This is a genomic window from Thiohalomonas denitrificans (assembly GCF_900102855.1).
GTDB classification, from domain to species: Bacteria; Pseudomonadota; Gammaproteobacteria; order Thiohalomonadales; family Thiohalomonadaceae; genus Thiohalomonas; species Thiohalomonas denitrificans.
Genome location: NZ_FMWD01000010.1, coordinates 1 through 57,671, shown reverse-complemented (window position 1 = coordinate 57,671; position 57,671 = coordinate 1). Strand labels below are relative to the sequence as shown.

Annotated in this window: 52 protein-coding genes and 1 pseudogene (1 of these 53 running past the window's edge); 31 read left to right on the top strand and 22 right to left on the bottom strand. The window is 58.8% G+C overall.

Features of this window, described 5'->3' with window-relative positions; translation table 11 throughout:
* On the top strand, positions 1-724 hold the 3' portion of the coding sequence (locus BLP65_RS14275; protein WP_139181522.1) for a hypothetical protein. 29 nt of this gene lie to the left of the window's left edge; the window shows 724 of its 753 coding nt (coding positions 30-753); the start codon falls outside the window, past its left edge; its stop codon occupies positions 722-724.
* Between the two features lie 148 nt (positions 725-872).
* Here the strand turns inward: BLP65_RS14275 and sohB are convergent, their stop codons facing one another.
* Positions 873-1,802, bottom strand: coding sequence for a protease SohB (gene sohB / locus BLP65_RS14270; protein WP_092998563.1), 930 nt, complete (start codon positions 1,800-1,802; stop codon positions 873-875).
* Positions 1,803-1,968: 166 nt separating this feature from the next.
* Positions 1,969-2,580, bottom strand: a complete 612-nt coding sequence (locus BLP65_RS14265; RefSeq protein WP_092998560.1) for a DUF4202 domain-containing protein — start codon at positions 2,578-2,580, stop codon at positions 1,969-1,971.
* Between the two features lie 377 nt (positions 2,581-2,957).
* Here BLP65_RS14265 and BLP65_RS14260 point away from each other — a divergent pair, with 377 nt between their 5' ends.
* Entirely contained in the window at positions 2,958-3,911 is a 954-nt protein-coding gene (locus BLP65_RS14260) for a phospholipase A (RefSeq protein ID WP_092998558.1), read from the top strand.
* A gap of 19 nt (positions 3,912-3,930) precedes the next feature.
* Here BLP65_RS14260 and BLP65_RS14255 read toward each other — a convergent pair whose 3' ends face one another.
* Together BLP65_RS14255 and BLP65_RS14250 are read right to left on the bottom strand one after the other, a co-directional pair.
* Positions 3,931-4,626: an AsmA family protein gene (locus BLP65_RS14255; RefSeq protein ID WP_139181521.1), complete on the bottom strand. Its 696-nt coding sequence runs from the start codon at positions 4,624-4,626 to the stop codon at positions 3,931-3,933.
* Between the two features lie 330 nt (positions 4,627-4,956).
* The gene (locus tag BLP65_RS14250) at positions 4,957-5,349 is read right to left on the bottom strand and encodes a DUF6858 family protein (RefSeq protein ID WP_092998554.1); all 393 of its coding nucleotides are present in this window, start codon (positions 5,347-5,349) and stop codon (positions 4,957-4,959) included.
* 563 nt (positions 5,350-5,912) lie between these two features.
* On the opposite strand from BLP65_RS14250, the gene BLP65_RS14240 reads away from it, so the two are divergent.
* Complete coding sequence (locus tag BLP65_RS14240) at positions 5,913-7,205, top strand: YjgN family protein (protein WP_092998550.1); 1,293 nt, start codon at positions 5,913-5,915, stop codon at positions 7,203-7,205.
* The gene (locus tag BLP65_RS14235) at positions 7,202-8,236 is read left to right on the top strand and encodes a M48 family metallopeptidase (RefSeq protein ID WP_092998548.1); all 1,035 of its coding nucleotides are present in this window, start codon (positions 7,202-7,204) and stop codon (positions 8,234-8,236) included. The genes BLP65_RS14240 and BLP65_RS14235 overlap by 4 nt, the downstream gene beginning before the upstream one ends.
* A gap of 124 nt (positions 8,237-8,360) precedes the next feature.
* Here BLP65_RS14235 and BLP65_RS14230 read toward each other — a convergent pair whose 3' ends face one another.
* The gene (locus BLP65_RS14230) at positions 8,361-9,176 is read right to left on the bottom strand and encodes a hypothetical protein (protein WP_139181520.1); all 816 of its coding nucleotides are present in this window, start codon (positions 9,174-9,176) and stop codon (positions 8,361-8,363) included.
* A 227-nt stretch (positions 9,177-9,403) separates the two neighbouring features.
* Between BLP65_RS14230 and BLP65_RS14225 the strand changes: the two genes are divergently transcribed.
* Positions 9,404-9,784, top strand: a complete 381-nt coding sequence (locus BLP65_RS14225) for an FHA domain-containing protein (RefSeq protein ID WP_092998544.1) — start codon at positions 9,404-9,406, stop codon at positions 9,782-9,784.
* A gap of 86 nt (positions 9,785-9,870) precedes the next feature.
* Here the strand turns inward: BLP65_RS14225 and BLP65_RS14220 are convergent, their stop codons facing one another.
* Genes BLP65_RS14220 through BLP65_RS14205 form a run of 4 tightly spaced genes read right to left on the bottom strand, consistent with a single transcriptional unit; the run spans position 9,871 to position 14,331 of the window.
* Positions 9,871-10,350, bottom strand: a complete 480-nt coding sequence (locus BLP65_RS14220; RefSeq protein ID WP_092998542.1) for a universal stress protein — start codon at positions 10,348-10,350, stop codon at positions 9,871-9,873.
* Positions 10,350-11,756, bottom strand: a complete 1,407-nt coding sequence (nhaD, locus tag BLP65_RS14215; RefSeq protein WP_092998540.1) for a sodium:proton antiporter NhaD — start codon at positions 11,754-11,756, stop codon at positions 10,350-10,352. Before nhaD ends, BLP65_RS14220 begins: the two co-directional genes overlap by 1 nt.
* Positions 11,757-11,770: 14 nt before the next feature.
* Positions 11,771-13,768, bottom strand: coding sequence for an SLC13 family permease (locus tag BLP65_RS14210; protein ID WP_092998538.1), 1,998 nt, complete (start codon positions 13,766-13,768; stop codon positions 11,771-11,773).
* Between the two features lie 41 nt (positions 13,769-13,809).
* Positions 13,810-14,331, bottom strand: a complete 522-nt coding sequence (locus BLP65_RS14205) for a hypothetical protein (protein ID WP_092998536.1) — start codon at positions 14,329-14,331, stop codon at positions 13,810-13,812.
* A 220-nt stretch (positions 14,332-14,551) separates the two neighbouring features.
* Here BLP65_RS14205 and BLP65_RS14200 point away from each other — a divergent pair, with 220 nt between their 5' ends.
* Together BLP65_RS14200 and BLP65_RS14195 are read left to right on the top strand one after the other, a co-directional pair.
* Positions 14,552-16,009 (top strand): sensor histidine kinase, encoded by a 1,458-nt coding sequence (locus BLP65_RS14200; RefSeq protein WP_092998534.1) that lies wholly within the window; start codon positions 14,552-14,554, stop codon positions 16,007-16,009.
* Entirely contained in the window at positions 16,006-17,376 is a 1,371-nt protein-coding gene (locus BLP65_RS14195) for a sigma-54-dependent transcriptional regulator (RefSeq protein WP_092998532.1), read from the top strand. Before BLP65_RS14200 ends, BLP65_RS14195 begins: the two co-directional genes overlap by 4 nt.
* Before the next feature lie 56 nt (positions 17,377-17,432).
* Here the strand turns inward: BLP65_RS14195 and BLP65_RS14190 are convergent, their stop codons facing one another.
* On the bottom strand, positions 17,433-17,741 hold the full coding sequence (locus BLP65_RS14190; protein WP_245688351.1) for a nickel-binding protein: 309 nt from the start codon (positions 17,739-17,741) through the stop codon (positions 17,433-17,435).
* A gap of 237 nt (positions 17,742-17,978) precedes the next feature.
* On the opposite strand from BLP65_RS14190, the gene BLP65_RS14185 reads away from it, so the two are divergent.
* Together BLP65_RS14185 and BLP65_RS14180 are read left to right on the top strand one after the other, a co-directional pair.
* Positions 17,979-19,349: a DUF2254 domain-containing protein gene (locus BLP65_RS14185; RefSeq protein ID WP_092998531.1), complete on the top strand. Its 1,371-nt coding sequence runs from the start codon at positions 17,979-17,981 to the stop codon at positions 19,347-19,349.
* Positions 19,350-19,576: 227 nt separating this feature from the next.
* Positions 19,577-19,963 (top strand): hypothetical protein, encoded by a 387-nt coding sequence (locus tag BLP65_RS14180; RefSeq protein WP_139181519.1) that lies wholly within the window; start codon positions 19,577-19,579, stop codon positions 19,961-19,963.
* 20 nt (positions 19,964-19,983) lie between these two features.
* Here BLP65_RS14180 and BLP65_RS14175 read toward each other — a convergent pair whose 3' ends face one another.
* Both BLP65_RS14175 and BLP65_RS14170 read right to left on the bottom strand, forming a co-directional pair.
* Positions 19,984-21,711, bottom strand: a complete 1,728-nt coding sequence (locus tag BLP65_RS14175; protein WP_092998528.1) for an ATP-binding protein — start codon at positions 21,709-21,711, stop codon at positions 19,984-19,986.
* Positions 21,708-22,556, bottom strand: coding sequence for a PhnD/SsuA/transferrin family substrate-binding protein (locus tag BLP65_RS14170; protein ID WP_092998526.1), 849 nt, complete (start codon positions 22,554-22,556; stop codon positions 21,708-21,710). The genes BLP65_RS14175 and BLP65_RS14170 overlap by 4 nt, the downstream gene beginning before the upstream one ends.
* Before the next feature lie 228 nt (positions 22,557-22,784).
* Here BLP65_RS14170 and BLP65_RS14165 point away from each other — a divergent pair, with 228 nt between their 5' ends.
* The 5 genes from BLP65_RS14165 to BLP65_RS14145 all read left to right on the top strand — a co-directional run bounded on the left by BLP65_RS14165 (position 22,785) and on the right by BLP65_RS14145 (position 28,886).
* Positions 22,785-23,390, top strand: a complete 606-nt coding sequence (locus BLP65_RS14165) for a NapC/NirT family cytochrome c (RefSeq protein ID WP_217632009.1) — start codon at positions 22,785-22,787, stop codon at positions 23,388-23,390.
* A gap of 33 nt (positions 23,391-23,423) precedes the next feature.
* Positions 23,424-24,410, top strand: a complete 987-nt coding sequence (locus tag BLP65_RS14160; RefSeq protein ID WP_092998524.1) for an ethylbenzene dehydrogenase-related protein — start codon at positions 23,424-23,426, stop codon at positions 24,408-24,410.
* Positions 24,411-24,417: 7 nt separating this feature from the next.
* Entirely contained in the window at positions 24,418-25,323 is a 906-nt protein-coding gene (locus BLP65_RS14155) for a DmsE family decaheme c-type cytochrome (protein WP_175452596.1), read from the top strand.
* A 25-nt stretch (positions 25,324-25,348) separates the two neighbouring features.
* Positions 25,349-27,352, top strand: a complete 2,004-nt coding sequence (locus tag BLP65_RS14150) for an MtrB/PioB family decaheme-associated outer membrane protein (protein WP_092998520.1) — start codon at positions 25,349-25,351, stop codon at positions 27,350-27,352.
* 73 nt (positions 27,353-27,425) lie between these two features.
* A complete protein-coding gene (locus tag BLP65_RS14145) occupies positions 27,426-28,886 on the top strand; it encodes an ethylbenzene dehydrogenase-related protein (protein WP_175452595.1) in 1,461 nt (486 codons plus the stop codon).
* A gap of 428 nt (positions 28,887-29,314) precedes the next feature.
* On the opposite strand, the gene BLP65_RS14140 is transcribed toward BLP65_RS14145, so the two are convergent.
* Positions 29,315-30,670 (bottom strand): sigma-54-dependent transcriptional regulator, encoded by a 1,356-nt coding sequence (locus tag BLP65_RS14140; protein ID WP_175452594.1) that lies wholly within the window; start codon positions 30,668-30,670, stop codon positions 29,315-29,317.
* A 509-nt stretch (positions 30,671-31,179) separates the two neighbouring features.
* Here BLP65_RS14140 and BLP65_RS14135 point away from each other — a divergent pair.
* From BLP65_RS14135 to BLP65_RS14125, 3 genes are all read left to right on the top strand, one after another.
* On the top strand, positions 31,180-31,743 hold the full coding sequence (locus BLP65_RS14135; protein WP_092998515.1) for a YfaZ family outer membrane protein: 564 nt from the start codon (positions 31,180-31,182) through the stop codon (positions 31,741-31,743).
* A gap of 341 nt (positions 31,744-32,084) precedes the next feature.
* Complete coding sequence (locus BLP65_RS14130; RefSeq protein ID WP_092998513.1) at positions 32,085-32,219, top strand: DUF3096 domain-containing protein; 135 nt, start codon at positions 32,085-32,087, stop codon at positions 32,217-32,219.
* Positions 32,220-32,408: 189 nt separating this feature from the next.
* Positions 32,409-32,831: a c-type cytochrome gene (locus tag BLP65_RS14125; RefSeq protein ID WP_092998511.1), complete on the top strand. Its 423-nt coding sequence runs from the start codon at positions 32,409-32,411 to the stop codon at positions 32,829-32,831.
* A gap of 6 nt (positions 32,832-32,837) precedes the next feature.
* On the opposite strand, the gene BLP65_RS14120 is transcribed toward BLP65_RS14125, so the two are convergent.
* The 4 genes from BLP65_RS14120 to BLP65_RS14105 form a co-directional block, all read right to left on the bottom strand.
* The gene (locus BLP65_RS14120; RefSeq protein WP_175452593.1) at positions 32,838-34,163 is read right to left on the bottom strand and encodes an ATP-binding protein; all 1,326 of its coding nucleotides are present in this window, start codon (positions 34,161-34,163) and stop codon (positions 32,838-32,840) included.
* On the bottom strand, positions 34,160-34,837 hold the full coding sequence (locus tag BLP65_RS14115) for a response regulator transcription factor (RefSeq protein WP_092998509.1): 678 nt from the start codon (positions 34,835-34,837) through the stop codon (positions 34,160-34,162). The genes BLP65_RS14120 and BLP65_RS14115 overlap by 4 nt, the downstream gene beginning before the upstream one ends.
* A gap of 7 nt (positions 34,838-34,844) precedes the next feature.
* The gene (locus BLP65_RS14110; RefSeq protein ID WP_092998507.1) at positions 34,845-35,120 is read right to left on the bottom strand and encodes a PepSY domain-containing protein; all 276 of its coding nucleotides are present in this window, start codon (positions 35,118-35,120) and stop codon (positions 34,845-34,847) included.
* 167 nt (positions 35,121-35,287) lie between these two features.
* A complete protein-coding gene (locus BLP65_RS14105) occupies positions 35,288-35,713 on the bottom strand; it encodes a hypothetical protein (protein WP_092998505.1) in 426 nt (141 codons plus the stop codon).
* A 414-nt stretch (positions 35,714-36,127) separates the two neighbouring features.
* Here BLP65_RS14105 and BLP65_RS14100 point away from each other — a divergent pair, with 414 nt between their 5' ends.
* A complete protein-coding gene (locus BLP65_RS14100) occupies positions 36,128-36,793 on the top strand; it encodes an arginine N-succinyltransferase (protein WP_092998608.1) in 666 nt (221 codons plus the stop codon).
* Positions 36,794-36,819: 26 nt separating this feature from the next.
* Here the strand turns inward: BLP65_RS14100 and BLP65_RS14095 are convergent, their stop codons facing one another.
* Together BLP65_RS14095 and BLP65_RS14090 are read right to left on the bottom strand one after the other, a co-directional pair.
* A complete protein-coding gene (locus BLP65_RS14095; protein WP_217632008.1) occupies positions 36,820-37,512 on the bottom strand; it encodes an MOSC domain-containing protein in 693 nt (230 codons plus the stop codon).
* 11 nt (positions 37,513-37,523) lie between these two features.
* The gene (locus tag BLP65_RS14090; protein WP_092998606.1) at positions 37,524-38,234 is read right to left on the bottom strand and encodes a glutamine amidotransferase; all 711 of its coding nucleotides are present in this window, start codon (positions 38,232-38,234) and stop codon (positions 37,524-37,526) included.
* Positions 38,235-38,574: 340 nt separating this feature from the next.
* Here BLP65_RS14090 and BLP65_RS14085 point away from each other — a divergent pair, with 340 nt between their 5' ends.
* Complete coding sequence (locus BLP65_RS14085) at positions 38,575-39,309, top strand: hypothetical protein (protein WP_092998501.1); 735 nt, start codon at positions 38,575-38,577, stop codon at positions 39,307-39,309.
* 324 nt (positions 39,310-39,633) lie between these two features.
* On the opposite strand, the gene BLP65_RS14080 is transcribed toward BLP65_RS14085, so the two are convergent.
* Positions 39,634-40,074: a DsrE family protein gene (locus BLP65_RS14080; protein ID WP_092998499.1), complete on the bottom strand. Its 441-nt coding sequence runs from the start codon at positions 40,072-40,074 to the stop codon at positions 39,634-39,636.
* A gap of 166 nt (positions 40,075-40,240) precedes the next feature.
* On the opposite strand from BLP65_RS14080, the gene BLP65_RS14075 reads away from it, so the two are divergent.
* The 4 genes from BLP65_RS14075 (at position 40,241) to BLP65_RS17315 (ending at position 43,159) form a co-directional block, all read left to right on the top strand.
* Entirely contained in the window at positions 40,241-40,798 is a 558-nt protein-coding gene (locus BLP65_RS14075; protein WP_092998497.1) for an RNA polymerase sigma factor, read from the top strand.
* Complete coding sequence (locus BLP65_RS14070; protein ID WP_092998495.1) at positions 40,795-41,481, top strand: hypothetical protein; 687 nt, start codon at positions 40,795-40,797, stop codon at positions 41,479-41,481. Before BLP65_RS14075 ends, BLP65_RS14070 begins: the two co-directional genes overlap by 4 nt.
* A 234-nt stretch (positions 41,482-41,715) precedes the next feature.
* The gene (locus BLP65_RS14065) at positions 41,716-43,005 is read left to right on the top strand and encodes an HD domain-containing phosphohydrolase (protein WP_139181518.1); all 1,290 of its coding nucleotides are present in this window, start codon (positions 41,716-41,718) and stop codon (positions 43,003-43,005) included.
* Positions 43,006-43,027: 22 nt separating this feature from the next.
* Positions 43,028-43,159 carry a hypothetical protein gene (locus tag BLP65_RS17315; protein ID WP_281180230.1) on the top strand — a complete coding sequence of 44 codons (132 nt, stop codon included), beginning with the start codon at positions 43,028-43,030 and terminating at the stop codon, positions 43,157-43,159.
* A gap of 166 nt (positions 43,160-43,325) precedes the next feature.
* Here BLP65_RS17315 and BLP65_RS14060 read toward each other — a convergent pair whose 3' ends face one another.
* Positions 43,326-44,171: a TlpA disulfide reductase family protein gene (locus BLP65_RS14060; RefSeq protein WP_092998491.1), complete on the bottom strand. Its 846-nt coding sequence runs from the start codon at positions 44,169-44,171 to the stop codon at positions 43,326-43,328.
* Between the two features lie 290 nt (positions 44,172-44,461).
* Between BLP65_RS14060 and BLP65_RS14055 the strand changes: the two genes are divergently transcribed.
* From BLP65_RS14055 to BLP65_RS14030, 6 genes are all read left to right on the top strand, one after another.
* Positions 44,462-46,120, top strand: a complete 1,659-nt coding sequence (locus BLP65_RS14055) for a thiamine pyrophosphate-binding protein (protein ID WP_092998489.1) — start codon at positions 44,462-44,464, stop codon at positions 46,118-46,120.
* Positions 46,121-46,126: 6 nt separating this feature from the next.
* The gene (locus BLP65_RS14050; RefSeq protein WP_092998487.1) at positions 46,127-47,986 is read left to right on the top strand and encodes a glycosyltransferase family 2 protein; all 1,860 of its coding nucleotides are present in this window, start codon (positions 46,127-46,129) and stop codon (positions 47,984-47,986) included.
* On the top strand, positions 47,983-48,549 hold the full coding sequence (locus BLP65_RS14045; RefSeq protein WP_092998485.1) for a hypothetical protein: 567 nt from the start codon (positions 47,983-47,985) through the stop codon (positions 48,547-48,549). Before BLP65_RS14050 ends, BLP65_RS14045 begins: the two co-directional genes overlap by 4 nt.
* A 121-nt stretch (positions 48,550-48,670) precedes the next feature.
* Complete coding sequence (locus BLP65_RS14040; RefSeq protein ID WP_092998483.1) at positions 48,671-50,959, top strand: M48 family metalloprotease; 2,289 nt, start codon at positions 48,671-48,673, stop codon at positions 50,957-50,959.
* Positions 50,960-51,135: 176 nt separating this feature from the next.
* Positions 51,136-52,782 carry a tetrathionate reductase family octaheme c-type cytochrome gene (locus BLP65_RS14035; protein ID WP_245688349.1) on the top strand — a complete coding sequence of 549 codons (1,647 nt, stop codon included), beginning with the start codon at positions 51,136-51,138 and terminating at the stop codon, positions 52,780-52,782.
* On the top strand, positions 52,779-53,426 hold the full coding sequence (locus BLP65_RS14030) for a cytochrome b/b6 domain-containing protein (protein WP_092998479.1): 648 nt from the start codon (positions 52,779-52,781) through the stop codon (positions 53,424-53,426). Before BLP65_RS14035 ends, BLP65_RS14030 begins: the two co-directional genes overlap by 4 nt.
* A gap of 196 nt (positions 53,427-53,622) precedes the next feature.
* Here BLP65_RS14030 and BLP65_RS14025 read toward each other — a convergent pair whose 3' ends face one another.
* Positions 53,623-54,012, bottom strand: coding sequence for a DUF6746 family protein (locus BLP65_RS14025; protein WP_217632007.1), 390 nt, complete (start codon positions 54,010-54,012; stop codon positions 53,623-53,625).
* A 667-nt stretch (positions 54,013-54,679) separates the two neighbouring features.
* On the opposite strand from BLP65_RS14025, the gene nosR reads away from it, so the two are divergent.
* Positions 54,680-56,872 (top strand): transcriptional regulator NosR, encoded by a 2,193-nt coding sequence (nosR, locus tag BLP65_RS14020; RefSeq protein ID WP_092998477.1) that lies wholly within the window; start codon positions 54,680-54,682, stop codon positions 56,870-56,872.
* A 29-nt stretch (positions 56,873-56,901) separates the two neighbouring features.
* Positions 56,902-57,671: pseudogene (locus tag BLP65_RS14015) on the top strand (TAT-dependent nitrous-oxide reductase); the annotation flags it as partial.

Here is a 57,671-nt window from a genome sequence, read left to right as displayed (position 1 = left end):
CGTTCCGGCCCCATTGTTAGCGGTAGCTTGGTTTTTACTCTACGTATTAGCAATAGGAAGTGTTCTGGTACTACTGGCATGGATGCAAAATGCTTTTGTGGAGAGTTCTTCGTCTGTTACGTTATCTGATGCGCCGGATATTCTAGATACGATATCGATCTTAACTCTGTTTGTTCTTGTTGCTTTCTTTTGGCGTTCCGCCCTCTGCCTAAACTCTGATGTCAGCAGGGCAATAAGGAAGCGGGGTGGCTCGTTTCGCATCTCTGGCAAAAAAGGTGCGGGACAGGTATTAGGGGTGGATATAGAAATCGAATTTGACAGGCCGTTTTTAGATTACTGGCCGCACCCGCGGGGTACACATAAGGAAATTGTTTGTGACGAGGAGGTGAGTATACGTGTTGGAGCATATAATCCCAGATACATGAAGAAGATGAGTGCTATTAAGTTTGGTTCCAAGTGTCATGCGGGCGAGAATGTAAGGGTATGCTCGGGAAAGAATATTTCAGATGGTTATGATGGTGTGTGGAGAGAGAGAGGGAAGGAGTTGAATCAACTGTTTGGAGACGGTTTGGGGGATTGGGAGATTGAAATAGCTGATGAACGTATGGAAATGAAAATTAAGAGTGGCTCGTGGGACGGAGTTGCCTTTATTAACAAAATAGATTGCGGAGTCGACAAAATCCTGGCTACATGTAAAGAATATGAGATTGCGCATCGGAAATAGGCTGCGTACAGTTATTCGGTTCGTTAGAGCGGTGGTTGAGTTCCATCAGAATCTCCGATATAGATATATAGCTCGCAGGTGGATTGTCACCGTCGGTGCTACTCGGTAGCGTTCTTCTTCTATTCCCCGATTCTTTCCTCTCGCTTCGCTACCGGAATAGCCAGCGACGTCGCTGAGGCGGCAAGCGGTAATTCAATTCGTACAGCTCGGCCTCCCGGCTGAGCGCTAACAGGTGATCGTCGCTGGTCCCGATCTCGTCGATTAGCCCCAGCTCTTCGGCACGGCTGCCGTACCAGTATTCTCCGGTGGCGACTCGCTGGAGGTCCAGCCTGGGACGGTATCGGATCAGGAACGACTGGAAGAGTTCGAAAGTCTCATCCACTTGGCTCTGGAGCTTGCGGCGGTCTTCGTCACTGGTTTCGCCGAAGAGTGTGACGGTGCGTTTGTAGGCGCCGGCCTGGAACTGCTCGAAGTCTATGTTGTGCTGCTTTAGCAGGCGATGGAAATTGGGTAGCTGCGCCACCACCCCAATCGAGCCGACGATGGCGAACGGCGCGGCGACAGGGTGATCGGCCACGGCGGCCATCATGTAACCGCCGGAGGCGGCCACCCGGTCCACACAAACCGTGAGCGGCAGACCGTTGTCCCGCAGGCGGGTCAGCTGGGAGGCCGCGAGCCCGTAGGAGGCGACGACACCGCCAAGGCTTTCCAGGCAGACCACTACGCTATCCCCCTCCTGCCGGGTGGAGAGGATGGCGGTCACCTCTTCGCGTAGGCTCCTGACGGCGCTGGCTCGTAGATCCCCAGTGAAGCGGATCACGAAAACCCGTCGTGCCTTTCTCTCCTGACGTCCACGGTGGGGCAGCAGCCGTTTCAGTTCTCTTTTTGGAAGACTGGCGGCCTCGATTCGGGTTGCGAGTTGGCGGTATCGGGGGTTCAGATGCCGTATCTGCAGCCTCGCCCCATCTTCTCGGGATTGCCGCAACGCCCGAGCAGTCAGCACCACAAGGGCGAACACGGCCGCAACTATAGTGATCGTTTCTGCTACAAAGAGCAGATATTCTCCCAGGTAAGCCAATTGCCCGCTCCTTGTTCACTCCTGTCGTAAACTCTAGCCGCCAACCGGGTGAAGAATCAGGACGGTTGGTGACAAGTGTGAGTCATTTGCGGGTAATGGTCTCAGGTATACTGGAGGCAAGGCGGGCCGAATGCCGGCACCGCTCGGATGCTGCTGGCGGCGAATATCAGGCGTTATCCACGGCCTTTTGGATTAGCGGAACCAGGGGCTCGGGCAGTTTGATGCCGCCCGAAAGGGCGAATTGATGCGCCCGGTCCGACATCTTCTTCCAGGTTTTTTGGATGATGTCGATCCATTTGGCCTCGTCATACTCGGGGTGCTTGGCCGCGAAATCCAGCATGTAGTGCTCGATGAATACCAGCCCGGCTACGTCCTCCAGCAATTGGGTATCGGGATTGAGCTTGAGTGCCCGCTTCCCGACAGCCTGCTTCACCCGCTCGATGACATCCTCGCCGTAACCGGCCCGCCGCAGCAGTTCGCCCGCGGTATCTGCGTGAAATTTGTACAACCCCGTCCGCCACTGGTGATAGCCCTGGCGATTCATCGGATAGGCACTGCGCGGTGTTTTCCAGCGCTGGACATGCTGCGCCCGTACGGCCAACTGCTGCGCCTCGTCGGCATCGGGTGTATAGCGTTGGAGCATGTCAGCCATGCGATGGGAGTAAAGGAGTTCCTTCGGCCACTCCTCCCCGGCGACGGTTTCCTTGTTGGGATCTTCGGCATTGGCGGCATCGATGAGGGCAACGGCCTCGGCGAAGGGATGCGACTGTGACGACATACGATATCTCCGATCGGAAAAATAGTTACAAAACGGGGAGCGGTTCGGGGTCAGATCCCGGATTGTAGCTCGGTGTCCCAGAGGTAATCAAGAACGTGTCTAAAGACGAAATGAGGTCGTGAGAGCGCGCGAATTTGCTGCTACCGTCTAAAAATGGCTAGGACGATGCCTGTTTGCTGCAGCTTCCCGGTATGTCGGGCCGTGCACTGGTTAGAGGCACGGAATGGGAAATCTTCGCTCACTACTGGGCACATCGATAAATTCGTCATTCCCGCGAAAGCAGGAATCCAGCCGTTTGATTTTTACTGGGCTTCCGCTTTCGCGGGAGTGGCGAAAAATGAATTTTCAGAGGTTCCCTACTGGAAAGGAGGGGAAAGGTGATTTACTGGATGCCGAGGTTTGGGGGTAATGCATTGGTGGGTGTCAGGCGATTGATCGACGGAAAGCGAGTGCGTGCGCCGGTGCTGCTACTGTTAGCAGGTACGCTGTTGCCGACAGCGGCGGTTGCCGAACCGGATAGCGAACCCGAGCACGAGTCTGCGATCACGCGACGGCTCGAGTTGGAGTCGCGGCTCAACGACAATCCGTTTTCCATCACCCCTTACAAGCCGACTTACCTTCTTCCACTGGCCTACAGCTCGGACCGGCCCGTGAACGCCGAAGGCGATGAACTGGACCAAGTGGAGATGAAGTTCCAGGTGAGCCTCAAGGTGCCGATTACCAACAACCTGCTCGGCACTGGCACCCAATTCGCCTTCGGGTACACCCAGGTAGCCTATTGGCAGGCCTACAACAGCAACTATTCGTCTCCGTTCCGGGAGACCAACTACGAGCCTGAGTTGATGCTCATCCACCCGCATCGCGTCAGCTTGGGGGGAATTACCAGCCGAGTTTTTCGGCTCGGTGTCAGCCATCAGTCCAATGGCCGTTCTGGTCGGGAGTCGCGCAGTTGGAACCGGGTTTACGCCGATTTCATGATGGAGTCGGGCGATTGGTATTTGAGCCTGAAGCCATGGTGGCGCATACCGGAACCGGAAAAGGAGGACCCAAACGATCCCTCAGGCGACGACAACCCCGATATCCACCGATACATGGGAAACTTCGAGTTCAGCGGACTCTATTACCAAGGTACCCAGACCTACGGCTTCATGGTTCGGAACAATTTGGCGAGTAACAACCGGGGTGCACTGCAACTGGATTGGACCTTTCCAATTGGGGATCAGATGCGCGGTTATGCACAGTTGTTTACCGGCTACGGTGAAAGCCTCATTGACTATGATCACTACTCCAATCGGTTCAGCCTCGGTGTGATGCTGACCAACTGGCTTTGAGCGGGCGTTTCTTGCGCCGTCAGTCCAAAAGACTCGCCTCCAGCTCTTTTCGGGCCTCTCCATCCCGCGCCACTCGCACAAGCGCATCGCTTACCACCCGGTCGATGACTTCGTACAGCAGTGTGGTAAGCCCAACACCACCGTCGGCCTTGGCGATGCGGTAATGGGGTCGGTCATCGAAACTGACGGCAAGTTGGCCGCCGGGGCCAAGGGTCGGTGCGTGGGTGATCTGCGCCGCCCCGTCCTGTAGCACAACGCTTTCGATGACGAACTGCTTATCGAGGTCGAACAGGCTCTCCCGAGTATCGAACTCCGCCAGGCGGGTGAGAATAATGCCGGCATTGCTGACCAGTTCCCGGCGTTCCACGTTGAGTGACAAGCCATGTAGCCTGACCTCGGAAATCACCATCGGGTTTTCTCTCACAAAGACGGGGGTGAAACGCACGTCGATGCGGCGGATAGCCATGAATCCGGGGGCTTCGAAGCCGGGTGGGTTGGCCATCTCGACGCCGACGAGATGGAGCACAGCGGGAGCCGAGGTGAGCAGCGGCCAGGGCTGGTATTCCAGCTCGATGTGGTCGATGTCGAGGACGACACCCAATGCATATTCGCCGGCCTTTGTCAGCCAGAGCTTTGCTGCCGGCAGCGCAAGGAAATAGAGAGCGATAGCCAGCAGCACCGAAGGCAAGGCCAACCACGTTACGGTTCGTTGCATGAGCTTGGTTATGGGATGTTTTATTCGATTTCAATGTTAGCCGAGCCCGGGTCGTTCGGACGCAGGAAATCGAGAAAACGTGATTCGGCCCACACAAGCCGCTACAGGAAGTGATTGTCTCTTTAGCTATCTCGTGGATTCCGTCGCAGACCGACGGTACCGTTGATTACAGAATGCTGAAGGTGGGGAACGACAAGATCGACCGGGAGGCGGATTTCCGGCTTGGGAGATACGTTCAGTGCAGTGGGAGCTTGCACTACTCGCCGGGCGACGCGCTCGCCCGGCGGTATATGCTCACCTTTTCTTTTTTGGCTTCCAGTGAGCCGATCGTCATGCGTTTCGTAGTGCCTGGGCCCACTCCTTCATCGCATCGTTGGCCACCGGCATCGGTGCCTCCATGAAGTTGACGACGAACTTGTCCGCAAGTTCGGTGACTCCGATGGAGCGGGGGCGCACGGCGGTAACGCCCGGTGACAGGAGATTGGGGCCGAAGCAGAATACGAGGATTTTGGCGGCACGGATTTCCGCGGCGATTTCCCCATCCGGCAGGGCGCTGGTGTGGGCGTGGTGATCGAACACCGCGATATACTGCGAGATGGGATGCGCTTCTACACGTTCCTTGAGAAAAGCGATGATGGCGTCGACGTTTTCGCACGTCGTCTCCGACTTGTCGAGCTCAAGGCTGTGGATGGGGTATTTATCAAGCAGCATGCTCTGTTTCATAGCTATTTGTTCCGCTGAAATGAATGAAGAAAATCCGGCTCCGAACACTGGCCGACCGGGCGCCTCGCAAACCAGTGCGAGGCCGCGTTCGGGCGCTGGCAATCGCTCCGGAAGGCGTACCGCCAGGGAAGACTGCGAACGTGTCTGGATACTCTTGCGAGTAGTACGCAAGGGCTGTAGCAAAAATGGTCTGACGTAGCAGTAATCCGTCAGGATGTCTGCACACACCCGACTTCCGGCACTGCGTTGTCCCCCCAGTGGCACACGGTGTCGCGTCCTTCGATAACCGAAACGGACCGATGATGCCCGGAGTGCATTGTCATGTCGCAGACGGCGCTCTCCCGGCCGCGACTGCCGCTATTTTTCCGTGAATTCCGCGACAGTATAACAGCTGCAAATATCGGGAATGACAGGGGCGGTCTACCGGTCTTCATCGATGCCACCGTCCGCCATCAAAGTGACGGCAGATCTGCTTGCAGCCCGGTAAGCGCTCACGTAATGTTAGGCAAGTCAATGATGGAACTTGCGAGGGGAGCCTTGCAGCAACTAAGGGATTTCTAATTATGACCGACGCAAAGAATTACGAAATTGTCTTCAGCGGTGAAATTCTCGAGGGCTTCGAGTCGCATAGTGTGAAGGAGCGGATCGCTTCGGTGTTCAACCTCACGGGCGACAAGCTGGACGCGCTGTTCTCCCACCCCCAGGTCGTTCTTCGTCGCAACCTCAACGCGGACAAGGCAGACGAGTATCGTGCGATGCTCGAGCGTGTGGGCCTCAAGACCAGCGTGCGGCGTTCGGCGCCGGTACCTTCCGCTTCATCAGGCGCGGGTATACCGGCTGCACCCGCTCTGCCGGAAAACGATATCGTCGCAGACCGGGAATTACGCAATGAACCTTTCAGCTTTGCCGGTACGGGCACCGAATTCTTCCGTATCTGGATCGTCAACATCGCCCTGACGATCATCACCCTCGGTATCTATTCCGCATGGGCGAAGGTACGGACTCAGCGCTATTTCTACGGCAATACCCGCCTGCACGGCAGCGGCTTCGAGTATCTTGCCGAACCGCTGCAGATCCTCAAGGGAAGGCTAATCGGCCTTGGGCTGTTTGCGGTAATCATGGTGGGGGGCGAAATTGCTCCTGTTGTAGGGGTGATTGGTTCTTTGCTGCTATTTGTATTGATGCCGTGGATTGTTGTGCAGTCGCTGCGATTTCGGGCAAGGAACAGCGCGTGGCGCAATGTCCGGTTCGGCTTCGATGGCAACGTGAGGGGGGCATTGGCTGCCTTCGTGGGCTGGCCGATGCTGGGGATGCTCACTTTTGGTCTGCTGATGCCGTTGGCATTCTACAAACAGCAGCGATTCATCGTTGACCACCACCGCTTCGGGGCGACAGCCTTTCGGCTGGAGCTCGGTCCGCGACCCTACTACAGGCTGTTTCTGACCCTTGTGGGGATTTTTTTGGCCGCGATGATCGTCTCTGTCCCGCTGGGCACCGTGACGCCCATGCTCCCGACCCTGCTGTTGCTGCCCGTATACCTGCTGCTGTTCGCCTGGTTTACGGTCAAGAGCGTCAACCTGAAATACAACAACACGCGGATCGACGATCACGGTTTTACTGCCAGCTATGCGCTCGGGTCGTACATGAAACTGGTGGCGCTCAACACGATCGGTATGGTCCTGACCCTGGGGCTGTTCTATCCCTGGGCCAGGGTGCGTACCGCCCGCTACGCTGCGGAACACATGCAGCTGGTCAGCTCCGGCGACCTGAACGGTTTCGTGGACCAGCAGAGTGAACAGGTGAGTGCCATCGGACAGGAGGTGGGTGACCTGTTCGACGTCGAACTTGGCCTGTGACGGCCGTTAGCGGCTGGTATTACCCTGCCGGCAGCTCGCGGCGCGAGCCGGCAAAGCTGCACGGCGCGGGCGGGGCCGTTTCGGTGCGGGTCGCCGGGGAGCAACGGGAGCCTCTGCTCCCCGCGGCCCGCGTGCAGGTCTCCGATCGACTCGGCAATACGACCCGGTTCCTCACCTTTCCCTCCGGGGCCAAATTCGAAACCGACGACAACGCCGCCATCGACGCATTGCTACCGAATGCAGCCGTGGCCATCCTCCATGGGCTCGAGAGCCACTGGCGGACCATTGCTCTCTCTCTGGTGATGGTGGCCGCCATGGTATTCGGGGTGGTCCGCTATGGCATTCCCGTGTTGGCAGAGAGGGTGGCCTTCGCGCTCCCGTACTCGATCAACCAAGAGATTGACCGGGGGGTCTGGGCGGTACTGGACGAACAGTTCTTTCGCCCCAGTCGCCTGCAAACGGAGACCCGCGAGCGGTTGACGGCGCGCTTTCAGGCCAGCGCTTCCCGCCTCGCACCCGATACGCCCGTGCGTATCGTGTTCCGGGATGCGGGGCACTCCATCGGTCCCAATGCCCTTGCGCTACCATCGGGCACCATCGTCTTCACCGATCAGCTGGTGGCGTTGGCCGAAACGGATGAAGAGTTACTGGGCATCTTCGTCCATGAGCTGGGCCACGTGGTGGGCAGGCATGGTCTGCGGCGGGGGCTTCAGGTCTCGGCACTCACTCTGGTGGCAGTGTCAGTTCTGGGCGATCTTTCGGCAGTGTCATCGCTGGTCGGCTCCCTGCCGTTGGTGCTGACCGAACTCGGGTACTCCCGAACCTTTGAACGTGAGGCCGATGCCTACGCCATTCGCTCCCTCGAGCGTGAGGACGTTTCCCGCGAGCACTTCGCCGCCATCCTGAACCGCCTGGAACAGCAAACTTGTCCAGAGACCAACAGTACCTGCGAGGCCGCCGAGTGGCAGGGTTATCTCTCCACTCATCCCCTGACGGACCAGCGGGTCGCCCGGATCCGGGGCGGTGAGTAGATTGAGGCAGGTAAAGGATCGGTCTGTGTTAGGAAAAGCCCGCCTGGAAGCGAGCTTTTCCGGAATCAGCGCTGACCTGTTGGGTATCCCATATCAGGCCGGGGCACCGCTGTTGCCTATGAAATCACTTCATGCTTTGTATGCTGCTCGTCCCCTTACCGGAAAGGGTGTCATCCAATCTGGAAACGAGAATCTCGATCGCATTGCCACCCATCTCAATCGCCTTGGGATGAAGCTTTGTAAAATTGGTATCGGTCACATCACTGAAATCCAGGAGAAAAATGGCTTTTTTGTCACCGGGTTCTGCCCGCTTCAGTGTCGAATCTTTCCAGATCACCTTCCCTTGTCTGTCATAGGCAATCGCCGTAACGGTAGCCTGTGGACTGTAGGCTTTGCGACCAAGGCTCAGTCCGTTGATGCTCAAGCCGGATTTGCCGGAACTGATGGAGAAACCCATGGAAACGCCAATGACACCGTCAACATTCAGGGCGGTGGCCAATTGCGCGTATTTTTTCGGTTCTGAAAGATATTTGTAGTTATCGGCGACGTTTATTTCATCGCTCATGAACAGCATCTTTAGTTTCCGTTCATCTTCCTTGATTTGCTGATAAGCCTTACTGTGCAGGACATTCTTTTCGGGAACGAGAACGAAATTCCGATCCGCATGCAGCGAAGCGATGACCTTGGGTTTCACCGCTTCAAGCAGGGGTTTGGTGTCGGCGCCGGGAATCTCATCGGTGCTCTTGAATAGCTGGGTAATGCCCTTTTCGCCGCTAAAAGTTTTTAGCGATGAAACCGAAACAACAGCAAAACGTTTTTTAGGCCCGAATGCCGTCGTTTCCACATCGGCACTGCCTGTAATCGCCATTGGCGCACAGGCACTCAACGTTACCGCTAAAACAGCAGCCAGAAAAAGGCTGCTAATCCTTGATATTTTCATCGTATCTCCTTGTAGGGCAGGACTGGCGAAAGTGCGACATCCGTCGCGACAAAAACCTTACACAATGTTAGGGAGAAAGTCTTGAGATTTTGCGTGTGCCTTTTACCGGCCTTTCAGCGACTTTTTTGCCGACCCGGATTTTGTGACACAGTTATCGCTTTGAAAAATTTAACCGGGAGTTTGGCACATGTTTCGAGTTAGCCTGAAAAGGCTACGGAGATCACAAAATGGCCATTTTGGTCCACTACAAGAACAACAGCCCGAGTGTGAAGATCCCCATGGAGTCGATGCCGTTTTGCATCGGTCGGGGGGATATGAATGAGCTGAGTGTCGATGATGACCTGGCAAGTCGTGAGCACGCCATTGTGGAAAAGGTTACCGGTCAACAGAGCGGGAGTACGGAGTACGTTCTGAGGGATTGCTCCAGCACCAACGGCACCTTCGTCAACGGTGAACGCATCAGTGCACACCTTCTGATGGAGGGTGACACGATTCGTATCGGTCGAACCTTCTTCAGGTTTTTCAAGAATGCCCAGAGCGAGCTGAATGAAACCGTCATCATGAAGCGGATTCTGCCCGGTATCTTCTACACCACGCCAAAGAAATAAACACGGGAGGGGAGGAGGGATGGGTTCGTCAAACCCAATCCCGCCGCCTTTTTCTTTTCCCACTCCATTAGCCGAATGCCGGCACCTCAAGCCTTGAGTCGGTCGTTAAGGGTGACCACTTGTGGAACTCCCTGTTGCTGCAGTCTGCCGACAAACTCGGTGCGGGTTGCGGACACGATACAGAAGATGTCCGGGCGGAAACGGGAGTAGTCCAGCAGGACGGTAGCGAGTTCCCCCTCCCGACGCGTCAACCGGAAGTCGATATTTGCCGCGAGTAGGGCCGGGATCAATCCTTTCGGGGGCAGCTCAAGCCCCGCAGCAGGGCTGACGTGGAGCACATCCAACAGCATCCTTTCGCGCCGCGCCAGCTCGACGGCGTAGTCGAATGCCTGGCGTCGGGGCGATGCGTCCAGAGCAACCACGACCCGCAATTCGCCGCGATAGCCATAGAGCTGTTCCAGCTTTTCGTGGTGCGGCCGGAGTTCGCCGTAATGGGCATGCTCGAGACCTTTGCCCATGCGCGCCAGGATCGATCGGGCCTGAATCAGAAAACGGTGCCGGCTCATCAGAACAGCCCCGCGTTGATCCAGAAATGGACCAGAATGCTGGCGCCATAACCGGCAGCGATGGCCGGCATCCATTTGAGGTGGGAGAAGAAGGTGTAGTAGCCGCGCGCCTGTCCCATCAGCGCCACCCCGGCGGCCGAGCCGATGGACAGCAGACTGCCGCCAACACCGGCGGTCAGGGTCACCAGCAGCCACTGGCCCAAGGACATGTCGGGCTCCATGCTCAGCACGGCGAACATCACCGGGATGTTGTCGACGATGGCGGATAGCACGCCGACCGCGACGTTGGCCGATGTTGCACCCCACTGCAGGTACATTACCTCGGAAGTCAGGGCGAGATAGCCGATGAAGCCGAGTCCACCCACGCACAGCACTACCCCATAGAAGAAGAACAGGGTGTCCCACTCGGCCCGGGCCACCTTGCTGAAGACATCGAACGGCACTACGTCGCCGATTTGTCCTTCATGCTCGGCATCCAGGTGTGCGGTTTTTTTCAGGAAGAAGCCGAACAGCTGGAGGTAGGCGAGGCCGGTCAGCATGCCCACCACCGGCGGCAGGTGCAGGAAGTTGTGGAAACCGACTGCGGTGGTGATGGTGAGCAGGAACAGGACGACGATCCGCTTGGCTCCGCGCTTGGTGTCGACCCGCTCGTCCGAAACGCTGGGCTGTTCGTCAGGAACGGCGAAGTGCATCAGTGCCGCCGGAACCAGAAAGTTCACCGCTGCCGGAATGAATAGTCCGAAAAACGACCAGAACTCCACGATTCCTTTCTGCCAGACCATCAGGGTAGTGATGTCGCCGAACGGACTGAAGGCACCGCCGGCGTTTGCCGCAACCACAATGTTGACGCAGGCGATGGAGACGAAACGGCCGTTGTCGCCGCCGACGGCCAGGACCACCGCGCACATCAGCAGCGCCGTAGTCAGGTTATCCGCCACCGGCGAGATGAAAAAGGAGAGAATACCGGTGAGCCAGAATAGCTGACGGAAGCTGAAACCCTTCCGGATCAACCAGGAGCGCAGGGAGTCAAATACCAGTCGCTCGTCCATGGCATTGATGTAGGTCATCGCCACCAGCAGGAACAGCATCAGTTCCGCATACTCCAGCAGGTTGTGGCGGACCGCCTGTTCCACATCCTGGCTCACGCCACCCTTTGCAACGTAAACCGCAGCGATCAGGCCCCAGATGAGGCCCGCCGCCAGGATAACGGGTTTGGATTTGCGGAGGTGGGTAAACTCCTCGGCCATCACGAAGAGATAGGCGACGGCGAATATCCCGAGAGCGACGAAGCCCACCCAGTGCTGGGTAAGGTCCAGTCGGTCGGCACCGTTTTCAGCAAACGCCAGCCCGGGGGCCAGCAGGGCCGGGAGAAGGACGCCCCCGGCCAATCTCAAAATCGCTTTCATGTTGCGCATTTCTCTCAGAAAATCAGGTTCATCATTAGCAGCATTACGACCAGGAACAGTACGGTCATGACGCCGCCTGCCCGAATGTAATCAGGCACGCGGTAGCCCCCCGGTCCCATGATCAGGGCGTTGACCTGGTGGGTCGGGATCAGGAAGGAGTTCGAGGTGGCAATGGCCACAGTAAGGGCAAACACAGCGGGATTGGCGCCGACGCCAAGCGCTATGTTCACCGCCAGCGGGACCAGCAGAACCGTGGCGCCAACGTTGGACATCACCAGGGTGAAGAAGGTGGCGAGCACGGCGATGGCAGCCTGGATAACCCAGATGGGGGCATCGCCTATCAGCACCAGGGTCTGCTCGGCAATCCACTTTGCCGTGCCCGAGGTCTCCACGGCGAGTCCGAGTGGTATGAGGCTGGCCAGCAGAAACACGGTCTTCCAACTCACCGCCTCGTAGGCCTCGTCGATGTTGAGCACGCCGGAGAGGATCATGCCGAGCGCGCCGGTCAGCAGCGCGACCGACAGGCGCAGGTCCGAGAACAGCACCAGCGCAAGGGCGACCAAGAAGAAGAGAACGGCGAAACCCACCTTTTGCGGGCGCATCTCTTCGCGCGGGTATTCGGAGGTGACTACGACGAAATTGTGGTCCTTCTCCAGACGGGCCAGGGCGTCCCAGGGGGTGTGCACCACCAGGGTGTCGCCCGGCTGCAGCGGCTTGTCACGGATGCCGTCCCCTTCCCGTAGGGTCTCGCCGCCCCGGTTCAACGCCACCATGGAGAGGCCGTAGGTCTTGCGCATCCACACGTCACGGGCGCTCTTGCCCACCAGATTGGAACCCGGCGGGATGACCAACTCGGCGATGCCGGCCGTGTTCGAGGCCAGGGAGTCGGTAAAGGTCTCCAGATCGTCGCGTTCCTCCAGCTGGAAATGCGAGGTAAATCCATGCAGATGGTCGGGGGAGGCCAGTACGCCCAGTACACTGCCCGCCTCGATGCCTACGTCGCGAGCCAGTCCGCCGGGGCCGATCCGGACATCGTTGTCGTGCTGCGCAGCGATGACGCGAATGCGAAATCGGTGCTCGATATCATCGAGCAGTTTGCCCACTAGCGGGCTACCTTGCGGCACCACCACTTCCCAAAGTTCATAATCGATGCCGTAGGTCTGGCGGAAGAAGTCCATGGTGCTGGTGGCACTGATCCCCTCGGACTTGTTGACGGGCAGCACGAAACGACCGGCAATAATGAAGTACACGATACCTGCGGCCATCAGGACGAGCCCGATCGGGGTGACGTCAAACAGGCCGAAGGTCCCCATCTGTTCTGCGGCCGGGAGCGCCTGGTTGGAGGTCAGGATCAGGTCGTTCAGCAGGATCAGTGGGCTGGAGCCGACCATCGTCACTGTGCCGCCGAGAATGGCGCAAAAGCCCATGGGCATCAGCAGGCGGGACATGGGCAGTCCGGTCCGCGCCGAGATGCGGCTGACCACCGGCAGAAACAGGGCGGCAGCCCCCACGTTCTGCATGAAGCTCGAGATGATGCCGGCGGTTCCCGAGATGATGGGAATGATGCGGGTCTCGGTGGAGCCGCCGACCTTGAGAATCACGCCGGCCACGCGGGTCATCAGCCCCGTCTTGTCCAGTCCGGCGCCAATAATCATCACGGCGATGATGGATATCACCGCGTTGCTCGAGAAGCCGTCAAAAAGCTGCTGCGTCGACACCAGCCCCTGTTCGATGCCCATCAGCGGTGCCAGCAGCGAGGTTACGCCAAGCAAGACCATGATCGTGATGGCGGCCACGTCTACCTCCACCACCTCGAAGGCAAACAGATAGATGGTGAGCAGCAGAATGGCCGTGACCCAGGCAATCTCCACGCTGGGGACGATGCTGCCGAGGCCGAGCGCGACGGCGGCGAAGACCGCTGCCGCAACTACTTTTTTCTTCGATATCCGAGACTCCGGCCCGACGGTTTTTTCCTGCTCGGCGGAATCTGCATGGGATGGAATGGTCGACATGGTAGTGCTGTTCTCCTCTCTAGTGCTGTTGGCCCTGGTGATTACGGATTCGGTGTCCCGGCGGCGATCACGACCAACGGTATGTGAGACGGCCACAGGGCCTTTTTCACCCTTCCGGTCAATAGCTCCGTTGCCGGAAATCCGGTTTCATCGGCAACCAGAAAAAGGGGCTGGACGTTGTTGCGCAGATATCCCGCGAGGGCGTTGAGCGGTTCTCCGTCGAGTGCCAGGCTGCGCCATTGAATTCCATGCGCCTGCAACTCTGCGCTGCGGCTCGGGTCCATCTCATAGATGCATTCATTGAGGGAGATGACGTCGAGTGCCGCCTCCAGCTGGCGGCAGCATTGCAGTGCGTAGTCAAAGGCGCGGGGGGATCCGGTCCCGCCCGTAGCCAGGGCGAGCCGACGCCCGCGCAGGTGCGACCGGTTAACGGCGACAGCGGCCGGTGATCGCTTTCGCGAATCGAGCACGCTTGCCTTCTGTAGAGGCGAGAGAAATTCCCCCGCCTCGGAGCAGGCCATGGCCGCCAATGCGCGCCGAAGGTCTTCCGTAATCCGTTTCATAGTGCTGAAAGTCGTGGAGTGAGCCCTGTTCGTTGCATTCCTCGTGCCAACGTACTCGTACAGCAAGTCTTTGATTTTTAGTGGGTTGCACAGATCAGCGGGGGCTCTTCATGTTGCAATTCGCAACAGCTAATGAATGGTGGCCTGCAGCACGCCCGGCTTGCCTGGATAATCGGCAGGTGTTACAAATAGCAACACCCTGTTTCACGTTGAAACGTATATGGCCAGCCTGCAAGGCAAGATTCGTCTAGGTTCCTACGCCCTCGCTGCGGTAGTGGCGGCGCTCTCCGCTGTGGTCTATCTCGACCTGCGTTTCCTTGAAGACCAGGTGGAGAGCGGGGTAGCCGTGTCGCGGTTCAGCGAACACGTATTGGAGATGCGACGTTTCGAGAAGAATTACCTGCTCTATCACAGCAGTGACGACCTTTCGGCTGCGTTCGAGCACAACCGGGCCGCCGGTGAGATCCTCGCGACTCACCATGAGCTGTTTTCCGGGCTGGCTCCCGAGCCTGAGTTGATGGCGCTGGAGCGTCGGTTGGACCGCTATCGGGCCCTGCTTGAGATCTATTCCGACGATCGCGGGGTTCAGCCGGTAGTACCGCCCATTCGTGAAGTGGGGCATGCCATATCCATCGCCGCCGATGCCATCTCGGTGCGAGAACGAGCAACGGTGCTGCAGTACCTGCGCAATTCGCGCTTCGCTGTGGTGATCTCGGTTCTGGTGGTGGGGGCCGTCGGGGTCTTGATCGGACGGCTGTTGTCGCAGGCGGTGGTCCGGTCGCTACGCCAGCTGGAGTCGAATCTGGAGCCGATCGCCCGGGGCCGTTTCCGGGCCCTCACCGCCCACTCCGATGATCGCGAGATCGTCTCGTTTACCCGGGCCTTCAACCGCATGCTGGGAGAACTGGAAACGCGACGCCGCCAGCTATTGCACTCCGAAAAGCTCGCCTCGCTGGGGGTACTGGTCTCGGGGGTGGCACATGAGCTGAACAATCCGCTCTCCAATATCTCCTCCTCCTGTCAGTTGTTGCTGGAAGAGCATGAGGATGGCGATCGGGAACTGATGCGGGAGTGGCTGGAGCAGATCGACGAACAGACGCAGCGGGCACGCGGCATCGTGCTGGCACTGCTCGATTTTTCCCGAAATCGCCCGTTCGAGACGGAGCCGGTGCTGCTGTCTCCGCTACTGGAGAAGGTTCTGTTGCTGCTGCACAAGGATTTGAAAGATGTGGTGGTGGAGACGGATGTCCCACCCGATTTTCTGATTCGGGTCGATTCGCAGCGGATACAGCAGGTTTTCATCAATCTGATCAAGAATGCCGCCGACGCCGGAGGCCCCGGTACCCGGGTGCGTATCCAAGCCGAGTTTCGCTCCGGGCAGGAGGCGGCTCCGGCGGAGGATGCCTATGTGTTCGGCAACGAGCTCTGCCCCGGTGGTGAGGAAAAGGTGGCGATCATCCGGGTCGAGGACAATGGACCGGGTGTCGGCGAGTCGATTCTGCCGAAGATATTCGACCCTTTCTTTACCACCCGGGAGGCGGGCCGCGGCATGGGGCTCGGGCTCTATATCGTCGAGGAAATTATCCGTGAACACGATGGCTGCATAGCGGTGCGCAGCCGAGTGGGGATGGGCACCACATTCAGTATCCGTTTACCGGCAGTGGAATCCAGTCAATGAATCAGTCTGACATCTCTCTGTTGATCGTCGACGACGAGCCGATTGCGGTGAAGAATCTCGCCCACGTCTTCAAGAAGGCGGGCTATGCGATTACCACCCGGCAGAGCGGCCCGGGTGGGCTTCGGGCGATCGAGGAAAGGCCTTTTGACATTGTGTTGACGGACCTGCGAATGGAGGAGGTGGATGGAATGGAGATTCTCCATCGCTGCAGGGAGCTCCACCCTGACAGCGCGGTGATCGTCATCACTGGTTATGCCACGCTCAGCTCTGCGATTACGGCGCTACGTGAGGGCGCCTTTCACTATATTGCCAAGCCCTTTCGTCTGGACGAGGTCAGGGAAGTGGTCCGGGGCGCTGTCGAGATGGTACGCCTGCGGCGTGAGAACCGGACGCTGCGGCAGCAGGTGGACAGCTATCAGGGCAAGGTCAAATTCATTACCCAGGACGCGGCGGTACAGAGGATGCTCGAGACGGCCCGCCAGGTTGCCGACAGCGGTTGCAGCGTGCTGATTACGGGCGAAAGCGGAACCGGCAAGGAGTTGCTGGCGCGCTACCTGCATGCCCACAGTGGCTGTGCCGATGCGCCGTTTGTCGCAGTAAACTGCGGGGCCTTTCAGGAGGAGCTACTGGCGAATGAACTGTTCGGCCATGAGAAGGGGGCGTTTACCGGAGCGGACACGCTCAAACGCGGCCTCATCGAGATGGCCGAGGGCGGCACCCTGCTGCTCGATGAGATTGCCGAGATGTCCCCCTCGATGCAGGTCAAGCTGTTGCGGGTGATCCAGGAGCGGGAGCTGTTTCGCCTGGGTGGGGTTCACCCGATCAAGACGGATGTTCGCTACATTGCCGCCACCAACCGCAATCTGGAGGCTGCCGTCGCAGAAGGCAGTTTTCGCCAGGACCTTTACTACCGGCTCAATGTGGTTCGGCTCGAGCTGCCGGCGCTGGCCCATCGTCTTGATGATGTGCCGCTGCTGGCGTATCACTTTCTCCAAAAGCATGCCTCCATTGCCGGCAAATCCGTTCGCGACATTACTCCGGAGGCGATGGCACTACTCACCGGCTACGGCTATCCGGGTAACATTCGGGAACTTGAAAACGCCATTGAATTCGGTGTCGCCATGACCAACGGTGAGGAGCTGAGGGCGGACCATTTGCCGGGCAACCTGCGGGAAACCCGCCTCGCGTTCTTTCGAACGCCCTCGGATCCCCCATTGACTCTGGAGGAGCGCGAGGCACAGTACATCCGCCTGGTGCTGGAGAAAACCGGTGGCAACCGGACGCAGGCCGCCCGGATCCTGGGAATCGATCGGGTTTCCCTGTGGCGCAAGATTAAGCGTCACGGGATCAACGCGGAGGAGTCTTGAGGCTCGCACCCTCTGATTGACCACCCCGGGGGCTGCGCCTGGCGCCCCGTTCATCATTATGAAGCCGCTTCGCTCGCCGGCTTCGGGTCGTCACGCATCACCAGCGTATCGACCACCGGATTGACCTCATCTGCCGGTATTGCCGCCCGACTGGCATGTTCCCGAATCGCTTCCTCGTCCGCGGCTTGATAGATACAGATGGTGCCCAATCCGCCGTTCTCTTCTTTGACCACGTAGGATCGTATCCAGCGGATACGGTCCTTCATCTCCTCTCCGACTTCCGATGAACGGTTTCCCGCTTGCTCCATCTCGTTGGGGCCCGAAGAGACGTTTCGGCGGCGAATCGCATAAAGTTGCATGTCCATAGAGGTGCTCCCTTTTGTGGACTTCCTGGCCATGAGACTAGGAAAATTGAAGGAATTTTCCTCTGGTATTTTTCCGGAAGGATGAATGGGCCCGTGTCAGGGTCCTTCAGTCAACGCGTCGCAAGCTCTAAACAGTCCAGTGGGCAAAACGGCCGAGCCCAACAGATTTCGTGTTTATCAATAGAGGTGCACTATATTTGCCAATGATTCCAATCATTAGCCGGTGCCGGGAGCGACGTGAAAACCCGTATAGCCAACGTCTGGCAGGAGCTTCGGTCCAGCTTCTGGTTCGTGCCGGTACTGATGGCACTGCTTGCCGCCATGCTCTCATTTGTGACTCTGGCGCTCGATGCAGCGCCCGGTTTGTTGCCACAGGCAACCAGCTGGTTCTGGTCGGGGGAGCCCCAGGGTGCACGTGACATGCTCACCACCATTGCCGCTTCCATGATTACGGTCGCAGGTATGGTGTTCTCGATTACCGTGGTTGCACTTACACTGGCGGCCAACCAGTTCGGGCCGCGGCTGTTACGTAACTTCATGCGTGACCCGGGCAATCAGGTCGTTCTCGGCACCTTCATTGCCACTTTCCTCTACTGCCTGCTGGTGCTTCGCGCGGTTGGTGGAGCCAACGACACCGTCTTTATTCCGCACTTCTCGGTGACCGTGGCGGTTGCCCTTGCCGTTGCAAGTCTCGCTGTTCTCATCTACTTCATCCATCACGTATCGATGTCACTACAAGTGGAAAACCTCGCCTCCGGTATAGCCACCGAGCTTGCCGAGGGGATCGATAACCTGTTCCCCGAGAAACTGGGAACAGCTCTTGAACCGAACACGTATAGCGAATTTTCGGTCCCGGAGGCTGCTGGCGAAGAGCTGAAGACGGTAGTAACAAGGCACAGCGGCTATCTGCAGGCGATCGAAAACGAAAATCTGATGGCGACCGCAGAACGACACGATCTGCTCCTCTGTGTGCACTCTATACCGGGGGAGTTTGCCAGGGACGGTACCGTGCTGCTGGTCGCCTGGCCGGTCGAACGCTGTAGCGATGAGGTGGCAGAGGCGATCGCCGCCATGTTCGTCATCGGACGGCAGCGCACGTCGACTCAGGACGTGACGTATCCGATGCAACAGCTGGTGTCGATTGCCGTGCGGGCGCTTTCGCCGGGTATCAACGACCCGTTGACGGCGGTTACCTGCATCGATTGGATTGGAAACGGCCTGGGGCATTTGGCCGAGAGGAAAATCCCCTCTCCGTTTCGCCTCGATCGAACAGGCAGGCTACGGGTTATTGCCCCCACCCTGAACTTTGCCGAACTGGCTGACGTCGCCTTCAACCAGATCCGCCAGATGGGTGCCGGGCATCTGTCGGTCATGCTGCGGCTGCTGGAGAGTATCGAGACCAACGGCAGACGTGTCCATCGTCCGGAGGATCGCGTGGCCCTGGCCCATCATGCCCGATGGATTGCAGAACAGACCCGACGGGCCGGTCATCATCACCGTGATCTGGAGATGGTAGAGTTGCTCTACGAGCGGGTGGCCCGTAGCTTGTCGGGCGACGGAGGAGACGAGGAGGACGATGTCGGGTCCAGTGCCTCGGATCGAATGTAGCCCACTCCTGCTCGGCGGCCAACGGGAGTGGACGGGGCGAACACCGGATGCAGAAGAACCGGTCCTCTATTTTTGTGCCGTGCCGGGGTTCCGGTGATCGGAAAAAGCCCGATTGCCTGCCCTTGTGGAAAGAGGCGAGCAAGCGTTGCTGTTGAGCTGAGCTTGCGGCAACGGAGCCATCACGGTCTATTCTGTGACTAGGCGGCTCGGGCAGGAGGAGCAGCAGGATGCACGCTTCCGTAAGAGGCAGGTTGATGGCCATCGGTCTCTGGTTGACCGGTATTGTCCCGGCCGCTGCACTGGAGCTTGTGGAAATCGACCGTCCCCCTGTCGGTGTCAGTCGCATCCAGCTGATTGAGCGGGACCAGGGGTACGAGTTGCGCGCCCAGTGGTTCCACCATCATCCGGTCTACGACAATGCTCGTTTGCCGGTTCGCATCGATCTATTCGATGCGGGTGGAGCAGTATTGGAGCGCCATCGGGCAATCTTCTCGCCACGCCGGATCCTTCGCCACAGTCCCAATCGTCACCAACTCACCTTCCGCCTGCCTTTGCAGAGTGAACGGTCGGAGATAGCGCGTATTCGTATCTATTACACATCGGCTAAGCAATGACCCGGAACAAGGCTGGACCTTCAGCTTTCTGGGAGTGGTTGCAGTTTTTCCGGGTTGAATGTGTGCTGTCGATTTTTGGGCAAAATCACGGTAAAAAATGCTCCGCCTTCGGGACGGTCCCGAACGATCATGTGCCCGGACATGGACTGGACATGATGATTGACTGTGGCCAGTCCTATTCCCGAACCACTGGGTTTGGTGGTGAAGAAAGGCTCGAAGATCCGCTCCTTGTCATCATCGGAGATCCCCTCTCCCATGTCTGCCATGGTAAGTACCACCTGTTCATCCCTGGTATGCAGTGTCAGCCAAATACAGGCGCCATGTGGTGAGGCATCGATAGCGTTAAGCAGCAGGTTCTTGATGATGCTGCGCAGGGCCTCTTCGTTGTAGTACAGAGGAGCGGGTTCGAGTTGTGTTTTTACGGTGAGTTGTTTTTCCTGCACCTGAGAGTCGTGCAGGGAGAGAAGCTCCAGGGCGATGCGATCCATGCGTACTGAAAAGTCCGATACGGCCGTATCGGTACGTGCAAAGTTGAGATATTTGGTGACCAGCCCGTCAACCTGTTTTATGGACTGCTCCATGATGGCGATGTCCTGCTCCGTGTGATGATCGATGCGATAGAGCAGTCGTATCGGTGAAATGGTGTTCTTGATCTCATGCGCGAAGTTGGCGCTCAGTTTTCCCAAGGCAGCGAATGTGTTGGCGTAGTGCATCTGCCGCTCCAGTGCCTTTACTGTCTCGATGTTCTGGATCGCCACGATGTCGTAGCTGGACAGGGTGGATAGCGTGATGAGAGCCGGAAACTTTCGTCCGTTCACCGACACGACGCCCTCACCGGTCAACCAACCCGATGAGGTGTCTCCATGGGGCTGTAGCGCGGGTGTCTGCTTGAACAGGCTTTGCCAACGGATGCCCAGCAGCTGGTGAAGGGGATAGCCCAGTTGCTCATGCTGTGCATTGGCGTAGATGATGGTGCCATCGGCTTCCACTACCAGAACGATATCCGGGACGGTACTTAATACGGAATTGTAAAACTCCTGGGCAAAGCGCGTGTTTTCCAGTGAATCGGCCAGGCCGTGGAAGGCGTGTTTCAGTTCACTGGCCAATCTCTGTATTTCATCATCCTCCGCGAACCGCACCTCATCCACATCCCCGGGGTGACCTCGTGCCGCCTTCTGAACCTCATGGAAAATTCGATTGAAGCGCCGGGTGATATGGCGTGAAAAAAAACAGGCAAAGCCGACGCTGATGGTGAGTACGAGAAAGTTACCCAGGTAAACGAGTTTTTTCAGTGGCGCGAGGCTCGATGCGATGGCTGCACCGTTGATTTCCATATAGAGGGTTCCAAGGGAACCGGAAACGCCACTGATCTGATGCGAAATATCGGCGTGCAGCGCTTCCGTGGATTTGCTCAACACCGGATAGCTGTCGGGGTCAGAGTGCGCCAGCATGTATCCGTCCTTGTCCATGATCCAGGCCGAATCAACGATGTGGCTTGACGATAAACTTTGCACAATTCGAAACATCGACCAGTAGTCGCGGCGAGTAACATGGGAGAGGAGTTGCTCATCCTTGTTCAGTAGCAGTTTCTTCATGTCCGTCCAGATGCTTTCTCTGACGATGTCCTGCCCATACACGAAGAAAAGCACCGTGGTCGCCATCGACGACAGGGCCACAACAAAGACGATGACGAGGATAAGTTTGTGTCCGAGTCGCAGGGATCGGGAGCTACCTGGGTTTATTTTCATGGGGCTGCTGAACTATCGAGGATATCTTTAATGGGCCTGTAGTGATTCCGATCGACCGAATCGAACTGGTGTATGGCGAGTCGGTTCAAAATGGCACGGCCTTCATCGTCATCGTGCATTGAAAGCAGGATAAGCCGAATTTCACTGAGAACGTCATTCTGAAGGCTGGGAGAGGCGACAATCGGCGGTGCAGGATAGGGTCCGAAGCGTTCCAATACGCGCAGACTATTTAAAAGACCACTGGCCCTGGATTCCAGTTGATGAAATACCAGGCTGCTGATGCTGCCGCCGTCGACGAACCCACCGGCCACCGCTTTGATGGTGTTGTCGTGATCATCCGTGTAGATGACGGGGCGAAAAAAGCGGTTTGCCAGTTGCCCGTTCAGTGCCATTTCATAGGACGGTGCCAGTGCACCGGAAAACGATTGCAGGTTTGAGAATGCAAACGGCCTGCCTTGAAGTTCGGCCAGCTCCGTGAAGTCATGATCGCTGCGCACTATTATATAGGAGTAGTAGTATGGCCCCTCTTCCCGACTGGGCACCGCTACAATCGGCATCGGTCTTTCGGTGGCAAAGCCCGCCGGGTCGATCCAGGCAAGATCCACTGCGCCGCTGAGGACCAGGCGGTTCATTTCATCCTGAGAGCTGGTGAAGACCGGCCAGAGATCTCTGTCCAGGCGTTCGGAAATGTAACCCAGCAACTGGGTGATCGTGTCGATGTCCGAGCGCGAAACTACCGCGGTAAAACCAAAACGTACGCTATTGTCCGATAGATGCAAGGCTGGCGCTGTGGTTGATACAACCAAGACGAGCCATGCGCCAAGGCAGCGTATGAGTATTCGCATTCTCCCCCCCTTTCTCTATTGACGGTTATACACCGATCTGAAACCGGGGCAAACGGTCAAAAATCGACCTCTTGCAATCAACTCTTGATAGGCCTTGAGCGCTTTTGGTCTCTCTTTTTTAGCAAATACCCAACGAATTCCTTGACTTGGCGGTGTTAATAAACATGGCCCGGAACTTGCGATGGTCTTTGTTAGCGACGCTAACTACCTATTGTGAGGATTCGAGACGTGGGCTTTATCAAGGCATTCATCTCAAAACTGGGCAGACCCAGCCGCCGCTTCGCCGTTGGAACGCTGGTGGCGGTGGGCCTGGTTGCAGGCGTACTGGCTACTTCTGCCTTTACCGTCGCCGTGGACTCAACCAACACCACGGAATTCTGTATCTCCTGTCACAGCATGAAGGATGTCCCGTATCAGGAATACACCGCGAGCGGTCACCTTAAAAACCGCAGTGGTGTCTCTGCAGGTTGCCCGGACTGTCATGTTCCCAAGTCGTTCTGGCCAAAGATGCGCGCCAAGGTCATGGCGGCCAAGGACGTTTGGCACGAGATGCTGGGGACGATAGACAGCGAGGAAAAGTTCAAAGAGAGACGACTGCAAATGGCGGAGCGGGTATGGCAAGGCATGAAACAGTCTGACTCCGCCACCTGTCGGAGTTGCCATGCCTGGGGTTCGATGAATTATGAGGCTCAGGCCTTGCGCGCGCGCCGGCAGCACCAGGCGGCGCAGGAACAGGGTGAAACGTGTATCGATTGCCACAAGGGCATTACGCACACAGAACCTGTGCCTGAGTCTGATGGAACAGAAAACGCAGATTTTGATTTGGCATTTTAGTCCCAAATACCAGCGACTGGCAGGAGAAGAGTCATGTTCAAAAATCGAGTTACAAAGAAAGAAACTTTGCATTCACCTTTGGTGCTTCGGCCGGTACTGCTGGCCGCTGCACTGCTTGTGGCACCGGTGTATGTCAGTGCCGAAGCCGTTGACTGGGACGGTGTGGAGGGAAACGAGGTCACACTCTTCTACCCCGGGCAGGCCTCCTGGGAATGGGCACTGACACAAAGCGATCACAGCGGTAATGAGCGTTTTCGTCAGGGACGCAATTGTTCCTACTGTCATAAAGGCGAAGAGGGGGATATAGGCAAGCTTATCGTGGCCGGGGAGAAACTTGAACCGACGCCGATTGATGGCAAGCCGGGCAGTGTGAAACTGGATGTGAAGATGGTCAACGACGGCGAACGCCTCCATGTGCGCCTCGCGTGGCCGGACACCGGTTACAAGCCGGTCGAGCCAATGGACGAGGACAATGCCCTGCGCGTCACCATGATGCTCGATAACGGTGGTGTCGGGGAGGCCACCAGAGCCAGCTGTTGGGGTACCTGTCACGATGACGCCAACCGCATGGCGAGCGCCAACGGTGAAGAGCGTGTCAAGTATCTTTCTGCCTCGCGTAACAAGATGTCGCGAAGCGGCGGCGGTGACAATGTCAAAGCCGATGACGAAATCGCCAAGCTGCTGGCCGGCAATCACTTCATGGAGTACTGGCAGGCCCGTGTGGGTGTCGATGGCGAAGCCAAATCCGTGCATGGCTACATCCTTGATGAACGCCACGAGACGTTTGACAGCAAAGTCGATGTCGACGTCAGCCGGGAGGGGGATAACTGGGTCGCCGTACTGAGCCGTGACCTGAAGGCTTCCGGTACCGGTTACAAGACCCTTGGCGAGGCTGACGAGCTGATGGTGGGTTTCGCTTTGCACGATGGTCACGCCACCGGCCGTGCTCATTACGTATCACTGGACTACAGCGCATCACTGAATGGCGGCGACGCCGATCTGCAGGCCAGCAAGAGGTAGTGGAATCATGAACGCCACCAGACAGCGATCCCTTTGCAGTGCTCTTGTCGTTGCCTTACTGCTCCTGCTGATCTCCGCAGGCGGCGCGCTGGCGCGCGATATGGAGAGCTGTACCCGTTGTCACGACGAGACGTGGGAGTCTCCGGTGCTGAATATCCTGCAAACGCCGCATGCCGCCATGGCCGACGAGCGCACCCCTTTCGCGGCCAATGCTTGTGAGGGGTGTCATGGTGATAGTGGCCAGCACATGAAGGCGCCTGCCGATGACGAGGCAAGGACGCCGCCGCCGGTAACCTTTGGTGAGGAACACACCAGTGTGGCGAAGCAGAACGAGACCTGCCTTGGCTGTCATGACAGTGGGGAGCGGATGCACTGGCGCGGGAGTATGCATAACTTCGAAGAGCTGGCCTGCGTCTCCTGTCACACGGTGCATGTTCCTCGCGATCCGATCCTCGACGAGCGGAAGCAGACCGAGGTGTGCACCAGCTGCCATGCGCGTCAGAAGAGTGAGGCCCTTCGGCCATCGGCACACCCTGTGCAGGATGGCGCCATGTCGTGCAGCAATTGCCACAACCCCCATGGCACATTGAATGAATCACTGCTGCGTCGCAGCAACGTGAATGAGACCTGCTACGACTGTCATGCGGAAAAACGGGGTCCCGTGCTGTGGGAACACGCCCCGGTCACAGAGGACTGCACCACCTGCCATCAGCCACACGGTTCGATCCATCAGCCCATGCTGAAAGCGCGCGGACCGCAGCTCTGCCAGCAGTGCCACCTGGGCACCCATTCCAGTGCCGCCTTTGGGGGTGACAGTCTGGATACTCCGTTCATGGCCGGCAAGAACTGTCTGAACTGCCACGTGCAGGTACATGGCAGCAATCATCCACAGGGCCAGACATTACGGCGCTGAGCCGCGCGACTGATGGAGGCGTGATATGCGATACAACAAACTCATGGCGGCGATGGTTGCCACTGGCCTGTGTGCCGGTACGGCCCATGCATTTGATATGAGCCTCGGCGAGACGGTCGAGCGGGACGAGGAAAAGTGGGCTGAGCTGACCGAGGTCAGCAGTGAGGTCGAGGTCGGTCTCGGCTATGTCGACGAGATGGACGGCAATGCCTACCGCTTTGGTCACTACACGGGTCTGGACGACAGCGGCGCCTATCTAATCCTGGGCGCCGATCTGCGGCATCGTGATCCTCACGATAGCGATAGTGCACGCTACTGGTCACTGCGTGCCCGCAACCTCGGATTGCGTTCCCGTCAGTTGGAAACGGACTATGGCGAACAGGGCCGCTACCGGATCTTCTTCGATTATACGGAGATTCCCACCCGCAAGGCGGATGATACCCGGACCCCGTTTCGGGAGTCGGGCGGTAATCTGCGCCTTCCGGAAGAGGGCAGCCAGGCAACCATCGAGGACCATCTGCGTCCGGTGGAGATCGGTCTGGACCGGCAGCAGGCGGAACTGGGGGGCGAGGTCCATCTGTCGCCCAGCTGGAGCCTGCGAAGCTCCTTCTCGCAGACAACCCGTGAAGGAACCGGGACCATCGGGCTGGGCAGTCACTGGGCGGTGGGAGAGTCGATTATCGCTCCCTTGCCGGTGGATGAGACCACCAGAAGCTACGACATCGCCGCAGCCTGGCGAGGCGAGGCCAGCCACCTGGCGTTCGGCTACCGTACCATTCAGTTCAACAATGAGTACGACGTCCTGCGCTGGGATAACGCCCATGATGCCGACTGGGAAGGTGAGGGGGAGGAGAAAGCCCGGGCGCCGGACAACGAGCATCACGAGGTGTACGCCTCGGGTAACCACCGTCTCGGCGAACAGACCCATCTGTCGGCCAGTGCCAGTATCGGACGCAGCCTGCAGGATGCGCGGTTCGTTGGTGATGCCGTCATGTCGCGCGATTCCCTCGACGCGGCAGTCGACACCTCCAGCCTGGGGCTCAAGATTACGAGCAGGCCAACGGCCAAGCTGCGCCTGAGGTCGGGCTACCAGATGGATCGGCGCGATAATGATACCGGCCAGGTGGTTCGCGATAACACCCTGGCGATCGACCCTTCTTACAACTATACCCGCCACCGTTTCGATCTGGGGGGCAACTACCGCCTGGCTTCAGCCACCCGGCTGAATCTGGATTACCGGTATACCGATACCGAGCGTGATCCCGCCCACAGTGAGAGCTCCGAGGAAAACAGCGTGCGGGCGCGTCTGCGTACCAGTATCGGACCACAGCTGTCGGGTGGTCTGAGTCTTGAGCAGGAGAACCGCCGCGGCTCCACCTACTTGCGGGAAACGGGTCCTGACGAACTGCGCAACTATGCCTGGGCGGATCGGGACCGTACCCGTGCGGGTCTATTCGCCCAGTACTTCGCTACCGAGATCCTGAGCCTGAGCCTGACCAGTGATCTGTTGCGCGATCGATATGATGAATCCGAGCTGGGATTGACCGAGGCCGACCGTCACATCACCTCCCTCGACAGCTACCTGGCGATCAGTGCGTTGAGCAGTCTGCACGGTTTCATCAGTTATGAAGAGTCGGATAGCACACAGGTCGGAGAGACCTGGGTTGGCGACCGTCGTGAACAGGTGCTGGCTGTGGGAGTGGGAGGCAAGACGCAGAGGATGAACGAGCAGCTTGAACTGGGCGGTGACTTCAGCTGGGTGGAATCACTGGCGGAGCTGGATGTGGACAGCGACGGACGCCTTCCCGACGTCACCACCCGTGTCAAGCGTATCGACCTTTACGCCGGCTACCAGGTCAACCGGGAGCTCGGCCTGCGCTTGCGCTACCGGTTCGAGGACTACGACTCGGATGACTGGTCGACCACAGGAAATATTGTCACCGCAGGAGGCAACATCATCACCCTGGGACAGGATGATACCGAATACCAGGCGCAGTCGATCGGACTTTCCCTTGCGTATCGTTTCTGACGACCAGGGGTAGTGAAGTGGCACAGGCGATTCTTTGCCCATGTCATGCGAATCCAGAGGAGAGAGAGGAAATATGATGAACAATGAAAAGCTTTACGATGCACTGGGCCCGGAAGTGGAGGCATTTCCCTTTAAGCGCCGGGCTACGGTGCTGGCGGTACTGCTCGCCTCCACCGTACTCACGACAGGCTGTCTGTCATCCGGTTCGGATAATGACCCGATCGTGGATGACGATCCGATTGATGATGACGACGGAGGTACCGCGAGTGCCTTCAAGGTCGATTTCATGACGGGCGCCCCCACCGTGACCTGGGGCGAGGCGGAAACCGTCACCGCCTTCCGTCCCGCTCAGGCAAGTTACGAGTATCTGGACACGGGGGACCACAGCGGTGCTGGTATGTTGACGAGTGGCTGTTCCGGTTGTCATGACACGAATGCCAATAACCCTTCACAGGTAGGTGCGGAGCGTGACGAAGCGGCGCTGACTCCGTCGGAGGAAACGGTCCCCATTACCGTGCAGGCGGCCTACGATGCGGAAAACTTTTATCTCAAGGCCTCCTGGGATACGCCGCGCCCCGGGATCACCCATGACCTGTTCAGGTATGACGGTTCAGCGTGGGAGAAGGTCTCGATGTATAATGAGCCGGGGAATGAGCCGACCGGGAATCAGCGCTTCAGTGCCGAGGACCGCTTTGCCCTGATGTTCATGCCCGCGTCCCAGGACATCGGCGTGGGCGACATCTCCTTCCATGACGGCGGCTGTTTCACCACCTGCCACGAGGACATGGACGACATGCCTGAATGGGATGGAAGCACCGCAACCGGCAAGTACCTGGCGAGCAGTAGTACCGCAAATGGCGACTACGCCGATGGCTCCTCAAGCGATGCCGCTGTGCTGGACGGCACCACTGATAGCTTCCCGGACATGTGGCACTTCCGCGGCGCCCGCTCGGCGATCATCAACACCCTCACCGACGGCTACGTGATGGATGGGCGTAACAACGACGACTCGCCCAACTTCTACCATGCTCAAAACCCCGACGATACAACGGGCGACCTTGAGTATATGTATGACGCCACGTGGATGGAGGGATTCATCGCGGATAATTTCCCCGACTACGAGGGCGAAACGAGAGTCAATGCACTCCCCGCGGCCGTGTATGATGCGATCGAGAATAACGCCCCGACGCTGGTGACTGCAGGCGATAACCAGAACGCCGTAGCGTTTGATGCCGCAACAGCCAACTTCGAGGAAGGCGACTACATTCCGCGTCGCTGGTTGTCCGAGGAGACAGGCAGTAGGACCGACGTCAAGGCCTATAGTGCATGGGAAGACGGCACCTGGACCGTGATCTTCGAGCGTCCTCTCGACACCGGCAACGAAGATGACCACGCACTTTCGGGCATCGCAAACGGTGAAGGGTTCAGCTTCGCGTTTGCCGCCCATCAGGACAACACCGTCCACCGCTGGCACCATGTGACCTTCCCGATCACCGTGGGTCTCAATGGAGACATCGTGCCCGCGGCAAACTAAGGGCTCGGGACGGGAGGGGCTTGCCCCTTCTCTCTCCCGGCAGATTACAACCATTATTTCATCATCCTCCTTGTATCATTTATGGACCCGCCGTTCTGGCGGGTTTTTTTATGCAACCGACAAACGACCACCACAGAGGACACAGAGAACACTGAGGGAGGATTGCGTAAGTCGCGCCCCTTCATCTCTGTAATCTTGTGCTTTCAGTGGCTGATTCTGGATGGGCGTGAAGGCCTATCTACAGGTGCGTGTTACTGTCGATTGGAGATGGGGCGTGCCGTGCCCAACTGTGATTTGATGGATATACCCAAAGCCACAAAGGACACAGATGGACAGAGGAAACGGTTTTTACTTGGTTTTCTCGGTGCCCTCTGTGGTTTATGTCTTGTAGTGAATTGTGCAGTCTGCTGGGGTATTGTTCGTGGCTGTCAGAAGTCCAGGCCATGCTCCTTGAGGCGGACCTTGAGGGTGTTGCGTGAGATGTTGAGCGCTTCGCACATGTAGGTCTTGTTGCCGTTGAGATCTCTTGCCAGGGCAGCCAGCAGGGCAGCTTCAAAGATCTGTGCGAGTTGCGTTGCCGACCCGGTGCCCTCTTTTTCCAGATAGCGGTCTACGCACTCCTTGATGCCGGCATTGGCATTGGCCTGCTGGGCACTGTTGTAGGGCAGGGTGCTCAGTACGCCGTTGCTGGCGCTGAGGGCGGCACGAAATACGACATTCTTCAGTTCACGGATGTTGCCCGGCCAGTGGTGAATCTGTGCAGCTTTGAGCACTTCGGCATCGATGCGATGTACACGGCAGCCCAGTTCGTTGTTGGCCTGGTGGATGAACAGCTCGATCAGTGGTTTGATATCTTCTTTTCGCTCACGTACCGGCGGGATAGCGATGGTCAGTTGCGACAGGCGAAAATAGAGATCGTCGCGGAAACTGCCATTCGATACCATTTCGTCCAGGTTACGATTGGTGGCGCAGACCACCCGCACATCGGCCTGCTTCAGGTGTGTCTCACCGAGACGGTAGAAGGTTTGATCTTCGAGAAAACGCAGCAGCTTGGCCTGAAAGGGGGCTGGGATGTCGCCGATCTCATCCAGGAACAGGGTGCCTCCCTCCGCCGCCTCGATCTTGCCCGGTGTCTCGCGCGCCGCACCGGTGAATGCACCTCGGGCATATCCGAAAAGCTCTGCCTCCAACAGGGATTCGGGAATCGCGCTGCAGTTGATGGCCACCATGCGCTGCTTGGCCCGATCGGAATACTGGTGGATGGCCTTGGCAATGACTTCCTTGCCGACGCCGGTTTCACCCACTAACAGGACATTCAGGTTATTCGATGAGGCCAGGCCGGCAGTCTTGCACACCTCCAGCATGTTGGGCGAAGTGCCGATTACCGGTTGACCGTCGACCGCCAGATTGAGGCTGTTGCCATCGGTGGAAGGAAAGGAGCGATTGACTGCATCGACCAGCTGTTCCACCTCAAAGGGCTTTTGCAAGACATCGATGGCGCCATGGCGGGTGGCGGTAATGACGTTATGGGGGGTGGCATGGGCTGTGATGATGATAACCGGCTGCTCATAGCCCTGTTCACGAAGCGCGATCAGCATGTCCAGGCCCGAGGCCTTTCCGAGATTGATATCCACAATCAGCAGGTCTGCGGCCTCTACTGCCGGTTCGATACTGGCGGTTGGCTCGGTAACGGTGCTGACCAGATAGCCCTCCTGCTCCAAGGTGCGTCGCAGGGCATAGACCAGTTCGATATTGTCGTCGATTACCAGGATCCGCTGTTTCATGTTACTCACCCTGTCCCCCTGTCGTGAATTGGTGGTTCGTTGGCTCCGAGCACGGATCATGTGTGGTACAGGCTATTTCGGTACCTGTGGCGTGGGTGATGTATTTAACGTCCCTTTCCGCGGCTTGGCATCGATCAATATGGAAGCAATAAAGGCGCCAACACCCCGTGACGGGGACCGGGTGATCGGATTCCAGTGTCTCCGCGCATCCTCTCGTTACGGGGAGGTCGGATTATCGCAATATGATTCGCCAACCTGTTGATTCCAAAAGGTACAAATAGTTACGGTTAAACGGTCGAACTATTTAACAACCACTGGAGGAAGGCTATGCCGACCCGCCATGGGGATGGGCGAGGAGAGTTGCATTCCGAATGCCTCTGTGAGAGTGCAGAATTTGACAGGTGCCTGTCAAAAAATGATAACTGGCCGGCAGGCAGAGAAGCCGGGAAACTCTGGCGGATTACCGGTACTATTTCCTTTCCCAACTTTGCAACCAGAACTCAGGAAACATGATAAAAACAACCGTTACCACCATGCTGCTGCTCTCGGTAGCTGGAACGACGTATGCTGATTCTTTCGATATCAACCTCCATGATGATGCCGTTCAGATGGTTTACGGCACACCGGTTGGAGATGAGGCTCGGGGAATGGATGGGGAGCTCGGCGTTCTCTATACCGATGACTCGGGCAATTCGGATCTGCTGGCGCATGCAGGCTTCCTGGTCTCCGGCCAGAGCCGGAACGGGCATCAGACGTTTCGGATCGGCCTTGGCTCGCGACTGATCCTGGCCGATATGGATTCCCACCAGGCCGGGGCCTTTGCATTCGGCGGTCGGATGCGCTTTTCCCCGATGGAGCGAGTCGGGCTCGGTGGTGATATCTGGTATGCGCCCGATATTACCACCTTCATGGATGGTGACCGGATGCACGAGTACAGCCTGCGTGTCGACTATCAGCTACTTCCCCATGCGTTTGTCTATGCCGGTTATCGCCATGTAGAAATTGAACTGGAAGACGCTTCCGAATACGAGCTGGACAGCCATTCCCATCTTGGCATGCAGCTCTTTTTCTGACGGCAATCGGAACCGTTGGGTCGCGCAGGAGGAGGGCGACAGCGAAGGCCGGTCTTAGTCCATGCGGAAAATAGCGGGGCTCCCTTCGGGCCGGCTCACAAGCTCTCCTCGGCTGGCTTGTCGGTTTGAATTGGCTACGATCGCTCCTGCGCTTGGCCGGAGCGCTTGTGAGACCGGCTGAGTGCGCTATTTCCCGCATGGACCACCAGCGCTTCCTAACCAGTTTCAGGTGTACGATTTCGAGAGGGTCTTCACGGTGGAAATGGAGAGAAATGTGGTCTACTGCGTGCGCTGCAGCCGTTCGGCTTCAGCGCTGACCTATTGATAACAGGGAAATCTCCATGACCATTCACCTCCAGCTCCTTCCTGTTCTGGCGCTCGTCGCCGGCATCGTCAGTCTGATCGTCCCGCGCCTGTTCCGATTTGTGGTTGCGGCCTACCTTATTGCCGTCGGGCTGATTGGGCTCATCCGCTGAAGGGTTGCAGGGCCGCTTTGGTCAGCCGAATAACCACGGGGTACACGAGGCGCACGGGGGAGAAAAAATCCGAACAACTGGTCTTACCCCGTGTACCCCGTGGTTACCAGTTCACCGTGTCCGAGGTGGTTTCTGCTATTTTTATGGCAGTCAGGGACAAAACAACGGACGGTTTGCAGGGGATGGCAAATGGATTACGTCGCGCGGTTGGTCGGGTTGGTTTTGCTGCTGTGGATGACGGTAGTACCCGCGGCCAATGATTCAGGTGAGGCGCTTTATCTTCAGCATTGCGCGGTGTGTCACCAGCCTGACGGCAAGGGCATTCCGGGGATCGTTCCACCTGTTGCGGGCCACCAGCGGGTCACCAGCGACGACCCGGAGGAGATCCAGGTCTATTTAAGTCGGGTTATTTTCGGCTATCACGGTGGTCTGATCGTCGACCACCAGGTGTATTCGGGCAGAATGCCGCCCATCGGCTATATAGGGCGTGTCAATGACAGCGAATTGCTCGATTTGATCAACTACACACGTACCGCGTGGGATAATGACGCCCGGCCGGTAACCTTCAAGGAGCTTGCCACGGCGCGGCAGAAGGGGGAAGCGGAACGCTAAGTCTGCCTACTGAGGCAGCCGGACCACGATGCGTGCTCCGCCGTGGCTGGAGTGCTCAATGGCCACCGTTCCCTCGTAGGCCGTAACAATGTCACGCACCATCGGCAGGCCGATGCCGTGTCCGGGTGTGGCTTCGTCGAGGCGTACGCCACGGGCCAGCACCTGTTCGGCTCGCTCTGCCTCGATGCCGGGGCCATCATCCTCTACGGTGATGGTGAACCGGCTATCGTGATCTCCACCTTCCACCCGTAGCCAGATCTTTCTTCCGGCCCACTTCCAGGCGTTATCCAGCAGGTTTCCCAACAGCTCCATCAGATCGCCTTCGTCACCTCGGAAGCGACAGTCGCCATCAAGCTGCTTCTCTACCTCGACGGTTTTGTCGCGATAGACCTTCTGCAGCGTGGCCAGCAGCCGTTCGGCCAGCGGCGCCACGTCGACGGGCGTGGCCAGCGCCGAGCGTCCGGCGGTGGAGGCCCGCTGCAGCTGGTACTGCACGATGTTGTCCATGGTGGCGATTTGTTCGTCGATAACGGGTGAACGCTCGCTTCCGCCCAGACCGCGCAGTACCGCCAGTGGCGTTTTCAGGCTGTGGGCGAGATCGGCCAGGGCATTCTTGTGTCGCAGCTGCTGTGCCCGCTCGTGGTGCAGCAGGGCGTTGATGTTGTCGGTGAGGCGGCGGATCTCCTTCGGATAATCACGCTGCAGGCTTTGCTGCTTCCCCGATTCGATGGCCCGTACCTCCCCGGCGACGGTACGCAGTGGCCGTAGCCCCCAGACCAGCGCACCGGCCAGCGCCAGCAACAGCAAAAAGGCCATAGCCCCCAGCCAGCCCCATAGGCTGTGGCGGTAGCGTGTCATCTGCTGGTGAAAGGCGTCGGGGGCTTCCATCACCCTGAAGGTCAAGGGAATGCTGCCTGCTTCGCTCTCCCATTCGATGTCCAGCGTGGCGAGGAAATACTCCTCCTCACCGGGTGGCCAATGGGTGAACCGGTCGGATTCCAGCGCCGTGGTGGAGCGGGTGGGTAGTTCCAGGCCCAGGGCGGAAACGGACTGCCACAGTACCTCTCCCTTCGTCCGTTCGATCCGGGCGTAAAGCCCCGAACCGGGCAGGTTGAGGCGCGGCTCACCCAACTGCGCAGGCATCTGCAGCTCTCCTTCGCTGTTCACCTCGGTGGCGGCCATGATCAGATAAAGTTGTGCGAAGAGCCGTTCATGCATCGCTGAACGGGCACTGTCCTCGAACGCACGCTCCAGCGCCACGGCAGTGGCGGCGATAAAGATCGCCAGCACCATCGCCGCACTCAGGCTCACTCGGGTCGAGAGGGAGATCACGTCGGTTCCAGATTGAAGCGGTAACCGCGTCCACGCAGGGTTTCGATGGGTCTGGTGCTATTCTCCGGATCGATTTTGCGTCGCAGCCGACCGATCAATACCTCTATTACATTGCTGTCGCGGTCATCGTCGTGGGGGTAGAGGTAGTCGGCCAGTTCGGCCTTGGCGATCACCTTTCCGGGATGGCGTGCCAGATACTCCAGCAGGCGGTATTCATAGGCCGTCAGCTCCACCGGTGTGCCATTGAGGCTGACACTCTGTCCGCTGGTATCCAGCCGCAGCGGACCAAAACTCCGCTCATCCCGGCCGGTGCCGGTGGCGCGGCGCAGCAGCGCCTTCACCCGTGCCAGCAGCTCTTCCATGTGGAATGGTTTGACCAGATAGTCGTCCGCCCCGGACTCAAGGCCGGTGACCTTCTCCTCCCACTTGCCCCGGGCGGTAAGGATAAGGATGGGCATGTCGTAGCCCCGGGCGCGCAGGGCCCGAATGATGTCCAGCCCCGGCATGCCGGGCAGGCCCAGGTCCACCACCGCGAGGTCCACCGGGTACTCGCTGGCAAGAAACAGTCCCTCCTTGCCGTCGCCGCTGGTATCCACGGCATGGCCGCCGGCCTCCAGATGCTGGCGGATCTGCTCTAGCAGTGTGGTCTCATCCTCGATCAGCAGGATGCGCATGCCGGCTTTACCTCCCGTTGGCCTCGATACGGACGATGCGCACTTTTTGATCCTGGGTCAGCACCTTGATTCGGTGGACCTTGCGGCCTTTCTCTCGCACCGTTTCGGCGGATAGAATGCGCCCGCCGGTCTCCCTGCGTACCTGTGCTGCCGCCTGTTTGAGGGTCATGCCCGAGGCCTGGGCTACCGTGACACGGTTTGATCCATACCCCTCGGGCGCCGCCAGGAGGGCCTGCGCGCCGAGGGCCAGGCACAGAAGCATTGCGGCGGTAAATCGTTTCATCGCAGGTATACCGGGTTTAACCACGGAAATGAGAATACAGCTAGTGGCCCGACCTTTTCCAACGTGGGTTCACTCCTGTGAAGAGTGGCCGGAAGTCACGCTTCCGGCCACTGTGTTTAGGGCACAACGAAATCCGCGTTGGATTATTAGATGTGTTAGATGTCCCTTTATAACCGGAAGTCGTAGTCAATGTGTACCCGCACGCCATCCTCTCGGTGGCGATGGTGGTCGCGATGCTGTCTCACCGGACGGTAGCCGCGGCGATCATGACGCTGTTTGTGGTGTCCCCGCTTGTGACCGTATCCACGGTGCCGCTTCACCGGGCGGTAGTCCCGGCGATTGTGGCCGTGGCGGTGCTGGTCTCTGTAATCGCGTTTGTTGTGTTTGGAACGGTGTTTGGAATTGTGGTGCGATGTCACCTTGCGGCGCTCCCAGTGGCCGCGATCCAGATCACCGTGACGCCCGGCGATCTTGAACACCTTGGCCGGCCGCTCATTGCCGAACTCGTGGGCCGAAGCGGTGGCGGGCAGGGCCAGTGTGGTGCCGAGAATGACACCCAGGGCAAGGGTGGAAATCCAGGTTCTTTTTTTCATGGTCAGTCTCCTTCTCAGGCTGGGACGGTGTTGTCCCCATTTCCTGTCAGAACAAAAACGTTCGTTGTTCTTTCCAGGTTGAGGCTCAGGTTATGCCGGGGACCCTGAACGGCAGCTGAACGAAAAACATGGAGGGGTATAGATGGGTTACAGTAAAAGGGACTTCTGTTGAAAACCCGGGGGCCTGCGGTTTCCCGAAACATTGAACAGGGTTCACCATCAGGGGTAATCGCAGGAGGCGAGTGGGGCCGGCCGGCGCATTTGGTTGAGCCCTCATGCGATGGCTGGTGCGCTCTGAAAATCCATCGGTTTTATGGCACGAAGGCGGCGCGTCAAGAATGCGCCCTACGCGTTGTGGGTTTCGTAGGGTGCATTCTTTAAATGCACCATTTCTCCGAAGCAGAGGCAAGAAAAATGACCTCCGATAACCAGGAACCCACCCCGGTCAAAACGATTTCCACATGGAAGATCATCGGCCTGGTCCTTCTTACCGTGCTGCTCTCGGTGGGCGTTACCCTGTGGCTGATCTTTGTCGTACTCTTCCCCGGCGAATTCAAGCCGGTCACCCTTGATCAGCAAGAGGAGCGGGTCCTGGAGCAGAAGCTGCAACGTCTTGACCCCGCCAGGGGCAGCGCGCGCGAGGGCCGCTCCCCGCCCAGCCCCGAACCCTATTCGGAGGAGGGCGCCAGCCGCGAGATTGCCCTGACAGAAAAGGAGCTGAATGCCTTGCTGGCCAGAAACACGGATTTGGCCCACCGTCTCGCCATCGATCTGTCCGACGATCTCGCCAGCGCCGAGTTGCTGGTGCCGCTGGATCCGGACTTCCCCATCCTTGGCGGGAGAACCCTCAGGGTCACGGCAGGGATGGAGATGCGTTACGCCCAGGGCCGCCCGGTAATTATCCTGAGGGGTGTCAGTCTCTGGGGTGTGCCCGTGCCCAATGCTTGGCTCGGCAACCTGAAAAACATCGACCTGGTACAGGAATTCGGCACCAGCCCGGGATTCTGGCAGTCCTTTGCGGATGGTGTGGAGGAGATCGAGGTGGTGGAGGGGAAGCTTCACATCGAGCTGAAGGAGTAGCCGGGGTGCGGCGACGGTGTAGGTAATCAGTCAGGCGTGTTGAGTCGGCGTGACCACTCTTCGACTACTCCGCTGGAAAGACGCTTTGCTGCCAGTGTCCGCCAGCCGGGAGCGAGTGCTTCCAATCCGGCCAGGGCGGACAGGGCTTCACCATTGAGGCAATCGTGATAGAGCGTGTGCAGTACCCGCCCGAGTGTCCAGTCCGGGTGTGGACGCTCGATGCACTCGAGGGTGTCATCCGGTCCTGTCTCTCCCTCCTCGAGGACGCGGTAGTACCATCCGGTGCGCCCACTATCCTGGACACGCCTCGCCATGTCGGGCAGGCCGAAACGGATATTGAGTTTCCAGCAGGGTTGCCGGGCTTGCGAGGCCTGAATAGTGGCACTGCCCAGGCGAAAGATATCACCCACGCAGACGTTCTCCTCGTGCAATCCCAGAGTGGAGAGATTCTCGCCGAATCCACCCACTTCCATTCGCGGTGTCAGTTCGGGAAGCTTCGCCCGCCAGCTGGCGTAGTGTTCGGCGGGGTAGTGGTGCAGGGCTTTGTCCGGTCCACCATGATGGCGCCGGTCTGCCTGTTCATCTCCCACCAGTCCGAGACGGGTAACCCGTATCCGGGCAGCAAAGGGCTGCTTGCGGATGGCACTTGGCTCACTTCCCGGACCGAACGGCTCCGCGCGGCCCCTGCGTAAGCCGAGCAGGCGAACGGTTGGAAGCACAAGATCCTTGCTTACCATTCGATCTGATCGAGCCAGTCCGACAGCAGTTTGCGACCGGCCGCACGCAGCCCCTCGCCGTGAACCTGACTGGCCTCGCGCAAGGTCGGTACATCGATGTCCGCTGTGGTGAGCTCGCTGGTGTGCCCGATCAGCCACTGTTCGATGCGGCGGCTGTCGGCTTCAGCGTGAAACTGCAGGGCGAGGACATTGCTGCCGTAGGAAAACGCCTGGTTGGGATAGAGCTCGGTGCCTGCCAGCAGCTGTGCACCTGTCGGGCAATCGAAAGTATCGCCATGCCAGTGCAGCACCGGTTGTGTCTCGATTGCCGCCAGGCAGGAGTGTTTGCCCGCTTCCGTCAGTCGTACACTCCCCCAGCCGATCTCCTTGCTGCCGCCGGGATAGACCCGTCCCCCCAGCGCACGAACGATGAGCTGTGCACCGAGGCAGATTCCAAGGGTCGGACGCCCCGCAGCGAGGCGCTTCTCCAGCAGGCTGAGTTCCTGTTTCAGGAAGGGGTAGCGGTCGGTCTCGTAAACACCGATGGGGCCACCCAGTACCACAGCCAGATCGGCCTCTTCCAAAGGGGCCAGGTCATCGACTCCTGCATCGATGGTGGAAGGGATGAGCCCGCGGGTCCTAAAGACGTCCGCAAAGACGCCCAGATCCTCGAAGGCCATGTGGCGGACAACGGTCACCTGTGGCGGTGCAGAAGAGGTGTTCATTCCGGCGTTCTCCATGTGCATGTGTACGAATGACATCCTACAGGACATAGTGTGTTGGGTTCCTCTCGAACCCCAGGAACCGTACCGCCAATGCCTGCTTGTGCAAACGGCAGTGACCCGACTTTTTATCCGGAAAATTGTCACTGGGTCTCATTTTTTCTCATTTTTGTTGTTAGTGACCTAAGGGGCCGGGGATAATATGGGAGCAGACGTTTTTTCCGGAGAAGGATGAAAGGCCTGCTTCCGTGCTTCTTGTGAAGCCATTTTGTTATCTCTGCGCTGACAAGCCGCTGTATTCCCGTGAAGCGGCGGGGCCTGGGTTTTTTGGAGGAATCTCGATATGTACAAAGTGACACTGCTTGCTGTGTCCCTGCTTGCCGCAGCCGGTTCGGTCGATGCGGCGGATTTGGATCAGTTACAGGAACTGGGCCAGGATGAGTTCCGGAAAGTGTCGGAAGACCTGGGTTCGGCGCTGAGCTACAAGGCGCTGACTCCGGCCGAGCCCATGGGTACGACCGGTTTCGATATCGGGATGGAGGTGACCGCCACCAGGCTGGAGAGTCCGGAGACTTTCGAGCTGGCGATGAGCGGTGATGACAACTTCGATACCCTGCCGATTGCCAAGCTGCATGCCCACAAGGGGCTCCCCTTCGGTATCGATGTGGGTGCCTCCTATGCCACGGTGCCGAGTACTAATATTAAACTGCTGGGGGCCGAAATTCGTTACGCCCTTCTCGAGGGCGGTATCGCCACCCCCGCTGTGGCCGTGCGCGCTACCTATTCCACCTTGCAGGGCGTCGACCAGCTCGATCTGAACACCAGGGGTCTGGAGTTGACGGTCTCCAAGGGTCTTACGATGGCGACTCCCTATGCGGGAATCGGCCAGGTGTGGGTGACCAGCACCCCCGAAAATGTTACCGGTGCTGAATCGGTCAGGCTTGAGGAAGAGGATTTTAGCCAGAGCAAGGCTTTTGTCGGAATGAACTTCAACCTGGGTCTGATGAATTTTCTGGTTGAGGCCGACAAGACCGGCGATGCCACCACTTACGGTGCGAAGCTGGGCTTTCGCTTCTGAACTGAATCTACTGGATGTTGGCAAAAGCGGAACGGCGGGTTATCCCGCCGTTTTCGCGTCCGGGTAGCTGTGACCATGACTCGGCCCCCCGCAGTTATCTGTTCATTTCGCTGTTGACGGGCTAAAGCCCGACCTATTGAGCCACAACGAAGAGCTATCGATACCACCGCTGTGCTGGATTGAAACGAGCTATGGGCGGGTCATACTACCCAAGGCGGGACTTTCGACGTTCGCACAACCCGCTTATTGGTGAATCTGTCGGCAAGCCATAGTCCGGCAGCCGAGCTATTCGGCCAAATGGCTCGACTGCCGTGCGGCCCGCGCCTATGGCTTCAGGTGGACATAGCCCTGTTGCTGAAGATGAGCCACTTCGGCAACACCGGAGGGAACCACCTCGATGACCTCTTCAAGCATCGAGTAGTCGCCCTCGTCCAGATTGCGGGCGCTCAGGGTGTTGGCACAAACGCGAAACTCAACACCCCGTTTGGCCAATTCCAGAACACCCATTTCGAAGGTGTTTCCTTTCTGGTCCTGGGCATTGTCCAGGAGGAAGTTGATCCCCCCGCTGTGAGTGACTACGACGATGTCGGTGCGGTCATCGCCGGTGGCATCCAGATGGTTGCCGATATTACGCAGGGCGGCATTGGCTCTCGCGAAGTCGTTGACGTGATAGACCACTCTTTGCTCACCGTAGCGTTCGGCGGCGGCGGGGCCGGCGAGGGTGATGAGGGCAGCGGCGATAAGCCCCGTGCTCAGTATCTTCATGGGTATTGCTCCTTTGGTGGCGAGCCGTTCTGGTGACGGCCTCAGGCAGGGAGATGCCGCTGCCATGGAATTTATTCCCCGGTTCGTGCATCTTTCCCGCAAGCCCATGCCAAACGGGGCTGTGACGAGGCGCCCCAAGCGTCCGCAAAGGAGGAGAAACAGCAAGATGAGCGTGTTCGACTGGTTCTGCGGGGCCAGGCAGACGCAGCACCAGCTGGCGGAGAGCCGAAAGCGGCTCTACCGCATGGCGCTGGCCTGGACCGGGGACCCCGCGCTCGCCGATGACCTGGCCCAGGAAACCCTGACCAGGGCGTTGCAGAAAGCGCACCAGGTCCGGGATCCGGACCGCTTCAACGGGTGGCTGTTCGCCGTACTGCACAGCTGCTGGCGCGAACATTTGCGCCGCCGGCGACCCGAGCAGCTGGATGAGGAGGAGAAGCACCGCCTTCCTGCGGGGGACCTGGGTCCTGCGCAGTTGCGAAACAGCGGCCAGATCACTGCGCTGGTGCGTGCGGCCGTGGCTGAACTGCCTGACGGTCAGCGCCAGGTGGTGTCGCTGGTGGACCTGGAAGGACTGAGCTATGCGGAAGTGGCCGGTATGCTGTCTGTCCCGGTGGGCACGGTGATGAGTCGACTCTGTCGTGCCCGTCGCGCCCTGCAATCCCGACTTTTAAACCTGCACCAGGAGACGATGGAATCCGCCCGTCTACGGAGTGTGAAATGAAGAGCCTGAGCGAACTCGACGAGATCCGCATCAATGCCCTGCTGGACGGGGAGTTGGACGGCGATGAGCGCGCCGCCTTGCTGGAACGGCTGGAAAACGAGCCCGGGTTGCGTGTCGCGCACTCGCGTCTGGCGATCACCCGCGACCTGGTCGCCCACGCCTGGGACGACGCCGAGCCACCCTCGAGGGAGAAGTACCCGCCCCAAAGGCGGCGCCGCCGATTTACAGTAGCCGCGGCCATGATTCTGCTGGCGGTGGGCTTTTTTGCCGGTCGAATCATCGGCCCCGAACCGGTGGTGGGTGTTCCGTCCTCGGCCGGAACCGGCCAGGGCCAGTCTGACCAGGTGATTGTTCATATCATGGATGCCGATCCGGCGCGCCAGCGCGCTGCGCTGGACCGGGTGGAAACTCTGCTGGCGGAGGGCTATCAGCGGGTGGAGCTGGTGGCCCACTCCGAGGCCCTGGACCTGCTGCGATCCGACCGCTCCGCTGATGCCGGCCGTGTGCGTGAACTCATCGGTGCGCATCCCGATCTGCGGCTGTTTGCTTGCGGTAATACCATCGCCCGTCTCGAACGGCAGGGAGAGCGGGTCCAACTGATAGAGGGGACAGTGCGTGCTTCTTCTGCGGTGGATCATATCGTCGATCGACTACAGAATGGCTGGCACTACATCAAGGCATAGGCATCTCGGACCTTAATCCAGCATGAGAGGAGGTCCGACAGGCGCGAGATAAATTCGCTTAATAGATGCCGAATCGCCGGAGGCCCCTTTTCAGGGCCGCTCCCAGGTGAACGCACTCACCCGGTTCAAAGTATTCGGTTGCCCTGGCAGCGGGTTAACGATCCGTCACGCCGGCGCGTTATCATTGCGGCATCTGCTGCCGCAGACATATTTTCAGAACAATCGGGGTGGGGTGTGCGTTCAGCGACGTTTGGTAGGGGGACTGTCAATCTTCTCGATCTGGTGATCTCGATATCCACTGCCATCGATTTGGTGGCGCCCGAAGTCGGGGGGCACCAGAAGCGGGTGGCCTACATGGCGCTGGGGATGGCGCAGGAGCTGGGTTGGTCCGCGGAGAAGCGCCAACAAGTGGTGATGGCAGGTCTTCTGCATGATATCGGCGCATTGTCGCGGACCGAGCGCCATGAACTGCTGTGCTTCGAAGATGGAGGCTCTGACATCCATCGCCACGGTAAAATAGGCTACCTTCTGTTACGGAAATTCCGCCATTTTTTCGAGGTGGCCGATATTGTTCGTCATCACCATATGCCCTGGCAAAATGGTGCCAATGCGCACCTGTCCGAGGCTACACACCTGCTGCACCTGGCCGACCGATTGGATACATTGGTGTTGCGTGATCAGCCTGTGCTCTCACAGGTCGAGCGGATATCCCGGACCGTGTCCTGTCACGGCGGCAGTACCTTCCATCCCGAGCATGTGGAGGCCTTCATGGAACTGGGCCAGCGGGAGTACTTCTGGCTGGACGTGGCTTCCCCCTCCATTGATCAGTTGTTAAGGCGTTCCACGCAGAATTTCATCATTGAGCTGGACTGGGACGATCTGCAGGATTTCGCGGAGTTGCTGGCGCATGTGATCGATTTCCGGAGCCGCTTCACGGCTACCCATTCCAGCGGCGTGGCGGCGGTCTCGGCGATGCTGGCGGATATGGTCGGCTTCAGCGCCGAAGAACGTGAAAAAATCAAAGTGGCCGGCTATCTGCATGACATTGGTAAACTGGCCATTTCCTCGGAAATCCTCGAGAAACCGGGTCGGCTCAGCCAGGCTGAGTTTCAGGTCATCAAGTCTCACGCCTATTACACTTACCACGTCCTGGAGTCGATCCAGGGATTGGAGGAGGTGGCGCAGTGGGCGGCGTTTCATCACGAACGGCTCGACGGCAGCGGTTATCCGGGTCGACGGCAGGGGCACCGAATCCCGCTGGGGGCCCGCATTGTCGCCGTGGCCGACATGTTCACGGCCCTTTCGGAGCGGCGACCCTACCGCGGTGCGGCCTGTCGTAAGGAGTTGGCGTCGCTAATGGAGGAGAAGGCCGCTCGCCACGTGATCGACAGAGCCGTGGTTGGCAAACTGCTCGAGCGATTCAAGGAGGTGGATCGTCACCGTGCCCGTGCACAAGCAGTGGCTGCGGAAGAGTATGACGCCTTCTTGTCCAACCTCCATGAGGGATTGATATCAGCCAGGTGATCCGACGCAGCAGCAGGCGAAGGTGACTATCGGTCATGCGGATCGCGGTGGTGAGGCACTGGACGCCATCAGCAGCGCGGTGGCATGCATCATCGCGATGAATATCCATATCGCTCATGCGGCCGAACAACAGAGTGAAGTCGCTTCGGAGTGATCGTGATTTGCTCAATATTCACCGGGGTAGACAATGAATCGGCAGACAGGGCGGAGCAGACCGCCCGGGTAAGTCGGTTGCTTACTGAATTGGTCGCCGACCTCGGCGGGATGCTTCGATAGTTCAATATGGGGCGGAGTAACAGCTGAGGGTGTGTTTCCGTGCATCAATCCTCAAAGGAGCCTTCATTCGTCCCACGGCTGGCGAATCGCCGGAGGCCCCGGGCCAGGGTCGCTCGTGACAGTTCACCGGTATGGCTGTTGATGAGGCGCCCGTCAGCGTCGTAGAAGAGGGTCGTCGGCAAACCCATCGAGCCGACGGTCCGGCCCAGAGCGCCCCCTCGATCGAGCACGACGTTGTCGAGCGTCAGTGAGAACTGGTCGATGAACTGCTGGATCTGCGCCGCTCCTTCACCCTGGTTGGCGAACACGAAGGTGATGTCGGGGTGTTCTTGCTGCGCAGCCTCCAGAACCGGCATCTCGCGCCGGCAGGGGGGACACCAGGTTGCCCATAGATTGATCACCATGGGCTGACCCGTGTTTGCGGAGAGCGTCTGCAGATCGGTGCGCGTACCGCCCAGGGTCTGCAGTGCCACCTGTGGCATCGCACGCGACTGGGTATCGATCAGCGTTACCACGCCTGCGATGGAGCCCCAGCTCAGCCCGCCGGCCAGCAATGCGGCCCCGAGTGGTTTCCGAACGGCCGGTGTCCGCCAGAGGATCCATGCGGCGGCAACAAGTGTCGCGGCCAGGCCGCTGACGACATCAAAGCCGCCGTCACGGATATCCAGTACGCCCAGCCAATCGCCGCGGTATTCATCCGCATAGCGCAAAACGAAACTAATCCGCGCCACCACTATCCCGATCCACACCAGGTTGAGCAGCGTACCGCCGGTCGCGACACCGCGGCGACGGCCCAGCAGAGCACCGACCGTCAAGGCGACGATCACGGCTACCACTGGCAGGAGACGATCGAAGGATGTAGCGAAGGGGCCGATACTCACGGAAAGCATTCAGTGTCCTGTTCGGTATAAAAGTCAGAGGAGCCGCCGAACAGAATGCTCGGGCAGGTCGCCGCCTCGGCCGCTGTCAGCTTATAGGACAAAGCCATCCGGCTGTAGCCCTGAACCGGAACCAGGAACGGTAATCATAACCACCTTGTTCGTGCGGTATTTTCGAGGGAACCACGATTGTGGAGTCGTTTTCGCTTGTAGTTTTCCGCGAGCGATGGCAAAAAGGTGCCCCAAACCTCACTGAAACTTCTGTATCTCCTCCGGGTACACACCAACGTCTCCTTTTTCCTATGAAAGTTCAGGTCAGCGAATTCATCGTACGGTACATGGAACGGCTCGGCATCGAATGTGTTTTCGGTATGCCGGGGGCGCATATTCTGCCGGTCTATGACTGCCTGTACGACTCCTCCATCAAGAGTGTCCTTGCCAAACACGAGCAGGGTGCCGCCTTCATGGCCGGCGGTTACGCCCGCGTTTCCGGAGGCGTGGGTGCCTGTATTACCACGGCAGGCCCGGGTGCCACCAATCTGGTGACCGGAATCGCCAATGCCTATGCCGACCGCCAGCCGGTGTTGATCATCACCGGCGAGTCCTCCACCGAGGTATTCGGCAAGGGGGGACTCCAGGAGAGTTCCGGGGAGGGCGGGGCGATTGACCAGGGAACGCTGTTCCGCGGGATTACCCGGTACCACCGGCTGGTGGAGCGGGTCGACTATCTGCCCAGTGTACTCAACCAGGCGAGCAACGCCCTGCTCTCCGACTGCCCGGGACCGGTTCTGCTGAGCTTTCCGTTCAATGTGCAGCAGGAGAGTATCGACCTCGACTTGCTGGACACCGTTCGCACGACGCGGCATGCCTCGCCCCGGCGCCGGGATGATCCACTGTTGGATGATGTGGTCCAACGGCTGCTGTCTGCCCGCAATCCGGTCATTCTGGCAGGCTACGGCTGCATACAGTCCGGTGCGCATGAGGCCGTCAAACAGCTCAGTGACGTGCTCTCTCTCCCGGTCGCGACCACGCTCAAGGGCAAGGGCATCGTCGATGAGCGTTCCGAACGGTCGCTCGGCACCCTCGGTGTCACCTCCGGCGGCCGGGCCTACGAATACATCGTCGAGCATGCGGATCTGCTTCTGGTGCTCGGCGCCACCTTCAACGAACGTACCAGTTATCTCTGGGACCGGCAGCTGCCGGACAACCGGAAGATCATTCAGATCGACCGCAATCCCGAGCAGATTGAGAAGGTGTTTCGTGCCGATGTCGCCGTAGTCGGAGATGTCAGAGACGCACTCGAGGGGATCCTGGCCCGGCTGCGGGGCGGAACATCCGCAACCGCACCGGTACCGGGTCGGCAACTGGACGCGATCGACGGCGATGCGATGTTCACCCTCTTCGAGGACCATCATTTCACTTTGGTGGAACAGTTTTTCAGCCGTTTCAACCAGCACTTCACGGACGACAACCAGATCTTCGACGACAACATCATTTTCGCGCAGAACCTGCTGGGTGCCTCGCCAGCCACCAGTTACCACCCCAATTCCGGGATTTCGTCGCTCGGCCATGCCATTCCCGCCGCGATCGGCGCCCGGTTTGCCTCACAACGACAGACCTTCGCCATCCTCGGAGATGGGGGTTTCCAGATGTGTTGCATGGAGCTGATGACGGCGGTCAACTACCGTATCCCGCTGACCGTGATCCTGTTCAATAACGGCACCCTCGGCCTGATCCGCAAGAACCAGCACCAGCGGTATGAAGATCGCTTCATCGACTGCGATTTCACCAATCCCGACTACGCGCAACTGGCGGCGGCTTTCGGCATCGCCTATCAGTGCATTCGCCACGAGGTGGATATCGATGAGGCGTTCGGCGCCCTGGACTTCGATGCGGGGATCAATCTCATTGAAATCATCATTGATCGGGACGCCTTTCCCGCCTACAACTCGAGGCGTTGATGGCTTATGCATACACCTCGGGCACTTCGCACCCTGCTTGATCAGTTCGTCAGCGACCCCGCCATTCGGGAGATGGGGGAGCGGTGGCAGCGGTTGCACGCTGAGGCGGAAGATCGGCCGGATCCCGGGGCCCTCATCACGCTGTACGAAGCCAGTCTGCCTTTGATCGAGCGAGCGATGTGGTCCGATGGACCTGACCACGAGATATTGGGAAACTATCAACACGCCTTTCGCGAACTGGAAAGAGTGATCGAGCAGCGCGGAGTCGACCGCCGGCATCGGTTTTTCGTGATCATCCCGGTCGCTGACCGGCCCCGGCACCTGCAGAATGTGCTCGAAAGCCTGTTGTCCCAGTGCCGGACCTTCGGTTACGGAGGCTTTGACGGACGTTTCAGAAAGATCGTCGCAGTGGTGGCGGATGACTCCGAAGATGTCTCCATCATCGACCGCAACCGGGAAATCGTAGAAGCATTCGCGCATCGGGGGCTCGAGGGTATCTACTTCGGTGCCGATGCGCAGAAACGGCTCCTCAACGCTCTTTCAGCACAGGAGCGGACCCGGCTCGTCTCCATCCTGGGGGAGCCCTTTCGGACCGGCATGCACCACAAGGGCGCCTCCGTTACGCGCAATCTGGCCTGTCTGTTTGCCGCCGGCAGGTCCGGGCCGGACCCGGCGCTGTTCCTCTTCGTGGACAGTGATGAACAATTCCGGATACGGGTCACGCGCCCGGGAGGAGACGAGGAACTCCCGGCCCTCAATTACTTCCATGCCCTGGATCGCCTGTTCACGGAACGAGATATTCAGGTTGCCACCGGCAAGGTGGTCGGCGACCCGCCGGTCTCCCCGGCGGTCATGGCCGGCAATTTTCTCGTCGACGTCATCGCCTTCCTCAACGCCATGGCCGCGGCAGACCCCGACCGGTCCTGTGGTTTCCATGCGGCTGCGCAAACCGGCGGAGACGCGGCCTACCATGACATGGCCGGACTGTTCGGCTTTCAGGGCGAGGAGGGCGCCTACTCCTATCGGTGCGCTCTCGAGGGAGTCCATGATCACACTGCCATACTGAACGAATTTGCCGGTCGACTCGATCGTTTCTTCGATGGTGAACACCCCACGCGGTCGACCGACTACGGCTATTCCGATGCGGTGGCAACGGCGGCGCCGGCGCGCACGGTCTACACCGGAAACTATGTGCTCACTAGCGAGGCACTCAAGTATTTTATTCCGTTTGCCGACCTCAAGCTGCGCATGGCAGGTCCTACCCTCGGCCGGCTGCTCCAGTCCGAGCTTGGTGACCAGTTTGTCGCCACCAATCTTCCTCTGTTGCACACCCGCACTGTCGATGAGCAGTCCGAATTCCGCCCCGGCGTCGAACGGGGGCAGGGCTGTGTCGATCTGTCCGGGGAATTTGAGAGGCAATTCTTTGGTGACGTCATGCTGTTTACGGTGAGTGAGTTGATTGCACTGGGCTATCCCGGAACTCCCCTGTCGGATCGAAAAGTAGGGGAGGTGATGGAGTCCGTCGAGGAGCGCATGCAACGGTTCTATGCCGGAAAGCGTCTGGATATCCAGGCGAGGCTTGCCGAGGCACGGGCCCGATTCGACGATCCCGCCAACTGGTGGCACGGCAGGAGCGAGCTGGCGGGGGCAAGGCGGCGGTTCCGGCACTTCTTTGAAAACATCGAACACAATTTCGGGCCGGGCGCGCAGGGCCATGCGTTGATTGCATCGGGTAAGCATCGCCGCCGGAGGCTGGAGGCCATGAAGAGGGCGATCGCCGGCTACGGCAGCGACCGGGCGCTTTGGGAATCGCTTCTGCGCCGACGCAGGTTCGCCGAACATCACCGCGCGGAGGTGGCCACGTGAACGTCTTCGTCCTCAGCACCGGCCGCTGTGGTTCGACCACCTTCGAGCGGGCCTGTCGGCATATCACCAACTACAGCAGTGGTCACGAGACACGGGTCGATCGCCTCGGACCGGATCGCCTGGACTACCCGTCCCGACACATCGAGTCTGATAACCGGCTCTCCTGGTTTCTGGGACGCATGGAGCGGCGCTACCCGCGTGAGGTTTTTTACGTCCACCTGCAGCGCGATCCGCGGGCCGTTGCCCGCAGTTATGCCAGGCGACTCGACCCGGGCCTGATCATGTCCGCCTATGCCCATGGTATTTACCTCTACCTGCCCGAGGACCTGGAAAACCAGGCACACGAAGTCGCGCTCGACTATGTGCAAACCGTCACCGCCAACATTGAACTGTTTCTTGCCGGCAAGCCCAACAAGATGCAGTTTCGCCTAGAAAACGCCAAACAGGATTTCCGCAAGTTCTGGGATCGCATCGGTGCCGAGGGCGATCTCGAGGCAGCGCTGGCGGAATTTGACGTCGCCTACAATGCAGAGTCGGGGCCGTACCCGCCCAGCGGAGGCTGAATTACGCCCGTATCCATGAAATTCAGTGACCAATTGGAAAAACTGTGACCCAGTTTCACGTCTCCGGCCCTCCGCCGTCATATGTTTTCTTGCTAGTCAACGGCCAACCGGATGAAGGGCCATGGCGGCAGAAAGTTACAGAGTACTGTTCGACGGCGAAATCAGTGACGGCAAGGATCCCGATCAGGTGAAGCGCCGTCTTTCCCGCCTGTTCCGCCGGTCGGCGGCGGATATCGAGTCTCTTTTTTCAGGGAAACCGCGTGTACTGAAGACGGTCGAGAGACTTGAGGACGGGCAACGGTTGCTGGCGGCCATCGCCAGGACGGGGGCCGTTGCCAAACTGGAATCGCAGCCCCGGGACAGTACCTCGAAAAAAGAGAAAAAGGAGCATCTCGACACCATCGCACCACCGGCCGGATTTCGCTATCGCATGAACATCACCGGTGCGGCACTGGTGGTGGGTATTCTTTGGCTGGTCCATTTGCTGGTACTGACCTCGCTCTTCGCTGCCCTGGCTTACCATTTGGTTTTCAATCTGGATTTCTACGGAACGTTCGGCCTGGCAGGGCTGCTGTTCCACGCACTGCCGGCGTTGATTGGTGCTGCATTCCTTGCATTACTCATCAAACCACTGTTGCCCGCCGGCCGCACGGTCTCGGCGATCGCCCTGAAGCCGGGTCAGGCGCCCCTTCTGGATGAACTTCTGAGTGAAGTCTGCAAAAAGACCGATGCACCTGTGCCCGCTCACATTGCCCTGGACAGCGGTGCCGGCATTGCCCTGGACTTCGGGGCCCTGCCGGAGATCCCGACACGACGCCCCACGCTCCAGCTGGGACTCACCCTCATCGGCGGGTTGACCATCCGGCAATTCGCCGGGGTGCTGGGGCGCGAGCTTGGATATCTGGGCCGGAGTCAGGCGGCGCGGCGCACCCAGTTCGTTCGGGCCAGCCACCAACGCCTGCAGCATGCGGTCTTTGGCAGGGATGAACTGGACCATTTGCTGGCAAGGCTGAAAAAGCATTCGGGACCGGGTGCCCTGTCGGGACACCTCGGAGGTAAACTGCTGGCCCTTGCCCGTGAACTCCACCGGGGTCTTCTGAAAATCGTAACCGTCGTCTCTGCCGGTCCGCTCGAACTGCTGCAGTTTCGTTCGGACAGTATTCAGGCGCGGCTCAGCGGCAGTGAGACGTTCCGCGGCACCCTGTCCATGCAGCATCTGTTGGAAATGGCCTTCAAGGCGGCGGCGGAGCAGGAAAAGCGCAACTGGATCGAACGGGGAGAGCTAACAGAACGCTTGCCGATCGCCGCGCTGTCGCTTGCCCGTGAACAGGCAGAGCAGTTTCAGGCGGAAATTCGCACGGTGGTGAGGGATGGACCGGCCGGCGTGGAGAGTTGCCGTCCCACGGACCTCAAGCGCATACGGCGCATCGAGAAAAGCCCCCAAACGGCCCTCTATTTCGATGAACGGCCGGCACGCCAACTCGTGTCGGGCTTCGAATTCCTGAACCGGAGGGCCAGCTATCTCTATTACCGGAGTACCTTGCTCACGCCGATAACTTCTGACCGGCTCATCCCCGTTGTTTCCGAACCTTCCGGCGCTGAACGTCTGCTTCGTAGTTATTTTCTCGACCTCCACCGGGCACCGGTACCGCTCCATCAGCTCCTTCCCGAGGGGACCGCAACCGTGCTGCGGGAGAAGCTCCGGGAAGCAGCGGACCGTTCGAAAGAGGAGCAGGTCGGCAATCGCGTCACTTTGCAGTATTACTTCGAGATCGAGCGGCAGCTGATCGAGGCCAATGCCCGGGAAGTTCTGGTGAATGCAAGAGTTCCCCTGCCCGAGGGAAAGGTCGACCTCGAGAACATTCACGTCGAGTGCCGAAAACTCGAGAGTGAAGAGGAGAAGACCGCCAGGAAGCTGCGGGAGCTGGTCCAGGCACCGTCACAGCGACTGGCAATCGGTCTCGCTTACCTCGGCATCAGCGCACCCGAACGATTCCAGGAGGAGGTCGGGCGACTGCACGCAGCACTTCGCCGCACTGACGAAGTCCTGCCCAAGCTCCGTTCACTGCATATGCATTCGACGATTCTGGAGCTGCTGCTCAGCTATGGTTCATCACGTAATAGTGCTCTCAAAGATCGCATCGACGAACGCGCCAGAGATGTGAGTCAGCTCCTGATGGCCATCCGGCTCAACCTGAGGGAAGCCCCCTGGCCTTTCGGTGTGCCGGTCGTGGGGGATAATCTGGCAAAGCACGCCATTAACGGTGATTTCGATGGAGCCGATCCCTACGGGTTGCTGGATGTGGCCGGCATGGCTCTCTCCCGCACACAGGCTATTCGCCAGCGAATCCTCGCCCGGCTTGCCCAACTGGCCGTTTCTGCAGAAAAGCGCCTGCTTGGCAGTTACTGAGCACCGCAACCTTGATCTCCGACTGTTCGGGTGTGCGATAATAAAACCGATGGAGCGCAGCTAAAAAGATTGGTAAAGTAGGGTAATTACAGGAAGAAGAGGCGGAACCGGTGCAGGTCTTCCGGTTAAACTTTTCAGCAACTTTTGCTTCGCAATCGCCAAGCAAGTTGCTCTGTTTGGCCCTGTGGCTGGTGTTACCACTGGCGTTTTTACCCCTCCCGCTGTCTGCCACTATCGATGAAGGAAGCGCTGTCGACTCTGACATGACCTTCCATAGCGAAGGATCACTCTCCGCCTCCCGACGTATCGATGCCGCCGGTTCTACGGCCGACCACAGCAAGTTCGAGCAGTTGCAGGGGCCGTTCACAAGCGGTCCTGAAGTGACCCGCGCCTGTCTCGAATGCCATACCGAGGCGGATGATCAGCTCATGCAGTCCATTCACTGGACCTGGGAGTACCGCCATCCCGAGACCGACCAGCTGCTGGGCAAGCGGCATGTGGTGAACAATTTCTGCACCAACGCGCGCGGCAACGAAGGAATGTGTGCCCAGTGTCACACCGGTTACAACTGGGAGAACAACCAATTCGACTTTACCCGTGCCGAAAACATCGATTGCCTCATCTGCCATGATCGCACCGGCAGCTACTACCGGCCTCCGCCCACCACGGGTAACGAGGCCTGCTCCATCATGTTCGAAGGGAAGGAGCCTTTCGACTGGGCTCTCGTGGCGCAGGATGTGGGCCAGCCGGGGCGCGAGAATTGCGGTGTCTGTCACTTCTTCGGTGGTGGTGGAGATGGCGTCAAGCATGGCGACCTCGACTCCTCCCTCGGCGCACCGCCCCGCGCCCTGGACGTGCACATGGACGCCGAAGGGCTCAATTTCCCCTGCACCCAATGCCATGTGACTGAAAAGCATCTCTGGGCCGGTAGCCGCTATAACGTGGTGGCACGTGACACCGGAGGGACCGGCAAGCCCGGCATGCGCCGTGATGTGGCCACTTGTGAGTCGTGCCACGGCACGGCGCCCCACGCCAACACCGAAGTCACCGGGCTCAAGCTCAACGACCATGTGGACCGGGTGGCGTGCCAGACGTGCCACATCCCCGCCATGGCCCGCGGCGGAGTCGCCACCATGACCTTCTGGGACTGGCGCACCGCCGGTCGCATCCGCGATGGGGTGGGTTACAAGGAGAAGAACTATACCCAGAGCAATGGCGAACACCGTGCCACCTACAAATCCATCAAGGGGAGCTTCGAGTACGATGAAAACATCGTTCCCCGCTATGCCTGGTTCGATGGGCGCATGATCTATACGACCATCGATACCCGCTTCGACCCGGATGAAGCCCCCATTCCCATCAATCGCTTCGAGGGTGCGGCCGACGACCCTGCCGCGCGCATCTGGCCCTTCAAACGAATGCACAGCGTGCAGCCGTACGACAAAGGCAATGATACGCTGGTTTACATGCACCTCTGGGGAGACGATTCGGACGCCTTCTGGGGCAACTACGATTTCGGCCGGGCCATCGCCCGCGGCATGGAAAAGAACGACATCCCCTACAGCGGCGAGCACGGTTTTATCGAGACCTATTCGTACTGGCCTATAACTCACATGGTGGCGCCGAAGGAGGAGGCCCTCGCTTGCGCCGCCTGCCACAGTGACAACGGCCGCCTGGCCGACCTGGGCGGCTTCTATCTGCCGGGCCGTGACGGACGCTGGACGGACCGGATTGGTCTGTTGCTGATGGGAGGGTCACTGGCCGGTGTTCTGCTGCATGCTTTGCTGCGCCTCATTTCGGCTGCCCGGAGGAGGGCAACATGACCCGACGCCGTGTAATGGTCTTTAGCCGCTTCGAGCGCTTCTGGCACTGGGCGCAGATGCTGCTGATCATGACTCTGCTGTTCACCGGACTGGCCGTCCACGGCGTCCACCACACGATCACCTTCGAGACCGCGGCGGGTCTACACTCCTGGTCCGCCACCGCGCTCATCGTCTTGTGGCTGCTGGCCATCTTCTGGCATTTCACCACCGGTGCCTGGCGCCACTACCTGCCCACCACCCACGGTCTGTGGGCGGTGGCCCGCTTTTATGCCTACGGGATCTTCAAGGGCGAGCGTCACCCCTACCGCAAGGCGTTCTGGCGCAAACACAATCCGCTTCAGGCGCTCGCCTACCTGGCCCTGAAGCTGGTGCTCTTCCCCGCAGTCTGGATCACCGGGATCGGCTATCTCACCTATAACCTGTGGGCCGAGCCGGCCAGCAATGCCGGCGCCCTCGGCTGGGTGGCAGCAATTCATCTGCTCGCCGCCTACGCCATACTCGCCTTCGTGGTGGTGCACGTTTACCTGCTCACCATCGGTGGTTCCTTCTGGCACCACCTGCGACCCATGCTGGATGGCTATGACGAGGTGGAACTCACAGAAGCGGAGGCGGCCTATCTCGGCGAACGGGGCAAGCTGCCCTGACCGGCACCTGGAATAATGGATGCTGGCATTCTTCTTCTGAAGAACTCAACGATTCCTTCCTTGAATTCGAACCACGGGGTACACGGGGCGCACGGGGAACAAAAAACCGAACAACCTGTTTTACCCCGGGTCCCCGTGTACCCCGTGGTTATTTATTCTTCATTGATCCGGGGCTGCCAAGCGGCGGGCGGGGCAATTAATGACGAATCGCCTGCCGTGATACAGAGAGGTACTCACGGCTTTTGGTCAGCACGGTTTCGGTATCGTTGGTTTCCGATGCTATATGCACCTCTTCGAGAGTGTCGGCGAGTTGCCGGAGCTCCTCGTGAATTTTCCCCAGTGCGTTTTCCAGTGTGTAGGTGTACTGGTGGATGTTCCCCAGCGACGTGGCGTTCAGCTCCCGTTCCGATAGCGTCGCCTCCAGTTTCTGATTGTATTCGGCAAGGTTCTCCAGCGCCTGTTCGAGGGAGTTGGCTGGTTCCCCTTTGAAGTGATCAATCGGTTCGGCATAAGCGATGCCACTCGTGCCCAAGCCGAGAAGGCCCCAGAGCAGTATGGGTATCCAATAAAATTGGCGCTGTTTCATGGCAATCTCCGTTGTTAAGAACCTAAATGATAATCAGTATCACTTAGTGAAGTCAACGCCATTTTGAACTCACACCGTTCATCCAAAAAGAGCTTGAATACCGGGGTCCGGTTCGGGATATAATCCCCCCGTTCCGTGTTGATTCATATCAAGGGCGCAGCCAGGGCACTCCTCTGAACTCTTGGTAAGTCCAAACTTTAGCCAGCGTTCTTGGTCATATTAAACACAAAGCTCTCCCCGATGCCTTTCGTCAGGCGCGATTTTTCCGAACTGGAAGAGTGGCTTGGGTGATTTCACTCCCACAGCAAACGAGCATCGGCGGACCTTGAGTCGGATTCATCGAGCACCGTTCCCTTTGAATCAAAAGGTGAGTGCAACGCTTTCTGGATATATCAAACGGACCGCATGAGGAGGTCGCGATAGCAATAGTGGCTGATCATCGCCAATCGTCGTCGCCTCCCTTTCAGGAAAAGTGGCCGAAAACCCCCGATTTTTTTCCCCGCCCTGGTGTGGGGTCACATTGACACAGGTGTGGCAAATGACATACGTTGACGCGCGACAGCGGCATTTCACGCACTCACTGGCGGCACCGGGTCGCCAGCAGCAGACAGCAGCGCACGGAGTACATCCGCCGCATTCAACTTCATCAGGGCGTAGAGTGTTTTCGATGAAAGCTTCGGAGAGTCCGGCATTGATCGGGCGATGGGTGCGGGCGGCGCTATTTTTCATGTTGCTGTTAACGTTTGGGTTGGCACAGGCCCAGACGGCCGACGAACTCTATCCCCAGGCGCAAGACTTCTTTCCCGAGGCGGACCGCTATTCCGAATTTTCCGGAGAACCCTCTGCCGCCGAGGCATATCGTGGCGATGAACTGCTCGGCTATCTCCTGGTAACCGATGATGTGGTGCGTATTCCCGCCTACTCCGGAAAGCCTGTCAACTTGCTGGTGGGTATGGATACGTCCGGGGTAATCACCGGTACGGAAGTGCTGGAACACCACGAACCCATCCTGCTGGTCGGTATTCCCGAACAGAAGCTGTTTGACTTTGCCGAGCAGTACGTTGGCCTGAGCGTCCGTGATCGTGTCCGTGTCGGGGGTGGCGGCAAGGAAACCGACATCAATGTGGACGCGGTCAGTGGTGCTACGGTAACCGTCGTAGTAGTGGGCCAGAGCATCATGCGCAGTGCTCGCAAGCTCGCCGTTTCGAGAGGCATCATCGAACCGATCCAGCAGGTTACGGCTGAGCCGGGCCGGGTGCTCGAGGATGTCTATCGGGATGCCGACTGGGAGACCCTTACCGGCGACGGCAGTGTCCGCCGCCTCTATCTTGACTTCGAATCTGTCGAAGCTGCCTTTGCGGGCACCGACGGGGAAGGCAAAGGGCCCAAGCCGGCGCCCGGTTGTGCCGAATTGCCTGCGGATGATCCTTGCCATACCTTAATCAACCTTTATTACACTCACCTCAATCCGCCGACCATCGGGAAGAACCTGCTGGGAGATTCCCAGTACGAGTGGCTGATGGGCACTCTCGAGGAGGGCGAGCACGCCGTCGCACTGATGGCCAACGGCGCATACTCGTTCAAGGGTTCCGGCTACGTGCGCGGCGGCATTTTTGATCGCATACAAATAGAGCAGGACCGGACGACGATCAATTTTCGTGATACCGACTATCACCGCCTGAGTGATGTGTATGCGGAAGGGATCCCGGACTTCCACGAGATGGGAATCTTCATCATCCGCGAGGAGAGCGGTTTCGACCCGGGCCGCGACTGGCAACTGGAATTGCTCGTCATGCGTGAAGTTGGTCCCCTGGACCGAATATTCAGCACTTTCGGCGCCGAGTACCGGCTGCCGGACGAATATGTTGAACGGCCCGAACCCGCCGCTGCCGCCACTGCTGACGAAGAGGAGGCGATCTGGGTCTCCATCTGGAAGGACAAGCCATTTCAGATCGGTGTTTTGGGTGCTGCCCTCCTGCTGCTCACTGCCATTCTCTTCTTCCAGGACTGGCTGGTGCGCCGTGCACGCCTCTTCTGGTTGGTGCGCAATGGGTTCCTGGTCTTCACGGTATTTTTCGTCGGCTGGTACACCCTTGCCCAACTTTCTATCGTCAATGTATTGACCTTTACCGATGCGGTGTTCCATGGCTTCAGTTGGGATACGTTCCTTCTGGATCCGCTGATGTTCATCCTCTGGTCATATGTTGCCTTGACGCTGCTGCTGTGGGGGCGCGGCGTATATTGCGGCTGGCTGTGTCCCTTCGGGGCATTGCAGGAGCTGCTGAACAAGATCGCGCGCTATGTCGGGATTAGGCAGTTTGATTTTCCGCAGCTGGTGCATGAGCGACTGTGGGCTGTGAAGTACATCATTCTGGTGGTGCTGTTCGGGGTCTCCCTGCAGTCCATTGGCGCTGCCGAGCGCATGGCAGAGGTGGAACCCTTCAAGACCACCATTATGCTCAAGTTCCAGCGGGAGTGGAGTTATGTCTTTTATGCCGTAATTCTGCTCGCCATTTCGGTGGTCAATCGCAAGTTCTACTGCAAATACGTCTGCCCGCTGGGAGCGGCGCTGGCGGTACCGGCACGGCTGCGCCTTTTTGACTGGTGGCTGCGCCGGCGCAAGGAGTGCGGAAAACCGTGCCAGGTCTGCGCCAAGGAGTGTGAGGTGCAGGCCATTCACCCTACGGGTGAGATCAACCCCAATGAGTGTCACTTCTGCCTGGACTGCCAGGCCACCTATTGGAATGACCACAAGTGTCCGCCCCTGGTGGAGCGGCGTAAACGTAAAGAGATGAGAATGGCAAAGCGGGAGGTTGCGGTGGAACTGCCGAAAAAGCACAAGGCGGACATCGGGGCCTAGTTTCTATCGATCGACGAGGACCAATAACAATGAACCAAGATAACGAAAACAACGAAAACGGAAAGGTCTCCCGGCGTGCATTTCTGGGTGCGACAGCCTTTTCGGGGGTGGCTGGTGCGGGCCTGGCAACCGGCCTGCTGCCGAGAGCAACCTTTGCGGCTGACAACGAAAACGGTGTAGCGGTCCATCCCGGCGATCTGGATGAGTACTACGGCTTCTGGAGCGGCGGTCAATCGGGCGAGGTGCGTATTCTCGGTGTCCCCTCCATGCGCGAGCTGATGCGCATTCCGATGTTCAACGTTGACGGTGCCACCGGCTGGGGTGTCACCAACGAGAGTAAACGGGTACTGGGGGATACTGCCCACTTCCAGAACGGGGATACCCATCATCCTCATATGAGCTTCAAGGATGGTACCTACGACGGCAAGTACGTCTTCATCAACGACAAGGCCAACAGCCGCGTCGGCCGCATTCGCTGCGATGTGATGCAGACAGACAGGGTCACCCGCATCCCCAACATTACCGCCGTGCATGGTCTGCGGCCCCAGAAGGCGCCCTATACCAAATACGTCTTCTGCAACGGCGAGTTCATGATCCCGCAACCCAACGACGGCCGCGACCTGGATGATCCCTCCAAGTACTTCACCGTGTTTAGTGCACTTAACGCCGAAACGATGGAAGTCGATTGGCAGGTCATCGTCGACGGTAATCTGGACAATACCGACGCCGATTACACCGGCAAGTACGCAGCATCCACCTGCTATCAGGGCCGTGGCGAAGGGATCTCCCTGGCGGAGAC

Coding starts and splice junctions, on each gene's coding strand:
- BLP65_RS14090 (WP_092998606.1), bottom strand. CDS start 38,234: ATGAACACCTCTTCTGCACCGCCACAGGTGACCGTTGTCCGCCACATG.
- BLP65_RS14210 (WP_092998538.1), bottom strand. CDS start 13,768: ATGTCGACCATTCCATCCCATGCAGATTCCGCCGAGCAGGAAAAAACC.
- BLP65_RS14175 (WP_092998528.1), bottom strand. CDS start 21,711: ATGAAAATAAACCCAGGTAGCTCCCGATCCCTGCGACTCGGACACAAA.
- BLP65_RS14200 (WP_092998534.1), top strand. CDS start 14,552: ATGGCCAGCCTGCAAGGCAAGATTCGTCTAGGTTCCTACGCCCTCGCT.
- BLP65_RS14250 (WP_092998554.1), bottom strand. CDS start 5,349: ATGAAACAGAGCATGCTGCTTGATAAATACCCCATCCACAGCCTTGAG.
- BLP65_RS14075 (WP_092998497.1), top strand. CDS start 40,241: ATGAGCGTGTTCGACTGGTTCTGCGGGGCCAGGCAGACGCAGCACCAG.
- BLP65_RS14030 (WP_092998479.1), top strand. CDS start 52,779: ATGACCCGACGCCGTGTAATGGTCTTTAGCCGCTTCGAGCGCTTCTGG.
- BLP65_RS14125 (WP_092998511.1), top strand. CDS start 32,409: ATGGATTACGTCGCGCGGTTGGTCGGGTTGGTTTTGCTGCTGTGGATG.
- BLP65_RS14025 (WP_217632007.1), bottom strand. CDS start 54,012: ATGAAACAGCGCCAATTTTATTGGATACCCATACTGCTCTGGGGCCTT.
- BLP65_RS14055 (WP_092998489.1), top strand. CDS start 44,462: ATGAAAGTTCAGGTCAGCGAATTCATCGTACGGTACATGGAACGGCTC.
- BLP65_RS14115 (WP_092998509.1), bottom strand. CDS start 34,837: ATGCGCATCCTGCTGATCGAGGATGAGACCACACTGCTAGAGCAGATC.
- BLP65_RS14135 (WP_092998515.1), top strand. CDS start 31,180: ATGATAAAAACAACCGTTACCACCATGCTGCTGCTCTCGGTAGCTGGA.
- BLP65_RS14160 (WP_092998524.1), top strand. CDS start 23,424: ATGTTCAAAAATCGAGTTACAAAGAAAGAAACTTTGCATTCACCTTTG.
- BLP65_RS14170 (WP_092998526.1), bottom strand. CDS start 22,556: ATGCGAATACTCATACGCTGCCTTGGCGCATGGCTCGTCTTGGTTGTA.
- BLP65_RS14145 (WP_175452595.1), top strand. CDS start 27,426: ATGATGAACAATGAAAAGCTTTACGATGCACTGGGCCCGGAAGTGGAG.
- BLP65_RS14205 (WP_092998536.1), bottom strand. CDS start 14,331: ATGAAACGGATTACGGAAGACCTTCGGCGCGCATTGGCGGCCATGGCC.
- BLP65_RS14225 (WP_092998544.1), top strand. CDS start 9,404: ATGGCCATTTTGGTCCACTACAAGAACAACAGCCCGAGTGTGAAGATC.
- BLP65_RS14040 (WP_092998483.1), top strand. CDS start 48,671: ATGGCGGCAGAAAGTTACAGAGTACTGTTCGACGGCGAAATCAGTGAC.
- nosR (WP_092998477.1), top strand. CDS start 54,680: ATGAAAGCTTCGGAGAGTCCGGCATTGATCGGGCGATGGGTGCGGGCG.
- BLP65_RS14130 (WP_092998513.1), top strand. CDS start 32,085: ATGACCATTCACCTCCAGCTCCTTCCTGTTCTGGCGCTCGTCGCCGGC.
- BLP65_RS14230 (WP_139181520.1), bottom strand. CDS start 9,176: ATGAAAATATCAAGGATTAGCAGCCTTTTTCTGGCTGCTGTTTTAGCG.
- BLP65_RS14140 (WP_175452594.1), bottom strand. CDS start 30,670: ATGAAACAGCGGATCCTGGTAATCGACGACAATATCGAACTGGTCTAT.
- BLP65_RS14180 (WP_139181519.1), top strand. CDS start 19,577: ATGCACGCTTCCGTAAGAGGCAGGTTGATGGCCATCGGTCTCTGGTTG.
- BLP65_RS14150 (WP_092998520.1), top strand. CDS start 25,349: ATGCGATACAACAAACTCATGGCGGCGATGGTTGCCACTGGCCTGTGT.
- BLP65_RS14060 (WP_092998491.1), bottom strand. CDS start 44,171: ATGCTTTCCGTGAGTATCGGCCCCTTCGCTACATCCTTCGATCGTCTC.
- BLP65_RS14105 (WP_092998505.1), bottom strand. CDS start 35,713: ATGAAAAAAAGAACCTGGATTTCCACCCTTGCCCTGGGTGTCATTCTC.
- BLP65_RS14155 (WP_175452596.1), top strand. CDS start 24,418: ATGAACGCCACCAGACAGCGATCCCTTTGCAGTGCTCTTGTCGTTGCC.
- BLP65_RS14070 (WP_092998495.1), top strand. CDS start 40,795: ATGAAGAGCCTGAGCGAACTCGACGAGATCCGCATCAATGCCCTGCTG.
- BLP65_RS14100 (WP_092998608.1), top strand. CDS start 36,128: ATGACCTCCGATAACCAGGAACCCACCCCGGTCAAAACGATTTCCACA.
- nhaD (WP_092998540.1), bottom strand. CDS start 11,756: ATGAAAGCGATTTTGAGATTGGCCGGGGGCGTCCTTCTCCCGGCCCTG.
- BLP65_RS14190 (WP_245688351.1), bottom strand. CDS start 17,741: ATGGACATGCAACTTTATGCGATTCGCCGCCGAAACGTCTCTTCGGGC.
- BLP65_RS14220 (WP_092998542.1), bottom strand. CDS start 10,350: ATGAGCCGGCACCGTTTTCTGATTCAGGCCCGATCGATCCTGGCGCGC.
- BLP65_RS14195 (WP_092998532.1), top strand. CDS start 16,006: ATGAATCAGTCTGACATCTCTCTGTTGATCGTCGACGACGAGCCGATT.
- BLP65_RS14085 (WP_092998501.1), top strand. CDS start 38,575: ATGTACAAAGTGACACTGCTTGCTGTGTCCCTGCTTGCCGCAGCCGGT.
- BLP65_RS14265 (WP_092998560.1), bottom strand. CDS start 2,580: ATGTCGTCACAGTCGCATCCCTTCGCCGAGGCCGTTGCCCTCATCGAT.
- BLP65_RS14255 (WP_139181521.1), bottom strand. CDS start 4,626: ATGCAACGAACCGTAACGTGGTTGGCCTTGCCTTCGGTGCTGCTGGCT.
- BLP65_RS14240 (WP_092998550.1), top strand. CDS start 5,913: ATGACCGACGCAAAGAATTACGAAATTGTCTTCAGCGGTGAAATTCTC.
- BLP65_RS14080 (WP_092998499.1), bottom strand. CDS start 40,074: ATGAAGATACTGAGCACGGGGCTTATCGCCGCTGCCCTCATCACCCTC.
- BLP65_RS14110 (WP_092998507.1), bottom strand. CDS start 35,120: ATGAAACGATTTACCGCCGCAATGCTTCTGTGCCTGGCCCTCGGCGCG.
- BLP65_RS14050 (WP_092998487.1), top strand. CDS start 46,127: ATGCATACACCTCGGGCACTTCGCACCCTGCTTGATCAGTTCGTCAGC.